Here is a 55,528-nt window from a genome sequence, read left to right as displayed (position 1 = left end):
GCCGAGGCGCTCGGAGTCACGCGCCAGGCGGTTCACAAAAAGCATGCCAAGCGGCTCATCGCCGCCGGCGTCACGCTGAGGAGGCGCTGACGATGACCCCGTTCGACACATACCTCCACATGATCATCACGGAGGGAGGACACGAAGCCCACAGGGACGGGTCGGCGACGATTGAGGCACAGCATCTCCTGCTGGCGATCGCCGCCGAGGAGGGAGGCGTCACACACCGGGTCCTGACCTCGGCCGGGCTCGATCATCAGGCGATCCGCGACGCGTTGGCCCGGGAGTTCGAGCACAGCCTGAGCGCGGTCGGAGTGTCTCTCGCCGCCTTTGACCTCCCCCGGCCGAGCGGCGGCCCCAAGCGTCCCCCGCAGATGGGGGCCTCGGCCAAACTCGCGCTCGAACGAGGCTTCGCGTCCGCCGCCCGTAAGAAGGATCTGCGGCCGGCGCATCTGCTGCTCGGGATCCTGCGGGCTCAGATCGGCACCGTGCCGCGCGCCCTCGCCCTGGCCGGTGTCGACCAGGCCGACCTGGAGGCGCGGGTGGCGCGGACGCTCACCAACGAGGGCGAGTAAACGCACGCCTGAAGGTGGGGTCTCCACACTCAAGGAGTTTCGATGATTAACCCCTTGTTCCAACCGGCGATACCGCCAACCGGCCTGCGCAAGCCGTACGCCGGCAAGACGGTGTGCGACGGCGCAGACCCGCACGTCCCGACGGGAACGACCTTCTCGCCGCCGGGCCCCAACGGCGCCGGCAGGGCCGCCGCGCGGAGCCGCACGTTCGCCCGTGACATCGGGCGTACGGAGCCGTCGCCGGGCTCGTCCACGCGACCGGCGGGCACCCGTGACCGCGCGGCGTCGAGGGTGAGACCGTCGTGACGGCGAGCGAGAGGGTCGTGCTCGACGTCGACGGGCTGCGCATGCGTTACGGCACGAACGACGTCCTGCACGACGTGACCTTCCAGGCGCGTCATGGGGAGGTGCTGGCCCTGCTGGGGCCGAACGGGGCAGGAAAGACCACCACCATTGAAATCCTGGAAGGTTTCCGGATGCGGTCGGCGGGCCGGGTCGAGGTGCTCGGCACCGATCCGGCACACGGCGACGAGCGGTGGCGGGCCAGGCTGGGGGTCGTGCTGCAGTCCTGGCGCGACCACGGTAAGTGGCGGGTGCGTGAACTGCTCGCCCATCTCGGCACGTACTACGCCCCCTACTCCACCGACGCGATCCGGCGGCCGTGGGACGCCGACGAACTCATCCGGGCGGTCGGCCTGACCGAGCACGCGGACAAGAAGATCAAGATGCTCTCCGGCGGTCAGCGGCGCCGGCTGGATGTGGCGATCGGCATCGTGGGCCGTCCCGAGCTGCTGTTCCTGGACGAGCCCACCACGGGGTTCGACCCGCGGGCCCGGCACGAGTTCCACGACCTCGTGCGCGGCCTCGCCGACGGCCACGAGACCACCATCCTGCTCACCACCCACGATCTGGACGAGGCCGAAAAACTCGCCGACCGCATCGTCATCCTGAGCGGGGGGCGGATCATCGCCGACGGTTCGGCGGGTGAGCTGTCGCGGCGGATCGCGGGCCGGGACCGGGTGAGCTGGACCCGCGACGGGCGGCGTTTCACGCGGTCGACCACCGAGTCGGCCAGGTTCGTGCACGACCTGTTCAACCGGTACGGCGAGGCGATCGGCGACCTCGAAGTCCACCGGGCCTCGCTGGAACAGACCTACCTGGCACTGGTGCACGAGGCCGAGTCCGGTCAGGGCCAAGCCCCGGCGCGCGAACAGGAAGAGGTGGCACGGTGAACCCGACCGCCGGGGCGATCCGGGCAGGCTGGACCCGCGGACTGATCGAGCTGCGGCAGTCTTTCACCAACGCCGCAGATCTGTGGGGGCACTTCTTCTGGCCGGCGCTGATGCTGGCCGTCATGTTCTTCATGCGAGACACGGCGTTCGGATCCAGCGGGCTCCTGCTCGGCACCCTGGCCCTGCCGAGCATCCTGGGGATGAACGTCGCGCTCGGCATGGTCAGCATGAGCCAGCAGCTCACCGCCGAACGGGAGGACGGAACCCTGCTGCGCGCCAAGGCGACGCCGAACGGCATGCGGGGCTACCTGGTCGGCAAGGTCGTCTCCGTGTCCGGCATCCTGCTCGCCGACCTCGCGATCTTTCTTATCCCCGGCATGTTCATCATCCCCGGCCTCGCGATCGGCAGCCCGGGTTCCTGGCCGGCCCTGATCTGGGTGCTGGCACTGGGCATGGCGGCGGCCCTGCCCATCGGCGCGGTGCTGGGGTCGGTGTTCACCAGCGCGCGCAGCCAGGGATTGATCACGCTACCGCTTCTGGGCATGATCGCGATCTCCGGGATCTTCTACCCGATCACGTCGATGCCGGAGTGGCTGCAGTGGATCGCTCAGATCTTCCCGTTCTACTGGCTTGGCCTCGGCATGCGTTCCGCCCTGCTGCCCGACGCGGCGGTCGGTGTCGAGATCGGAGAGTCCTGGCGGCACCTGGAAACCGTCGGGGTGCTGGGGGCCTGGGCCGTGCTCGGTGTGATCCTCGCGCCGATCGTGCTACGCCGGATGGCGCGCGGGGAGTCGGGATCGAGCGTGGCCAAGCGCCGGGAGAAGGCCGTACAGCGGGTCGGATGACCTCCGGTGCCTTGAGGTGACCTCGGCGGGCGCCCGGTCCTCCCCGTCTCCGCCGCCCTGGCCGAGTTCATCCGCGACCCTGTCGTCTCCGGCCCCCATTTCCCCGCCACGTGGTTCTCCATAGGCGGTGCCATCAACGACAACTGCGTTGAGGTGGCGACGAACCTGCCGGGCGTTGTCGCTGTTCGTGACAGTGAGGACCCGTCCAGCCCGGTGCTGACTTTCAGCCCGGTGGCCTGGCGTGACTTCCTCAAGTGCGTCCGTGACGGAGACCTCTGATCTACGTCCCTTGACGGGGGCCGCACGGCCAGGGGCGGCTGGGGAGCCGTCCGGGCCGTGCGGCTCGTTCGTTTCTCGCTGGACCGCGACGGGTTCAGCCCTGGAGGGCGGGCCTGGTTCCGACGACGACGGTCGCGTTCAGCTCGTCGGAACCGGCCACCCGTGGGATCAGCCCGTGGCGGGCGATGATCTCGACGGTCCGAGGCGCCTGGCGCTCACTCGTCTCGACCAGCAGGGAACCGCCCGGTGCCAGCCACAGTGGCGCCGCGGCGGTCACCCGCCGCACGACGTCAAGCCCGTCCGCGCCGCCGTCGAGCGCCACCCGAGGCTCGTGGATGCGGGCCTCCGGGGGCAGCAGTCTGATCGCATCGGTGGGTACGTAGGGCGGGCTGGCGATCAGGACGTCCACGCGGCCCCGCAGTGTGGCGGGCAGCGGCCGGTAGAGATCACCCTCGTACACCCGGCCACCGGCGGCGGCGGTGTTGCGCCGGGCGCACCGTACCGCGGCGGGGTCGATGTCGACGGAGTGCAGCTCGACATGGTCCAGGGCCGCCACCAGCGCGGCGCCCATCGCGCCGGAACCGCAGCACAGGTCGACGACGACGGCTCGGGGCCGGACGAGGGCCTGGACCGGGGGGCCGACGGCCGGTCGCACGAGTGTGGCGGGCCGATCGGCGGGGCCGGCGGCCCGGAGGGCGAGGGCGGTGGCCTGCTGGACGAGGAACTCGGTGCGGCGGCGGGGTACGAAGACTCCGGGGTCCACGGCTATCCGCAGGCCGCAGAACTCCGCCCAGCCGAGGACGTGTTCGAGGGGCAGGCCGCCGACTCGCCGGTCCACCATGGCGGCGAGGTCGGCCGGGGTCTGTGCCGTGGAGACGAGCAACCGTGCCTCGTCCTCGGCGAAGACACAGCCGGCGGCTCGAAGCATGGTGACGACGACGGATTGAGGGAGGGGTGACGGGGAAACCGACATGGGCGCCTTTCGGAATGCCGATGGGCGCTCCCTCGGTCACCTATGTCAGGGGGACCGTACGGCTGTGAGGTGGGAGCACCCAGCCTGATCTGGCGTAATGGGTCTCACCTCCTCGATAGGTCCACTGCTGGAGACGGTAACACTACCTGAGCCGGGTCGCCGCGCACCATAGTCCGTCTTCAAACGGATCTTGCTCGGAGCGGGAGCGGGAGCGAGGCGAGTGTGACCGCTGCTCCGTAGGAAGCGGCGGTCCTGTCGTATCGAGTCGGTCGGGATCACGCCCGCCAACCTGGCGGTGCTCAAGAACGGCCGCCCGATGTCGTCCCCCGCACCCCCTCGTTTGGTCACCACCCGTCTGAGGTCAGGCATCCCTCAGGAAGGAGCGCACCAGCTCGGTGATCTCCGCGGGAGCGGTTTTCGGCGTCCCGGCGTTGAACGGTGGCCGCGGCGCGTATTCCAACCCGAGCTGGATCGCCATGGCCATATCCTCGCCCGCCAGCAAGGATGCGAGGTAGAGCGCCATATCGATACCGGCAAGTACGCCGCCCGAGGTTATGATCTTGCCGTCTTCGACGAAGCGCTCGTCGACCGGCTCCGCCCCGAACTCCGCGAGGAGGTCGTGGGCCACCCAGTGAGTGGCCGCCCGGACTCCCTCCAGCAGGCCCGCCGCGCCGAGCGTGAGCGAGCCCACGCATACCGAGGTGGTCCATGTGGTGGTCGGGTGCGCCGCCTTCACGTAGTGGATCACCTCATGGTTCGCCATGCTCTGTTTCACGTCCTTGGCGCCCGGGACCACCAGGACGTCGGGTGCGGGCAGGTCGGCGAAGGAGGCGGTGGCGGTTAGCGTGACTTCCCCGTCGGCGATGACGCCTGGCCGCTCCGCCACGAAGGTGACCGTCGCGCCGGGAATGTTGCGGAGCACGAAGTACGGTCCCAGGGCGTCTGCGGCGTCGTAACCCGCGTACAGGGGGATGGCGATGTGCATGTCAGTTCTCCTCGGTACGGAATCTGCGCCGGTACTCTCCCGGCGAGATCTTGAGATGTCGGCGGAAGACGCGATAGAGGGTCTCCGGCGTTCCGAGCCCGACCCGGGTGGCGATCCGGTCGAGCGGCTCATCGGTGCCTTCCAGCAGTCGCCTGGCTGCCGCTGTCCGCGCGTGCTCGACATACCGTGCGGGTGACACGCCCACCTCGGCCCTGAACACGCGCGAGAAGTGGCGGACACTCGTGTTCAGGCGTCCTGCGAGGGTCTCCACCGACAGGTCGATCTCAAGGTTCTCCTCGATCCATCCCTGCAGGTCGCGCAGGGGCTCGCGCCTTGGCGTCTGCGCGCTCAGCGGTGTGCTGAACTGGCTCTGGCCGCCCGGCCGCTGCAGGTACACGACCAGCCAGCGGGAGATCTCCCTGGCCAGATCATGCCCGTGGTCGTGAGCGACGAGGGCCAGAGCGAGATCAATCCCCGCGGTGACCCCCGCCGAGGTCCACACGTTGCCGTCGCGCACGTGGATGCGATCGGCGTCCACCCGCACGTTCGGATACTCGCGGGCGAGCGTGTCCCCCACCGCCCAGTGGGTGGTTGCCCGCCGTCCCTCCAGCAGGCCGGCCTCGGCCAGCAGCAACGTGCCCGAGCAGATGGATCCGACACGATCTGACTCCCCGGCAAGCCTGCGAACCTCCGGGACCAGTGCTGCCGTATCGGAGACAGCCGCACGGATTGGAAGGCCGCCGACGACCAGCAGCGTGTCGATCGGACCTTTCACGTCTCGCAGCGGCGTCTCGGCAACCACCGTGACGCCGGACAGGGAGCGTACGGCTCCAGCGTGTACGGCTGCGACCTCCACCCGGTAGTCGGCGGACGGATCCAGCAGACCGGCGGCGGAGAAGACATCGGCCGGGCCCGCGAGATCAAGCAACTGGAAGCCATCGAAAAGCACGATGACAACGCGTTGGGACATATCGCCATACTTGGCCACCCGTAGCGATGGCCGCAAGGACACATATCTTACAGATTCGGCCATGACGAAGTGCCGTGCCGCGCACCGGGAGTGGCGCCAACGAATAAGGCGATCCCCACGACGAGATGATGCCTGACGGGGGCGGGTACGGCGGGCGGGAACGCCGGGCGGTGGGGCCTGAGGGGGCGGGACGGGTCAGACGATGCCGCCGTTGGCGCGGATCACCTGGCCGTTGACCCAGTGGCCGGGGCCGGCGAGGAAGGCGACGACCTCGGCGATGTCCGCGGGCGTGCCCAGGCGCTCCAGCGGCGGCTGGGCGGCCATCTTGGCGACGGTCTTCTCGTCCTTGCCGTTCAGGAAGAGCTCGGTGGCGGTGGGGCCCGGGGCGACGGCGTTGACGGTGATGTCGCGCCCGCGCAGCTCGCGGGCGAGGATCAGGGTCATGGCCTCGACCGCGCCCTTGGCAGCCGCGTAGGCCGCGTATCCGGGGAGGGCCAGGCCGATCACCGAGGAGGAGAAGTTGATGATCGCCCCGCCTCCGCGCAGCCGGCGGGCGGCCTGCTGATTCACCACGAAGGTGCCGCGGATGTTGGTGCGGTGCATGCGGTCCATGGCGTTCAGGTCGAGGTCGGCCACCGGGGACAGGTGCATCGTGCCGGCGGCGTGCACGACGACGTCGACGCCGCCGAAGGCGTTCTCGGTCGTGTCGAACAGTGCGGCCACCGCCGTCTCGTCGGCGACATCGGCGCATATCGCGATCGCCCGGCCACCCGCCTCGGTGATGGTGGCGACCGCCGCGTCGGCCTTGATCCGGTTGCCCGCGTAGTTGACCACGACGGCGAAACCGTCGGCGACCAGGCGTTCGGCCGCCTGGCGGCCGATGCCGCGCGAGCCTCCGGTGACGATCGCGACGCGGGCTGACGCAGTGCTCATATCGGCTCCCTCCCCACAATATGTGTACACTATGTACATATATATGATCATGAACACAGTGTCCATATGTTTCCCGGAGGTAGATCGTGACACAGCCTCCCCAGCCCGTCCGCCGGGGACGCGGGCGGCGCCCGGCCGACGAGGTGCGCGGCGAGGTCCTGCGGGCGGCCGGTGAACTCCTGCTCGCGGAGGGAATGGCCGGCTTCACCATCGAGAAGGTCGCGGCCCTCGCGGGCGCGAGCAGGGTGACGCTTCACAAGTGGTGGCCCTCCAGGGGGGCGCTGGCGCTCGACGGCTACTTCAGCGTCGTCGGCACCACCCTGGCCTTCCCCGACACCGGCGACATCGCCGCCGATCTGACCACCCAGGTGCGGGCCTTCGTCCACCTGATGCGCGACACGCGGGCGGGGCGCGTCATGCCGGAGCTCATCGGCCAGGCCCAGACCGACCCCGAACTGTCGGCCGTCTATCGCGAGCGCTACTCGGCCCCGCGCAGGGCCCTGGCCGTCGAGGCCCTGACGCGGGCCACCCGCCGCGGTCAACTGCGGGCCGACGTCGACCCCGAGGTGGTCGTCGACCAGCTCTGGGGCGCCTGCTACCACCGGCTCCTCATCCCCGACCAGCCGCTGACCGACGAGTTCGCCGAAGCCCTCGTCACCAACCTGCTGACCGGGATCACCCACCCCTGAAGACCCCGCCGAACCCGCGTCACCGGCATTGAGGCGGAGACCCGGACCGGCTCGCCCCCGCGACACCGGGGACGTTCGAGACCAGGGGGCCGCCGGTCGAGCGAGGGGTGTGAGGTGCCCTTCGGGGTTCCCGGGTGCTATTCGGTTTGAACGCTCCTCGTAAGGTAAGGCCATGCCTCGTTTCCGCGCGATTCTGGACACGGTGCCCCCGTACAAGGCGGGCAAGGCCGTGGTGTCAGCCGACGGCCGGTCCTACAAGCTGTCCTCGAACGAATCTCCCTATGGGCCGCTGCCCTCGGTGGTCGAGGCGATCTCCAAGGCCGCGTCCGACATCCACCTGTACCCCGACCCGGGGGCGACCGGCCTGACCAACGCCCTCGCCGACCGCTACGGTGTGCCGCCCGAGCACGTCGCCCTCGGCGCGGGCTCGGTGACGGTGGCCCAGCAGCTCTTCGAGACGGTGAGCGAGCCGGGCGCGGAGGTGATCTACGCCTGGAGGTCCTTCGAGGCGTACCCCCTCCTGGCCGACCTGGCGGGGGCGACCTCGGTGCGGGTCCCGCTCCTGGGTGAGACGCACCACCTGGACGCCATGGCCGACGCGATCACGCCCCAGACCCGCATGATCTTCGTCTGCAACCCGAACAACCCCACCGGCACGGTCGTCCACCGGGCCGAGCTGGAGGCCTTCCTCAACCGGGTTCCGGAGGACGTGCTGGTCGTCCTGGACGAGGCGTACCAGGAGTACGTCAGGGACACCGACGTCGCCGACGGGGTCACCGTCTACCGCGACCGGCCGAACGTGGCCGTGCTGCGCACGTTCTCCAAGGCGTACGGCCTGGCCGGGCTCCGGGTGGGTTATCTGATCGCCGGGGAGCCGGTGGCGTCCGCCGTCCGCAAGACGACCGTGCCCTTCGCGGTCAACCATCTCGCCCAGGTCGCCGCGGTCGCCTCGCTCGCGGCCGAGGAGGAACTGCTGGAGCGGGTGGACCTCGTGGTCAAGGAGCGCGGCCGGGTCCGTGAGGCGCTGGTCGCCCAGGGCTGGACGGTGCCGGTCACCGAGGCCAACTTCGTCTGGCTCCGCCTGGGCGAGCGCACGACGGACTTCACCGGGGCCTGCGCGGCCGAGGGCGTCGCGGTACGGCCGTTCCCGGGCGAGGGCGCCCGGATCTCCATCGGCACCCCCGAGGCCAACGACACCTTCCTGGCCGTCGCCGCCGCCTTCAAGGGCGCCTGACCCCGCCTCCGTCGCAGATTCGACGGGGCCGGGTTCTACACGGGGGCGGGTTCCTCCTCGGCGGTGTGCGCCTTTTTCCGGCGTTCTGTGGAGACCACCAGGGCGACGCCTATGACGATCACCGCGCCCGCCGCGACCATCGAACCCGTGACCGGTTCGCTCAGCACGATCGCGCCCAGCACGACCGCCACGACGGGGTTGACGTAGGCGTAGGTGGACACCAGGGAGATCGGGGCCTTGCCCAGCAGCCAGATGTAGGCGGTGAAGCCGACCAGGGAGCCCATCACGACGAGGTAGGCCAGCCCGGCCCACGACCGTCCGGAGACGGCCGCGAGGTCGAGATGCTCGCCCGCGATCCTGCTGGTCAGCAGGAGTCCGAGGCCGCCCACGGCCATCTCGACCGTGCTCGCGGCGAAGGGGTCGGCGGGCATGGGGATCGAGAAGGACAGGAACGAGCCGATCGACCACGACAGCGACGCCAGCAGGATGATCGTGATCCCCGGCCCGCCGGAGGCGCCGCCCCCGCCGCTCAGCGACAGCCCCGCGACGCCGCCGAACCCGACCAGCACCCCGGTCAGCGTCAGCGGTCTCGGCCTGTCCCTCGCGACCACCCTGAAGATCACCAGCCAGAGCGGTACGGAGGCCACCAGCAGCGCGGCCAGCCCGCTGGAGATGTGCTGCTCGCCCAGCGAGACCAGGCCGTTGCCGAAGGTCAGCAGGAGCACTCCCACAAGTGCGGCCCCGCCGAACTCCTTCCAGGTCATCCGGAAGGCCCGCCGCCCCCTGAGGAACAGGATCACGGCGCCGAGAAGCGACGCGGCCGTGACGAAGCGCATGGCCCCGCTGATCAGCGGCGGCATGGTCTCGATCACGATCGCGATCGCGAGGTAGGTGGATCCCCACACCACGTACACGATCGCCAGCGCTCCCCACACGAGGGGCGATGTGCGATTGTCAGGAGTGTCGTGCGCCATAGCTCATGACGATATCCGTTTGCGCCCCCTGCTCCGCCAGCGGGTTTCCGACCATGAGACGGCCCCTGCTCCGCCGGTGGGTTTCCGGCCGTGAGACACGGGAGGCGGAGACCCCTCGTTCCGGTGGTCTCCGCGGCGTGTCCGGGGGCCGCCCCGCGGGGCGGCCCCCGGACACACGGTGCCCGTCCAGGGCCCACAGGCCACCTCCGGCGTGCGAGGCGGCCTGGGAGGCCCTCAGCGACCGCTGAGTTTCTCCACGATCAGCCGGTAGAGCTGGCGTGGCCGGCCGGGTTGCGGGGTGCGGTTCGGCGGAAGCGGCCACGCGAGTCCCTCGTCGACCAACGTGCGCAGCAGCCGCCGTGCCGTACGCGGGGTGACGCCGAGCATCTTGCCGGCGTTCTCCGCGTCCACCACCGTGTCCCCGCCCTCTAACTTGGCCGCCAGCCGGGACAGCACCTCCACGCCCTTCGGCTTCAGCGCCCCGCCCTGCGGAGGCATCCGGGGCGCCGGGATCAGCGCCCGGCCCTCCCGGTCCACCGCGAAGCCCTGGGCCTGTTTGCCCGCCTGCGTGCGCGCCAGCGCGGCCCGTGCGTGGGATTCGGCGTCGTGGGTGGTACGGCCCATGCCGACCCCCACCTCCACCGCCAGCCCGAGCTCGTCCCGCACCCGGGCCGCGAACGGCAGCACCCGGAAGCCCTCGGTGGCCGTGGCCACCGAACCGCGGGTCGCGGTGACCATGTAGCTGTGGTCGTCGACCGCGGTCACCGACGCGTTGATCCGGTTGGCCTCCTGCACCAGCAGCCGGTGCAGGGACAGCCGGAGCTCGTCGCGCCAGTAGCGCGGCGCCGCCCGGCGCACCGGCTCACGGAGCGTGGGCACCTCCACCAGGACCACGGTGAGCTGCGACTCCTCCAGCCGGTGGTGTGCTCCCAGCAGGGCCGCCGTGTGCAGCGCCGTACGGACCGCCGCCGAGGTCGGGCGGATCCTGACCACCGGAACCCCGGACGTCTGCAGGCGGTCGGCCACCGCCGGCAGACAGGTCAGCGCCCCGCTGGTGTGGCCCTGGCGAGCCAGCCGTTCGTGGAAGGCCGTGATCGTGCCGGTGGCCCCCGGCTCGTCACGGCTGTGTACGTCCCCGGAGGGCAGGCCGAGATCGGCGTACGCCTCCTCGACGTCGGCCCTGTTCAGCACGTCGACGCTGACCCTTCGCGGGTCTATCCGCTCGTCCAGTGCGGCCCTGGCCAGCGCGGCGATCAGTGCGGCGCCGCCGAGCTGGACATAGGTCGCGGGCATCGTCAGCACCCCCGAACGCCGTGCCAGATCGTAGGGGACCGGGCTGGCGAACAGACATGCGTCCACCCCCGCTCCCAGGCGGGTTACCTTGTCGGCGGCTTCCTGCTCGTCCCGGTAGGCAGCGGCTACCAGGCGACAGGGCAGGGGTGCCGCCGCGTGTCCCATAAGCATCACTCGCTCCACAAGATCATGGGGGCCCACCACACCGATAGTGAGGTCCGGTGTCATAGCACCTGGGCGTGACACTCGTGGAGTTTCTTCGGCCCGCTCGACCAATGTTCGTCCCATCCTGCCGTCCGTCTGTTTCGGCTCTCTTTTGGAACGATCGCTTGCGGGGGCCGTAATGTCACGCCCGTTTTGCCGTTAATTCTTGGAGGAACCCACGGTCTAAACCCTGACTCCTAGTGTTTACACAGGTCAGAGTGGTTTTTGGGGGACTGAAACCGGTTGATTATGATGGTGAAATCTCTCGGCGCACATCCGCGCCCAGCGCCTGCATACGCTCGGCGAGATATGCGTGACCCCGGTCGATGAGATATCCCGAGCCGATCACGGTCTCCCCCTCGGCCGCCAGACCGGCGAGGACCAGGGCGATTCCGGAGCGGAGGTCGTGCGCGGTCACGTCGGTTCCGGTGAGCGGGGTCGCGCCGCGGACGACGGCGCTGTTCTCCTTCACCTCGATGTCGGCGCCCATCTTGTTCAGCTCGGAGGCCAGGGCGAACCGGCCGTCGAAGATGCGCTCGTGAATGTAGCTGGCGCCGTCGGCCAGGCAGGCGACCGTCATGATCGGCGACTGCAGGTCGGTGGCGAAACCGGGATAGGTGTCGGTGATCACGTTGATCGGGCGGAGCGGGCGGTCCCGGCGCACGTGGAGCACCGCGCCGTGGTCGGCGAACTCCACGCCCATCTGCTCCAGCTTGTAGCGGACCACGCCGAGGTGGTCCAGGTCCGCGCCGACCAGGTTGACCTCGCCACCGGTGATGGCCGCGGCCATGGCGAACACGCCCGCGTCCAGGCGGTCGGGCATCACGGTGTGCTCGACGGCCTGGAGCTCCTCCACGCCCTCCACGGTGATGAACCCGGTCCCGCCGCCGCTGATCCTCGCGCCCATCCGGGTCAGCATCTCGATCACGTCGAGGACCTCGGGCTCCAGCGCCGCGTTCTCGATCACGGTGGTGCCGCGCCCGAGGGCGCCCGCCATGATCAGGTTCTCGGTGCCGGTGTGCGAGGGGGTGTCGAGGTACAGGGTGGCGCCGGTGAAGCCGGCCGTCTTGACGTGGATGACGGAGTCGCCCTCGTCCACGACCGCGCCCAGCCGCTTGTAGCCCAGGTAGTGGAAGTCGAGGTTTCGGCTGCCGAGGTTGCAGCCGCCCACCCCCTCGATGACCGCCTCGCCGAGACGGTGCAGCAGCGCGGGCACGAACAGCACCGACCCCCGGAAGCGGCGGGCGATCTCGGCGGGCAGCACCGGGCTCCGCAGTGAGGAGGCGTCGATCACCAGCGTGCGCTCCGCCTCGTGCAGCTCGACCTTGGCGCCGATCGCCTCGGCCAGCTCCACCGCGCGGCGTACGTCCTCGATGATGGGGACGTTGCGCAGCACCGTGCGGCCCTTGGCCGCCAGGAGCGCCGCACCGATCATGGGCAGCACGGCGTTTTTGGCACCCTGGATGAAGGCGGTTCCACGGAGGGGGTTGCCACCGCGCACGCGGTAACGGACCATGCGTCATGCTCCTTGGGGGTGGGGTTGCTATTCGTACTGCGGGGGCGGCAGCCGGAGGTCGTCGGCCAACACTAGCCGTTGGATGCCCCCGAACCGGCCACTTCGTGCGGGAACCACCCCATGGGTGACCGATTACTCAGTCGCCCCGAAGCCTCCACGCGATCGCCTCCGCGGGAGGGCCCGCGGGTGTTTCACCCGGCCCGGGAGCCCCGGCCCGCGGGCGTCAGCGGGGAGGCGGCCGACAGCAGGGAGTCGGCCCGCTGGTCGACGAAGCGGGTGACGACCTGCTGGCCGTACCCGAAGGCCATGGCCCAGACCAGGATCGCGGGCTGTGAGGCGAGCCCGGTGAAGCCGGGGACGAAACCCGAGTTCAGGATCAGCAGGCCCAGCACGGCGGTCGCCACCCCGGCCGGTGCCTTGAGCAGGTTCTGCACCACCGCCAGCGAGTAGCGGGTGGACAGCTCGGAGCGGCTGGAGAGCGAGGCCGCCGTGGCCAGGGCGGCGCCCAGGACGCCGATCAGGGCGACCAGGGGGACGTCGCCGTGGCCGGGGCTGCGGCCCCCGGTCGGGCAGATCTGCGCGGGCAGCAGCCCATGGGGCTGGATCACCGCCTGGTTTCCGCACATCGGGATGGCGTCGGGCCAGATCGCGCCGGTGACCACCACGGCCACCACGATCAGGCTCAGCATGAACACCCCGCCGAGCAGCAGGTTGCGGAAGTTGCGGACCCGGCCGGTCTCCATCGCCTGGGCGGTGTAGGCGGCCCGCAGCACCGACTGCATCAGCGGCCTGTCGTCCTCGCCCATGTCCCCGGCCGACAGCCTCGCCTGGAGCTGCGTCAGCCGGGGGTCGTCACCGGGCAGGTAGGCCCGGCCGATCGCCACCACCTCGGGGCCCCGGCCGCGCAGCTCGGCCGTCGGCAGCACGCCGTACAGCATTACGGTCGCGCTGTTGACGTTCGACCAGGCACCCTCGATGGCCTGGCCGGTCAGCCAGCGCCGCAGGCCGTGCCTGGCCCTCGCGTAGGACTCCGCGCGGGCCAGGTGCGTGCCGATGCCCTCGCCCACGGACACGAGCTGACCCGCCTCGTCGCGCATGGTCAGGGCGCGCTCGGCGTCGGCCCGGATCTCCTCGCAGCGCGTGGCCACGTAGACCCGCCAGGTGCCCGGCCAGCGCAGTACCCCGGTGTCGCCGATCCGTTCCAGGGACACCGGGTGGTTGAGCGACATCGTTCCTCCGTGGGGGAGCGGCCGGGACGGGGAAGATCTCCCCGGGCCTATCGCACCACGCCGATCAGGTGCTACGTCCCTCGTCGGCCGAATTGTCGGTCAGGTGCTGCGTCCGGCGATGTCGGTGCGGTGGTGCGAGCCGCGCAGGCGGACGCGGCCGACCGCCCGGTAGGCCGCCGCGCGCGCGGCGGCGACGTCGGGGCCGGTGCCGACCACGCTGAGCACCCGCCCGCCGCCGGAGACGACACGGTCGCCGTCGAACACGGTCCCGGAGTGCAGCACGTAGGCGTCGTCCCCGGCGATGTCGGAGAGCCCCTCGACGACGTCGCCCCTGACCGGCTCCCCGGGGTAGTTCTCGGCCGCGACCACCACGGTCACCGCGGCGCCCTCGCGGTAGGAGAGCGGCCCGAACCCGCCGAGCGTCCCGGTCGCGCAGGCGAGCAGCAGGCCGGCGAGCGGCGTCTGGAGCCGGTCGAGCACAACCTGGGTCTCCGGGTCGCCGAACCGCGCGTTGAACTCGATCACCTTCGGGCCCGCCGAGGTGAGGGCCAGCCCCACGAAGAGCACCCCGGTGTACGGCGTGCCGCGCCTGGCCAGCTCGTTCACGGTCGGGATGACGGTCTCGACCATCACCCGGCCGGTGAGGTCCGCCGGCGCCCAGGGCAGGGGCGTGTAGGCGCCCATGCCGCCGGTGTTGGGGCCCAGGTCGCCGTCGTAGGCGCGCTTGTGGTCCTGGGCAGGCTGGAGCGGCACGGCGGTGGACCCGTCGCAGAGCGCGAACAGCGACACCTCGGGGCCGTCGAGGAACTCCTCGACGACGACGCGCCCGCAGGTCGCCGCGTGCTTGAGCGCCTCCTGCCGGTCGTCGGTGACCACCACGCCCTTGCCCGCCGCCAGCCCGTCGTCCTTGACCACGTACGGCGTGCCGAACTCCTCCAGCGCCGCCGCGGTCTCCTCGGGCGTGACGCAGGTGCGGGACCGCGCGGTGGGCACGCCGGCCGAGGTCATGACCTCCTTGGCGAAGGACTTGGAGCCCTCGATCCTGGCGGCCTCGGCGGACGGCCCGAAGCAGGGGATGCCCGCCCGCCTGACCGCGTCCGCGACCCCGGCGACCAGCGGGGCCTCGGGGCCGATCACGACCAGGTCGGCTCCGAGCTCCCCGGCGAGCCGGGTGACCGCGGCCGGGTCGGTCGCGACCACCGGATGCAGGGTCGCGACCTGGGCGACGCCCGCATTGCCCGGAGCACAGTGAACCTCGGTGACCTGGGGGTCCGCCGCCAGCGACCGGCACAGGGCGTGTTCACGCCCGCCGGATCCAATCACAAGAACGCGCACTCGCCAGAGCCTATCGGCCGCCGGTCGCCCGCCCGTCCACAGGTTGTGGACGGAGAAAGGGCGGCGTCCGCGCGCCGGGTCTCCGTTCGGGTATCCGTTCGAATCTCCGGAACTCCGGCCGCGTTTGTTCCGGCCGTCTTTAGCTCCGGTGGCTCCGGTTCTATGGACGCACTATGTCGAAACGGTGAATGCAGCCGTAAAAAGGGCGCTAATTTCGCCGAGTATGCATGATCGCCTCTCGGGGCGGGAGTATCCTGGGGGGACGTTCCCCAGCCCTGTGCTACCTTTGGGCTGCTTTGCCTGTCCCGTGCCGATTGGAGGTGGTTGGAGATGTCCTCTGGTGATCCCAGCAGTACGTGCTCGCGCACATGTTCCGTGCGCGCCCTCGACCACTTCACACCGGTGTCCGACCGGCCCCACGCGCATTCCCGTTCGAACTGAGGTGACATCGCGTCGCGCGTGGGCAGCGCCAGGTCGGGCGGGAAAGGCTCGCCATGCGCTCTTCGCTTCTTTTTCCCCGTATCAAGCACGTCCGTGCGGTCCGTGCGCCGCGCGCCGCCGCCGTTCCGGTCCGTGACCGGATGAACACCCCGTGCGTCCCGCCGAGCGACTCGCTCGTCGAGTACGCCGCCTACATCGACGGCAAGAAGATCGAGGCTCTGGGCATCACCGACGCCCTGGAGCTGGTCCGCGAGCACAACGCCGCCGAGAAGCGCGAGCACAACGCCGAGGAGAAGGACAACGCCTTCGTCTGGGTCGGCCTGCACGAGCCCGACGCCCCCGAGGTCGAGTGGTTGGCCGAGGTCTTCGCCCTGCACCCGCTCGCCGTCGAGGACGCCGTCAAGGCTCATCAGCGCCCCAAGGTCGAGCGGTACGGCGACTCGCTGTTCATGGTCCTGAAGACCGTCGCCTACCTCGACCACGATGTGCTCACCGCCACCAGCGAGATCATCGGCACCGGCGAGATCATGGTCTTCGTCGGGCCCGACTTCGTGGTGACCGTACGGCACGGCGGGCACTGCCCGCTGTCGGAGGTGCGCGAGCGCCTGGAGGACAAGCCCAAGCTCCTCAACCGCGGCCCGACCGGGGTGCTGCACGCGATCGCCGACCACGTCGTGGACAAGTACCTCACCGTGGCCGACCTGATGCAGACCGAGCTTGAGGACGTCGAGGCCATGGTCTTCGCCGACGTCAGCGCCCGGGACATCGGCCGGATCTACAACCTCAAGCGCGAGATGATCGAGATGAAGCGGTCGGTCACCCCGCTCCAGTCGCCGCTGGCCACGCTGGCCCAGCGCCGCATGATCCCCTCGGAGATGCGCGAGTACTTCCGCGACGTCGCCGACCACCTGGCCCGCGTCTGCGAGCAGGTCGACTCCTCCAACGAGCTCTGCAACTCCATCCTGCAGGCGGCACTCGCCCGCTCCAACGCGCTCGCCAACGAGGACATGCGGAAGATCTCCTCGTGGGTCGCCATCATGGCCGTCCCCACGATGATCGCCGGGGTCTACGGCATGAACTTCACCCACATGCCCGAACTCGACTCCGTTTTCGGCTATCCGATCGTGGTCGCCGTCATGGTGATCGTCTGCTCGCTGCTCTACCGGGGCTTCCGCCGCAACGGCTGGATGTGACCCGCACGGGCCCCGCGGGGAGAGCGGAGCCCTCCCTCTCCCCGGCGCTCCAGGGGCCCGTACGGCGCACCGGGCCCCCGCGCTCAGCCCACCCGGCCCCCCGCGCCCATACGCGCCCCTGTGTTCAGCCCACGCCCGGGCCCCCGCGCCCGAACCCGCCCCGCGCTCAGCTCATCCCGGGCTCGTAGGTCACCGGGGCGGGCAGGCGCATGTCCCGCTCGGCCCACAGGGCGCGCATCCGGTCGGGGTAGTCGGTGACGATCCCGGCCACCCCGAGATCGAGCATCTCGGCGGCCCTGCCGGGTTCGTTGACCGTCCAGACGACCACCGGCAGCTCCGCCTTCTCCGCCCGGCACGCCAGCTCCTCGTCCATCAGGACGTGGTCGGGCGAGAGGGCGGTGCCCCCGGCCGTCGCCGCGACCGCCGGCAGGTCACCGTCGAAGTCCTCCAGTCGCAGGCCGTTGAACCAGGCGCCGTCCATGGTGGCGCGTTCCACCAGGGCGTAGCGCGGGGTCGCCGGGGCCAGTGAGCGGGCCGCGTCCAGGATCCGCCAGTCGAAGCTGAGGATCGCCGCCCCGCCGAGTCTGCGGTGCCGGTCGAGCTCGGCGACCACCAGCTCGGTGAACTCGTGGGGGTCGGCGCTGAGCTCGGGCCTCGTCGGATCCGACTTCAGCTCGACGTGCATCCGCACGCCGTCGGCGCCGTAGGCGTCCACCAGTCCCAGCACGGCCCCGAGCGTCGGCATGCGGGCGCCGGGCACCGGCACCTGCGTCGCGGCGAAACGGTCGCCGGGGTGGCGCGGCAGCCGTACCCCGCAGTCGAGGGTGCGCAGCTGCGCCAGGGTGAGCTCGCCGACGGCCCTGCCCACGTAGGGGAAGAGCGGGTCGTACGGAACGGCCGGCCGGGTGTCGGCGCTGGTCACCGCCGACACCGTCAGGTCGTGGGTGAGCACCAGCCGCCGGTCGGCCGTCAGCGCGACGTCGAACTCCAGCGCGTCGACACCCAGCTCCAGCGTGTGGGCGAGACCGGGCAGGGTGTTCTCCGGCCGGAGCCCGCGGGCTCCCCTGTGACCATGAATCTCGGCATGCACACAGGGACCTTACCGACCTCGCGTCCCGATTTTCCCGCACGGCTCGCGTCCGGGGGGCGGCCGGACGCGAACCTCGCGGGTGACGGGGTCAGATCAACGGGTGAATCTGGAGCGTTTCAGTACGGCCGGGGCCGACGCCGATGGCCGAGACGCGGGCGCCGCTCATCTGCTCCAGGGCCTTCACGTAGGACTGCGCGTTGACGGGCAGGTCCTCGAAGGACTTGGCGCCGGAGATGTCCTCCTGCCAGCCGGGCAGTTCCTCGTACACCGGCTTGGCGTGGTGGAAGTCGGTCTGCGTCATCGGGATCTCGTCGTGACGGACGCCGTCCACCTCGTAGGCGACGCACACCGGGATCCGCTCCAGGCCCGACAGCACGTCCAGCTTGGTGAGGAAGAAGTCGGTGACGCCGTTGATCCTGGCGGCGTAACGGGCGATCACCGCGTCGAACCAGCCGCAGCGGCGGTTGCGGCCGGTGGTCACCCCGTACTCGCCGCCGGTGGTGCGCAGCCAGTCGCCCATCTCGTCCTCAAGCTCGGTCGGGAACGGGCCGGAGCCGACACGGGTGGTGTACGCCTTGAGGATGCCGATCACGCCGGTGAGCCGGGTCGGCGGGATGCCCGAGCCCGAGCAGGCGCCGCCGCTCGTCGGCGAGGAGGAGGTGACGAACGGGTAGGTGCCGTGGTCGATGTCGAGCAGGTTGCCCTGACCGCCCTCCAGCAGCACCACCTTGCCCTCGTCCAGCGCCGTGTTCAGGATCAGCGAGGTGTCGGCGATGTGCGGCTTGAGGCGCTCGGCGTAGCCGAGATACTCCTCCAGGACCTTGCCGGCGTCGATCGCCCGGCGGTTGTAGATCTTGGTGAGGATCTGGTTCTTCTCACCCAGGGCGACCTCGATCTTCTGCTGCAGGATGCCCGGGTCGAGCAGGTCCTGGACCCGCACGCCCATCCGGTAGATCTTGTCGCCGTAGGCGGGGCCGATGCCCCGGCCGGTGGTGCCGATCTTGGCCTTGCCGAGGTAGCGTTCGCTGACCTTGTCGATGGCCTTGTGGTGAGGCATGATCAGGTGCGCGTTGGCCGAGATCAGCAGCCGCTCCGAGGAGACGCCCCGGGCCTCCAGCCCCTCTATCTCGCTCAGCAGCACACCCGGGTCGATGACGACGCCGTTGCCGATCACGGGGATGACGTTCGGGGAGAGCACTCCCGTCGGGAGCAGGTGCAGCGCGTACTTCTGGTCGCCGATGACGACCGTGTGCCCCGCGTTGTTGCCACCCTGGTATCTGACGACGTAGTCGACCTGGTCGCCGAGTAGGTCGGTCGCCTTACCCTTGCCCTCATCGCCCCACTGGGCACCAACGAGAACGACAGCCGGCATCGCTAATCTCCCACCGCAAAAACCAAAGCCCCTGACGCAATCGCGGCAGGGGCTCTTGCGTGGTGAGAATACCCGACCTGCTCGGAAATGGGGATCGCCCCCCGTGGCGGAGGGGGGACCCCGGTCTCAGCGGCCGTTCAGCTCAGCGGCGGCCTCGGGGCTGGAGTCCTTCAGGAACTGCTGGCAGCGCTCGGCCTCCTCCTTCTCGCCGATGGCCTGAGCCGCGCGGCCCAGCGCGTGCAGGCAGCGCAGGAACCCCCGGTTGGACGCGTGGTCCCAGGGGATCGGGCCGTGTCCCTTCCAACCGGCCCTGCGGAGCTGGTCCAGGCCGCGGTGGTAGCCGGTGCGGGCGAACGCGTAGGAGGTCACGGCGTGTCCCGACGCGAAGGACTCGTCCGCGAGCGCGGCCCAGGCGGCCGGATAGGCCGGGAAACGCGCGGCGACGTCGGATGGGTGGGCGCCGGACTCCAGCGCCTCTCGGGCCTCGGGCAGATCCGGTAGCCGGGTGGGCGGCGGACCGGCGAGGAGGTTCTCGTGCGATTCCATAGGGATAGTCCTACCCGGTATACCGGGGGCAGGCCAAGATCGCCCCCTCCCCTCCGGAGGCGCGCCCCCGGAGGGGAGGGGTTCGCCGACCGGCCCTCAGGTGAGCCTGGTGCCCGCGGACTTCAGGTGCCGGCACGCCTCGGCGACCCGGGCGGCCATGGACGTCTCGGCGGCCTTGCCGTACGAACGGGGGTCGTAGGTCTTCTTGTTGCCGACGTCACCGTCCACCTTGAGCACGCCGTCGTAGTTCCTGAACATGTGGTCGGCGATCGGGCGGGTGAAGGCGTACTGCGTGTCGGTGTCGATGTTCATCTTGATCACACCGTAGGAGATCGCCTCGTGGATCTCCTCAAGCAGCGAGCCGGAACCGCCGTGGAAGACCAGGTCGAAGGGCTTCTCCCTGCCGTACTTGGCGCCGACGGCCTCCTGGATCTCCTTCAGCACGCCCGGGCGGAGCTTGACGTGGCCCGGCTTGTAGACGCCGTGCACGTTGCCGAAGGTCGCCGCGAGCATGTAGCGGCCCCGCTCGCCGAGCCCCAGGGCGTCGGCGGTCGCGAGGGCGTCCTCGGCGGTGGTGTAGAGCTTCTCGTTGATCTCGCCGACGACGCCGTCCTCCTCGCCGCCGACAACACCGATCTCCACCTCAAGGACGATCTTCGCGCGGGCGCACTTGTCCAGAAGCTCCTGGGCGATCTCCAGGTTCTCCTCCAGCGGTACGGCGGAGCCGTCCCACATGTGCGACTGGAACAGCGGGTCCTGCCCGCGCGCCACCCGCTCAAGTGAGATGTCGATCAGCGGTCGCGCGAAACCGTCAAGCTTGTCCTTGGGACAGTGGTCGGTATGGAGCGCGACCGTCACGGGGTACTTGGCGGCGACGACCCGGGCGTACTCCGCCAGCGCCGTCGCACCGGTCACCATGTCCTTGACGGTGGTGCCGGACAGGAACTCGGCCCCGCCCGTCGACACCTGGACGATGCCGTCGCTCTCCGCTTCGGCGAAACCCCGGAGCGCGGCGTTGAGGGTCTGGGACGAGGTCACATTGATCGCCGGATAGGCGAACTCACCGGCCTTGGCCCGGTCGAGCATCTCGGCGTAGACCTCTGGAGTCGCGATAGGCATGTGTCATCTCCCTGGAGACGGCTGTGAACAGCTGGCACGGGGCTCTTACGGGCGCAGCCCGTTGTCCAGTATCTCGGGTTCCTTCCCGGACCGGCATGCCGGGCAACCCTCCGAGCCGTGCGAGATATCGATGTGAGGTCTCGGGCACGGGTAGGCTTCACGCCGATGGACCTCCTGCACAATCTCCTCGATCCCAAGTGGTGGCTCGGCCTGCTCGGCCCGTTCGCCACCGTCGGCGTACTCGGCATCATCTTCGCCGAGACCGGGCTGCTGCTCGGCTTCTTCCTTCCCGGCGACTCGCTGCTCGTGGCCGCCGGGGTTTTCAGCACCCCCGAGGCGGCGCAGGCCATCCCCGGCCTCAAGCCGCTGTCGTTCCCCCTGCTGCTGGTCCTGGCCCCCGTCTGCGCCATCGTCGGCGCCCAGCTCGGTCACCACCTCGGCGCCACGTACGGCCGCAGGATGTTCGACCGGCCCGACTCCAAGCTCTTCAAGCGGGAGTACGTCGAGAAGGCCGAGCACTACTTCCAGAGGTTCGGCCCGGCCAGAGCCGTGGTGCTCGCCCGGTTCATCCCGATTGTTCGGACGTTCCTCAACCCGGTCGCGGGCATGCTCGGCATGGACCGCAAGCGGTTCTTCCTGTGGAACTGCGTCGGCGGCGTCATCTGGACCGACGGTCTGCTGATCTTCGGCCGCCTGGTCGGCTCGGCGGTGCCGAACATCGACAAGTACATTCTGCCCGGCGCCATGGTGATCATTCTGCTCTCCGTCATCCCGATCATCCGGGAGGTCGTGAAGGGCCGTAGGAACGGCGGTTCCGGCGTTCCCGAGCCGCAGGGCAAGCACCACCGGAGCGCGCCCCCCGCCACCTCGGGCGGCGACGTCCAGCGCTGACCGGTCTCACCGGTGGGTCGTAGAACTTCATGATCAGCCGCTACCCTCCACAATGTGGGGCGCCACAGGTCTGATCCGATGGGTATCGCCCGCCTTGTCCTCGCGGGTCTGGCGGTGCTGACGACGGTCGCCATGGTCGTGATCGGCGGGCTCTCCCTGACCGGGTCGCTCAGCCCCGATCCGCGGCGGCCCGTCCCCTTCGCGGCCGTCACCACGCCGCCCGCCGCGTCTCTCTCCACCGAGCGGGTCCCCACCATCCTCGTCCGGTGCCCGCGGCAGCGCTGCCCCACGGTCTTCCTCAGGATCACCGGGGGCGACGTGCTGCTCAACCGGGAAATGGTCAAGGACGAGCAGGTCCGGTTCTTCGATCCCAAGATCGATGTGGTGCTGGCCGACTCCGCCGCCGTCCGCGTCGAGGTGAACGGCGTGTCCCGCGCCCCCGGCGAGCCCGGCGAACGCCAGGAGTTCACCGCCGTCCGCGGGTGACCGGCCGCGCGGGCTCTCCCCGGTTTCCTCAGGCGAGACCCAGGTCCTGAAGACCGTAGGCCGTCAGGTACGGCAGGCCCGCCCCGGCGATCGCGGACGCGGCCCCCCGGTCCACGATCGTGGCCACCGCCACGACCTCGGCCCCCGCCTCGCGCAGCGCCTCCACCGCCGTCAGGGGGGATCCGCCGGTGGTGGAGGTGTCCTCCACCACCAGCACCCGCCGTCCCGCCACGTCCGGTCCCTCGATCCGGCGCTGCATGCCGTGCGCCTTCTGCGCCTTGCGGACCACGAAGGCGTCGAGGGCCCGGCCCCGGGCCGCCGCCGCGTGCAGCATGGCGGCCGCCACCGGGTCGGCCCCCAGGGTCAGCCCGCCGACGGCGGCGTAGTCGAGATCCTCCGTGAGGTCCAGCATGACCCGGCCCACCAGCGGCGCCGCCTGCCCGTCAAGGGTCACCCGGCGCATGTCCACGTAGAAGTCCGCCTCCATGCCGGAGGAGAGGACGACACGGCCGTGCACGACGCCCTTGCGCTTGATCTCGGTCAGCAGGTTCTCACGATCGCTCATGGCAACAAGGTTAGGGCGATCCTGGAGGAGCCGGGAGCGGGCGGAGGCGCGGACCGGGCCCGCCGGCACGGCCTTACGAACGGGACAAACTGGTACGGTCTGGGTGAAGACTTCGGCCCATGGTCACGCGCCGGTCGAATCGTCGGGATTCACCCTCAGGCGATCAGTTGCTTGATTACCCTGAGACAGGGCCGTCGGCTGGTCTCTCAGAAGTTCTTCCGGGCTTTTTACGAGCCGGGAAGGGCAGGGCCACGGAGGAAGGGCGGTGTCGCGTGGATCGCTGCGCGCTTTTCGTGGACGCTGGCTACCTGCTTGCCGACGGTGCGATGGCTGTGCACGGCACCCGCCATCGCGAAGTGGTCTCGTGGGATTACCCAGGTCTGCTCAAATTGCTCAACAGTATGTCCAAGGAGCGCACCGGGCTGCCGCTGCTCCGCTGCTACTGGTACGAGGCGACCGTCGAGGGCCGCCGCACCCCCGAGCACGAAGCGCTGGCCGACATCCCCGGCCTCAAACTCCGGCTGTCACGCATCCGCCCGGGACGCCGCGAGGGGGTGGACGCCCAGGTCCACCGCGACCTGATGACCCTGGCCCGCAGCGGCGCGGTCTGCGACGCGGTGGTGGTCAGCGGTGACGAGGACCTGGCGCAGGTCGTCTGCGACGCCCAGGACCTCGGCGTCCGCGTCACCGTCGTGCACATCGCCGCCGACGGCGGCTGGGCCGTGTCCCGCTCGCTCCGCCAGGAGTGCGACGACCTGATCGAGATCACCGTCGGCCACCTGCGGCCGTACGTCAACCTGATCAACGGTGTGGGGGAGTCGCCGGCACTGGCCAACGGCCACCAGCCCACCGCGAACGGTCAGGTCACGGCCTCCCCCGGCCACAACGCCCCACCCCTGGCCCCCGCCCAGGAGACCCGGCAGTCCCGGCCCGCCCCCTCCCAGCCCGCCCTGTCGGCCTATTCGAGCTATTCCCGGGACGCCCCCGCCCCGCCGGCCTCCCAGCCGCCGCAGCCCCCGGCCCCTCAGGCCCCGCCGCCCACCGCCCCGAACCCTCCCGGTTCCCCGACCCCCACCGGTTCCCCGGGTCCTTCCGGCCCCCGGGGCTCGTCGATCCCGCCGACCGGCCCGTTGCCGCCCGCCCCGCCGTACGGCCAGGGGAACACCGGCGGCACCCCCGGCTATCAGACGGGCCAGCTCGGCGTCTACACCGGCCCCCAGCCGGCCCCCGTGCCGGCCCAGAACGCCCCCGGTGGCACGCCCACCCTCTCCGACGCGGTGAAGGCCGCGCACAAGGAGGGCCACGACTTCGGCGAGTCCGTCGCCAAGGACGCCCCCGCCCTGTGGCTGGAAGCCGTCCTCGCCCGTAAACCCCGCATGCCGTCCGACCTGGAGGCCCGCCTCCTGCAGGGCTCCTCCCTGCCGATCGACTTCCTGCTGCACGACGAGGTCCGTCACGCGCTGCGCCGGGGCTTCTGGGACGCCCTGGAGCGGGCCCGTCGTTAGACCTCTCCGGTGACGTGTCGGCCCCGGGCCCCACGAGCCGTCAGGAGAGGGCGTCGAAGCCCGCGCGGAGGTGACCGAGACGGTGGGACAGGTCCGAGAGCGGCCCGGTGAGGCTCGGGTCGTTGGTCTTGCGGGCCAGCTCGACGACCCGGGAGAGCTCGTCCTCGACCGCGGTGAGCCGTCTCGACAGCTCGGGGAGGACCGTCGCCTGGTCGCCGGCGTCGCCGGGGGGCAACTCGGCGGTCAGACGTTCGCGGAGCATCCCGGCCTGCTCCGCCAGGCGGCGGTTCATGTTGTAGAGCTCGACGAACACCGCGACCTTGGCCCGGAGCACCCAGGGGTCGAACGGCTTGGTGAGATAGTCGACCGCACCGGCCGCGTAGCTGCGGAAGGCGTAGTCGGGGGCGCTGTCCACCACCGTCAGGAAGATGATCGGAATGTTGCGGGTGCGCTCGCGCCGCTTGATGTGGGAGGCGGTCTCGAACCCATCCATGCCGGGCATCCGCACGTCCAGCAGGATCAGCGCGAACTCCGTGTTGAGCAGGGCTTTCAGCGCCTCCTCACCCGACCTGGCCCGGACGGGCACCAGGTCGAGTGAGCTGAGGATGGCCTCAAGCGCGATGAGGTTCTCCTCCCGGTCGTCGACCAGGAGGATCTTGGCTCGCTCCGCCATCTATCGCGCCCCTTCGTTGGAGTCGTCCGCCGGCCTGCCCCGGGTGAGCCAGCCGCGCAGACGTTCCAGCAGACGGTCGACGTCCACGGGCTTGGGTACGTAGTCGGAGGCGCCTGAGGCGATGCTCTTCTCCCTGTCGCCTCGCATGACCTTAGCGGTAAGCGCGATGATCGGCAGATCGGCGAACTGCGGCATCCGGCGGATCGCGGACGTGGTGGCCCAGCCGTCCATCTCCGGCATCATGATGTCCATCAGCACCAGGGCGACGTCCTCGTTCCGTTCCAGCTGCTCGATGCCCTCCCGGCCGTTCTCGGCGTAGACCACCGTGGAGCCGTACCGTTCCAGCACGCTGGTCAGCGCGAACACGTTGCGGATGTCGTCGTCCACGATCAGGATCTTGGCCCCGGTGAGCGGATCCTCGCCCTTCCAGGGCTGGACGTCGTGCTCGGGGAAGTGCGAGATCGGCACCTCCTCCGGCATCGTCGCCTCCGGCAGGTCGCCGGCCTCCTCCAGCACCCCGACGATCGTCCGGTTGCGGGGCAGGGAGTTCGGCGCCGCCGCGCCGCCGTCGCGTGCGGCCAGCGGGCCGACGTAGGACGGCGGCAGGTACAGGGTGAAGGTGCTGCCCTGGCCGACCTCGCTGATCACGTGGATCTCACCGCCGAGCAGGCGGGCGATCTCCCGGCAGATCGACAGGCCCAGGCCGGTCCCGCCGTACTTGCGGCTGGTGGTCCCGTCGGCCTGGCGGAACGCCTCGAAGATGACCTCCAGCTTGTCGGCGGCTATGCCGATGCCGGTGTCGACCACCTCGAAGGCCAGGATGCCGTCGGCGCCGCGCAGGGTGTCGTCCACGAAGGCGACGGTCTGCGGGGCGTGGACGACGCGTAGCCGTACCTCGCCCTTGGGGGTGAACTTGATCGCGTTGGAGAGCAGGTTGCGCAGCACCTGCTGCAGGCGCTGCTCGTCGGTGCGGAGCTCCTGCGGGACCGACGGGTCCACCTCGACCGCGAACGACAGCCCCTTGTCCTGGGCCAGCGGGGCGAAGGTGGACTCGAAGTAGTCGACGAACTTCGACAGGGAGATCTGCTGGGGGTGGATGTCCATCCGCCCGGCCTCGACCTTGGACAGGTCGAGGATGTCGTTGATCAGCTGGAGCAGGGCCGAACCGGCGCCGTGGATGGTCCTGGCGAACTCCACCTGCTGCAGGGTGAGGTTGCCCTCGGCGTTCTCGGTGAGCAGCTTGGCCAGCACCAGCAGGCTGTTCAGCGGGGTGCGCAGCTCGTGGGACATGTTGGCCAGGAACTCGGACTTGTAGCGCGAGGAGACCGCCAGCTGCTCGGCGCGCTCCTCCAGCGTACGGCGGGCCTGCTCGATCTGGAAGTTCTGGATCTCGATGGCCCGGTTCTGCTTGGCCAGCAGCGCCGCCTTGTCCTCCAGTTCGGCGTTGGAGCGGCGCAGCTCCTCCTGCTGGCGCTGGAGCTCGTCGGAACGCTCCTGAAGCTCGGTGGTGAGGCGCTGCGACTCGGTCAGCAGGTCCTCGGTGCGGGAGTTGGCGATGATCGTGTTCATCGTGACGCCGATGGTCTCGACGAGCTGGTTCATGAAGTCGTGGTGTATCTCGCTGAACTCCCGGAAGGAGGCCAGCTCCAGCACGCCGAGAACCTGGGTCTCGAACAGGATCGGCAGCACCACGATCTGCGCCGGGACGGAGCTGCTGAGACCGGTGTCCACGGTCAGGTAGCGGGCCGGGACGTCCTGCAGGAGGATTCCCCTGCCCTCCAGCGCGGCCTGCCCCACGATGCCCTCGCCCGTGGCGAAGCGTCTCCGGATCCGGGAGCCGGCGCGCGTGCCGTACCCGGCGATCAGGTAGAGGTCGTGGTCGCCTGTGGGCTCGGCGAGGTAGAAGGCGCCGTAGTGCGCGGAGACCAGCGGGGTCAGCTCGCTCATGATCAGCTTGGCGACCTCCATCAGGTCGCGGTGGCCCTGCATCAACCGGGAGATCCGGGCCAGGTTGGACTTCAGCCAGTCCTGTTCCTGGTTGGCCGTGGTGGTGTCGCGCAGGTTGGACACCATCGTGTTGATGTTGTCCTTCAGCTCGCCGATCTCGCCCTCGGCGTCGACGGTGATCGAGCGGGTCAGGTCGCCCCTGGCGACGGCGGTGGTGACCTCGGCGATCGCGCGGACCTGGGTGGTGAGGCGGCCCGCCAGCTCGTTGACGTTCTCGGTGAGCCGCTTCCAGATGCCCTCGGCGCCCTCGACGCGGGCCTGGCCGCCCAGCTTGCCCTCCGAGCCGACCTCGCGGGCGACCCGGGTGACCTCGGAGGCGAAGGAGGAGAGCTGGTCGACCATGGTGTTGATGGTGGTCTTGAGGGCGAGGATCTCGCCCTGGGCGTTCACGTCGATCTTGCGGGTGAGGTTGCCGTTGGCGACCGCGGTGGTGACCTCGGCGATGTTGCGGACCTGGTAGGTGAGGTTGTTGGCCATGGAGTTGACGTTGTCGGTGAGGTCCTTCCAGACGCCGGAGACGCCTCGGACGCGGGCCTGGCCGCCGAGCTGGCCCTCGGTGCCGACCTCGCGGGCGACCCGGGTGACCTCGTCGGCGAACATGGACAGCTGGTCCACCATGGTGTTGAGGGTGTCCTTGAGCTGGAGGATCTCCCCCTGGGCGTCGGCGGTGATCTTCTTGGAGAGGTTGCCCTGGGCCACCGCGGTGGACACGGCCGCGATCTGACGGACCTGGGTCGTCAGGTTGTTGGCCATCACGTTGACGTTGTCGGTGAGGTCCTTCCAGGTGCCCGACACACCGGGCACCTGCGCCTGACCGCCGAGCTGCCCCTCGGTGCCGACCTCACGGGCCACCCGGCTCACCTCGGAGGCGAAGGAGGAGAGCTGGTCGACCATGGTGTTGATGGTGGTCTTGAGGGCGAGGATCTCGCCCTGGGCGTCCACGTCGATCTTGCGGGTGAGGTCGCCGTTCGCCACGGCGGTGGTGACCTCGGCGATGTTGCGGACCTGGTAGGTGAGGTTGTTGCCCATGGAGTTGACGTTGTCGGTGAGGTCCTTCCAGACGCCGGAGACGCCTCGGACGCGGGCCTGGCCGCCGAGCTGGCCCTCGGTGCCGACCTCGCGGGCGACCCGGGTGACCTCGTCGGCGAACATGGACAGCTGGTCCACCATGGTGTTGAGGGTGTCCTTGAGCTGGAGGATCTCCCCCTGGGCATCGGCGGTGATCTTCTTGGACAGGTCGCCCTGGGCCACCGCCGTCGCCACCGAGGCGATCGCGCGGACCTGGGTGGTCAGGTTGCCCGCCATGAAGTTGACGTTGTCGGTGAGGTCCTTCCACACACCGGAGACGCCGCGCACCTGCGCCTGGCCGCCCAGCTCACCCTCGGTGCCGACCTCGCGGGCCACCCGGGTGACCTCCTCGGCGAACGCCGACAGCTGGTCGACCATGGTGTTGACGGTGTTCTTCAGCTCGAACATCTCGCCGACCGCGTCGACGGTGACCTTGCGGCTCAGATCGCCCTTCGCGACCGCGGTGGTGACCAGCGCGATGTCGCGGACCTGCGCGGACACACGGCTGGACATGGTGTTCACCGCCTCGGTGAGGTCACGCCAGCTCCCCGACATGCCCCGCACGTTCGCCCGGCCGCCCAGGCGTCCCTCGGTGCCGACCTCGCGGGCCACGCGCGTCACCTCGGAGGTGAACAGCGAGAGCTGGTCGACCATGCCGTTGATCGCCTTGCCGAGACGGCGCACCTCGCCCCGGGCGCTGCGATCCAGGTCGATCCTGCGGGACAGATCCCCCTTGGCCACCGCGTCTATCACGTCCGCCGCCCCGCTGACCGGCCCCACCAGGGCGTCGATCAGCGCGTTCACCGAGTCGACGCTCTCGGCCCAGGAACCCACCCCGGGGCCCGGGGTGAGGCGCTCGCCGAACCGCCCCTCCCGCACCACCTCGCGGCGGACCCGGTGAAGCTCGTTGGCGAGGTGCTCGCGGCGGTCGGCGAGCTCGTTGAGGAGCAGGCGAATCTCGCTCAGGATCCCCGGCGGGGCATGCGGCACCCGGCGACGGAAGTCACCGTCGCGCCAGGTGATCAGTGTCTGGAGAATCGGTTGCAGGTCCGATTCGGTGTAACGCCGCTCCTCGACGCCGGACACGGTGTTGGCCGTGGTCATGAGACCTCCTTGACTCCCGGGGGGCGCAGCCGCGAGTCATCCCAGTCTGTCACGGTGCGCAACTCCGAGTCCCGCCTTCGATTTACCCCATGTCAGCGTGAAGTGTGGTAGGCACGGAACAATGACCAATGCTCCCCGCGCCGTGCTGGCCGCGACATTCGCCCCAGGAGACACGGCCGTCCCCGCCGCCAGGCGGTTCACCAGGGAGGTGATGACCGCCTGGGCCGCCGTGTCCGTGATGTCCGCCGCCGAGTCGCTCGCCGGGGAGCTCGCCGCACAGGCGGCGACCGGCGTGCCGTTCGAGGTGATCTGGAACCACCTGGGCGACGGCCTCCAGGTCGAGGTCCGGCAGCGGAACACCTCCGACAGGGCACCCAGCCGTCCCACCGTGCCGGTGGACGAGTGGGGCGTCACCTTCACCGGGCAGCGGCGGACCCACTGGGCCAGGCTCTGGCTGCCCGGATCCGCCGAGCGCCAGGCCGCGGAGTGGTCCACCGAGGAGCCGAGCCGCGGGCCGATCTGGATGGGCTTCCTCGCCGACGCCAGCGACCTGCTCGCGGGGACCCTCAACCCGGACATGGTGCCCGCCATCATCTCCCAGATCGTGGTGCCCCGGCTGGCCACCTGGTGCGCGGTCTACACCTGGAGCGACGGCGGCGGCCCGCAGCGCCCAGCCTACCTGTGGCACACCGACGAGCGGCGCATCGACGGACTACGGGAGGAACTCGCCACGGTCCGGATACCCCAGGCCGGTGGCTCCATGCAGCTCGGTGACTCGCAGATGCTGGTGATCCCGCTCCTCGCCCGGGGACGGGCGCTCGGGGTGATGTGCCTGGGGCGCCCCGACCGCTTCGCCGAGGACGTCTTCCAGTACGCCGAGGACATCGGCCGCCGTGCCGCCCTGGCCATGGACAACGCCCGGCTCTACGCCACCCAGGCGGCGGCCAACCAGGCGCTCCAGCGCAGTCTGCTGCCCCCCGACGAGCCCGGCGAGATCCCGGGGCTCGACTCCGCCGTGGTCTACGAGCCCGCGGGTGAGACCAACGAGGTCGGCGGCGACTTCTACGACCTGTTCGCGGCCGGGGACGGCTTCTGGCGGTTCGCGGTGGGCGACGTCTGCGGCACCGGCCCCGAGGCCGCCGCGGTCACCGGCCTCGCCCGGCACACCCTGCGCCTGCTCGCCAGGGAGGGGTACGGCGTGGCGGCCGTCCTCGACCGCCTCAACCAGGCGATCCTGGAGGAGGGCGACCGGGCCCGGTTCCTGACCCTGCTGCACGGGGAGATCAAGCCCGTGCCGACGGGGCTGGACCTCTGGACGGTCTCCGCCGGCCACCCGGAGGCGCTGCGGCTGCGGCCCAGCGGTGCCGTGGAGACCGTGGTGACCTCCCAGTCGCTGCTGGGGGTCTTCCCCGAGGCGACCTTCAAGGCCGAGCTCGTCCACCTCGACCCCGGCGACGTCCTGCTCGCGGTGACGGACGGGGTGACCGAGCGGCGCCAGGACGGCCGGCTGCTCGACGACAACGGGGGACTGGCCAAGCTGCTCGCCGAGTGCGTGGGGCTGTCGGCCCGTGCGGTCGCCGAGCGGATCCGCCGGGCCGTGCAGGACTTCGCCCCCGAGCCGAGCGCGGACGACCTGGCGATCGTGGTCCTGCGCGCCCGATAGGTCGTGGTTCCGCGCGCCCGGCGGCCCCGCGGTCACGGGCGTTCGCCGGGCCGCGCGCCGCCCACCGGCGCCGATCGGGTCTCCGGGGCGGTGGGGGTGTTTCCGGGGTCGGCGCGCGCGGGGCGCCGGGTCGCGCGGGGCGCCGGAGGCGGTCAGCCCTCCGTCTTGATGTGCTTGCGGGCGAAGTCGAGCTGGGCCGACATCTGGGCGATCCGCTCGGAGACGACCAGCGAGCCGTGCCCCGCGTCGTAGCGGTAGACCTCGTGCTCGTGACCGCGCTCGGCGAGCCTGGACACGTAGGTCTCGATCTGCCCGATGGGGCAGCGCGGGTCGTTCTCCCCGGCCAGGATCAGCACCGGCGCCTCGACCTGGTCGACGTAGGTGATCGGCGAGCAGTTCGCGTAGCGTTCCGGCTGCTCGTCCGGCGAGCCGCCGAGCAGTGCGCGGTGGTAGGCCCGCAGCGACTCGGTCTCCTCCCGGTAGGTGGACAGGTGGTCGGCGATGGGCGCGGTGGCGATGCCGACCGCCCACGTCTTGGGCTGGGTGCCCAGGCCGAGCAGTGTGAGGTAGCCGCCCCAGGACGCGCCGGACAGCACCAGCCGGTCCGGGTCGGCGACACCGCGGTCGATCATGGTCTCCCGGACGGCGGCCACGTCGGCCAGCTCGATGTGCCCGACCTCGCCGCTCAGGGCGTCTCGCCAGGCGGAGCCGTAGCCGGTGGAGCCCCGGTAGTTGACCCGCACGACCGCGAAGCCGAGGTCCACCCATGTGGCCACCTGCGGCAGGAAGGAGTCGTCGTCCTGCGAGGTCGGCCCGCCGTGCAGCAGGAAGACCGTCGGGAACGGCCCCGAGCCGCGCGCGGGGCGCGACACCAGGGCGTGGATGCGCCCGCCCGGGCCCTCCACGTCCACGTCCTCGACCGGGACCGACGGCGGAGAGGTCGGCCCGCCGTGGTTGATGACCACGTGGCCGTTGGTCGACCGGATCACCGGCGGGTGGGCGCCGCTTGACCAGGAGTACTCCACCGAGCCGTCGGGCCGGGGCGCGGCGGAGTCGATCATGCCGTGCTGGGTGTCGATCGGAAAGAGCCTGCCGCCCGCGAGGTCGTAGCGGTGCAGGTGGGTACGGCCGCGTTTGGCCCGCACCAGGAGCAGCGCGCGGCCGTCGTCGTACCAGTCCGCGGTGATCTCACCGGAGTCCGGCAGCCAGATCTCCCGCTGGTCGCCGCTCTCCGGATCCCATACCAGCGGCTCCCTGCGGCCCCGGCGCTCGTGCAGGGTGAGCATCCTGCGGTCGCCGGGCAGAGGCGCGAAGCGCAGGCCGAGGACGCCTTTTCCCGGGCCGTCGTGCAGGTCGCCGACGGTGGCGCCGTTCGGCCGGAGCACCCGCAGCGCGGGGTGACGGGAGTCGCCGTGCTCGCTGTGACTGATCGCGATCAGCGAGCCGTTCAGGGACATGGCCGCCACGGAGGCGGCCTCGGTGTGCTCGTAGATCACGCGCGCGGGTTCGCCCGGCCGGATGACATAGATCTTGAAGCCCTCGCCGGGCCTGGCCATGCCGATCGCCGCCTCGCCCGCCGTGGACAGCGCGATCCCCGTGGGGAAGCCGGGTTCCAGGTCGATCGGCTCGTCGGGGCCGCCGGTGAAGGGCTGACGCGTCCAGCCGCCCCACTCGTCGCCCGCGGTGTCGGAGAACCACCAGATCCACTGGCCGGTGGGGTCGATGGTGCCGTGCGAGGTGCCCTTGGGCCGGGCGGTCGCCTGGCGGGTGATGCCTGTCGAGCGATCCCAGGTGTAGATCTCCCACGCGCCGGAGGCGTTGCTGCGGTAAACGGCCCGGGCCGGGGCGTGGCGCGCCCACACGGGCAGCGTCACGCGTGGCGCTCGGAACCTGGCCTGCCAGCGTTCCTCCGCCTTCATATGGCGCTTCCCCTCGTCAAGGCATGACTTCAAGCGTCCAGGCGCGGGCTCGCCGGATTGCCGTCCAGTATGTCGCTTCCACCACCGATTTGCTGCGCTAATGTGTGGGATTTTCGGGCTAAAAGTCACTCCAGTAACACGCGCCTCTAGGGTATCTGTCAAGTGGGTCGCTTGATCAGGGCCGAGGCCGAAATGTAGACAGGCGGAAAGAAGCGGCCACTTCACTGGTTTCAGGTAGTTCCATGATTTTTGTTCGCATAGCTCCCGGATCGGTGTGCCAGGCGCTCGGTCCCATCCCCACGACGGCCGCCACCGCCCCGCGTTCCAGCGTCATGCCGAACTCGTGAAGACCGCGCCCGGTTTCGAGAAAGTGGCCGCCCAGGCTCTCCGCCACCCGCCGCTCCTTCGACTCGTCCACCGAGAGCAGGCCCAGCCGCTCCACCAGCGGGGCGAGGTGCCGTGACGTCGGCGTGACCACGATCAGCGTGCCGTCGCCCCGGAGCACCCGGGCGAACTCCGCCCCGTTCCTGGGGGCGAACACGTTGAGGAGCACGTCCACCGAGTCGCTCCCGACGGGAAGCGGGCGCCACACGTCGGCCACCACGGCTCCCAGCCGGGGATGCGCCCGCGCGGCCCGCCTGATCGCGTGCTTGGACACATCCAGCGCGATCCCCACGGCGCCGGGCAGCCGGTCGAGCGCCCCGGCGAGGTAGTACCCCGTCCCCGCGCCCGCGTCCGCGACCACCGCCGCCCCGGCAGGGCACGCCACCTCCACCCCGGTACGGCACGCCCCGGCGACCGCCTCCGCGAGCGGACCGAAATGTCCCGCTCCGAGAAACGCCTCCCTGGCCGCGACCATGGCCGCGCTGTCGGCCGTTCCGGGCACCCGCGAACCGACCAAGAGGCTGACGTACCCCTGCCTGGCGATGTCGAAGGTGTGCCCCCCGCGGCAGCGCAGAACCCGCTCGCCACGGTCCAGGCCGCCCGCGCAGACCGGGCAGATGAGGTGTTCGACGACGTCGGCCAGCATCCCCTCATCATCCCGTGTCCCGGACCCGGCCGGTCCGGCGGCGGGACGGGGCCGGCGCCGGAGCGGTCAGGCGGCCGACTGGATCTGCCGGAGGAAGGCGGCGTTGGAGGGGGTCTCCCTGAGCCGGTCGGTGAGGAGTTCGAGGGCCTGCTGCCTCTCCAGGCCGCCCAGGGTGCGGCGCAGGCGCCAGGTCAGCTCCCGCTCGTGCGGGTCGAGAAGGATCTCCTCCCGGCGGGTGCCCGACGCGTCGAGGTCCACCGCCGGGTAGAGACGCTTGTCGGCGAGGGCTCGGCTGAGACGCAACTCCATGTTGCCGGTCCCCTTGAACTCCTCGAAGAGGGTGTCGTCCATCCGGGAGCCGGTCTCCACCAGGGCGGTGGCGAGAATGGTCAGCGAGCCGCCGTCACGCAGGTTGCGGGCCGCGCCGAAGAAACGGCGCGGGGGGAGCAGGGCCGCGGCGTCGAGACCACCGGCCAGGGTACGGCCCCCACCGGGGGCGAGGTTGTTGTAGGCGCGGCCCAGGCGGGTCAGCGAGTCCAGCAGCACGACGACGTCGCGGCCGGCCTCGGCGAGCCGCTTGGCGCGTTCGACCGCGAGTTCGGCCACGGCGGTGTGGTCCCGGTCGGGACGGTCGAACGTCGACGCGGCGACCTCGCCCCGGATGGACTCGCGCATCTCGGTGACCTCCTCGGGCCGCTCGCCGACGAGGACCACCATCAGGTGGCAGTCCGGGTGGTTGCGGGTGATCGCGGCGGCCATGTCCTGCAGGACCATCGTCTTGCCGGCCTTGGGCGGCGCGACGATCAGGCCGCGCTGGCCCTTGCCGATCGGCGCGAACAGGTCGACGACCCGGGTGGTCATCGACTCGGTCTCCAGACGGAGCCGGTCGCGGGGGTGGATCGGTGTCATGTCCGCGAAGTCGGGCCTGTCGCGCCAGGCCGTCGTGCCGTTGACGCTCCGCACCTCCGTCAGCCGCTCGTACGGCCTGCGCGCAGCCGCGACGACGTGGTCGCCGGGGCGCAGGCCGTACTGTCTGATCTGGGCGTGGGGCACGCGCACGTCGCCCGGACCGGCCAGGTAGCCGTGCGTCCTGATGTGCCCGTTCCTGTCGCGGACGTCGAGCAGGCCGGACACGATCTCGACGGGGGCGTCGCTCTCGCGGGGACGGGGAGGTTTCATCGTTGCCTGAGACTGGGGGGTCATGGGTGACCTTTCACAAGGGGAAAAGGCGCACCGCAGGTCGAAAAGAGGCGGTGGCCGGGGAAAAGGGGGGCGGATCATCGCACGCGGCCTAGCCGACGGTGCGTCACGCCCGATATCAAGGTAGCACCGTCGATCCGTTTCGAACAGGAGACCGGATGTCTCATCAGCCGATGACCGTGGCGGGGGTCGAGGTTCTCCCGCTCTGCGACGCCGTGGGGCCGATGGGGGAGTCGATCCGACGTCCGCTGCCCGAGATGTTCCCCGGTGGCTGCCACGGGGAGTCCGACGACTGGGTGCTGCACTTCCACTGCTATCTACTGCGGGACACGTCGGGCCGGACCGTGCTGGTCGACACCGGCGTCGGCCAGGAGGGCTCGCCCGCGTCGAGCTGGGCACCGGTCCCCGGGGCGCTCGGCGCCGAGCTCGCCAGGGTGGGGACGGCCCCGGAGGAGGTGGACGCGGTGGTCATCACCCATCTGCACAGCGACCACGCGAGCGGGGCGGTGGTCGACGGGGTGCCCGCCTTCCCCAACGCCCGGCACCTGCTCCAGCGGGCCGAGATCGACCTGGCGGACGAGGGCGTCCTCGACCACGTCGTCCGGCCGCTGGGCGAGCGGGTCCAGGCGCTGGACGGCCACGCGGAGGTGTTCCCCGGCATCCGGATCCTCCACACCCCGGGGCACACCCCGGGTCACCAGGTCGTTCAGGTGGGAAATCTGGTGCTGACCGGCGATGTGGTGCTGCACCCGCTACAGCTGGCGGATCCGGGGGTCCCCTACCTCTATGACGACGACCCCGAGCTGGCCGCCGTCACCCGGGCGGAGCTGCTCGAACGGGTCAGGTCCGAACGGGGCACGATCGCCACCGCCCACTTCGCCGAGCCGTTCACCCGGATCGGGTGGTGAGGGCCCCGGGTCACCGGCGCTGTCTTACGAGCACCAGGCGCCGTGTCCTGCCCCGGTAGCGGAGCACCTGTGCCGCGCCCAGCGCCCAGAGCGGGTACTGGGCGGCGAACGCCCAGCGGAAGTCGTCCAGGGTGGTCTGTCCCCTGAGGTCCAGGATGACGCCGATCAGGGCTATCAGCGTCATCGACGCGATGAACCCGCCGCCGTTCACGATGCCGACGGCCGCGCCGATCCGGGCCGCCGGGTTGAAGGTCCTGGCGTAGTCGAAGCCGATCAACGATCCCGGGCCGTTGGCCGCGAGCACCACCACGAGCAGGACGAGCAGCCAGAGCGGCGCCCGGCCCGGCCAGAGCAGCACCGCGGTCCAGGTTCCGGCGCTGGTGCCGATCACGGTGAACACCAGCCGGGAGCGGTGGAGGGGAAACCTCCCGGCGAGGTAGCCGAGCAGCGGCCCGCAGGCCATGCCGCACAGGGTCAGCGTGGACAGCAGCACGCCCGCCGTGGCGGGGGTCAGGCCCTGTCCCTGGACCAGGAACGGATAGCCCCACAGCATCAGGAACGCCGCGGCCGATGACTGGGTGGCCGCGTGGGTCCACATGCCCAGCCGGGTGCCGGGTTCGGCCCAGGCGGCTCTCAGGCCGGGCTGCCGCCCCGCCCGTTCGGGGCGGGAGTCGCGCACCACCGTGAGCAGCAGGAGAACCGACACCACTCCCACCACGGCGGCGCCCATGAAGGTGGGGGTCCAGCCGTAGGTGTGCAGGGAGTGGATCAGCGGCACCGCGGAGGCGATCGCGCCGAGCTGTCCGATCAGGCCGGTGAGCTGGACCATCAGCGGGTTGCGGTGGGCCGGGAAGTGGATGTTCACCAGCCGGATCACGCTGATGAACGTCATCGCGTCACCGCAGCCGATCAGCGCCCGCCCCGCGATCCCGGGCATGAGGCCGTCGGCCAGCGCGAAGACGAGCTGGCCACCGGCCATCACGGCCGCCCCGATGACCAGCATCCACTTGGATCCGAGCCGGTCGACCAGCACTCCGACCGGTACCTGCATGATCGCGTAGACCAGCAGTTGCAGCATCGCCAGGGTGGAGAGCCCGGCCGCGCCGACGTCTAATCTCGCCGCGGCCTCGATGCCGGCGACGCCGAGGGACTGCCGGTGGAAGACGGCGACGACATAGGCGAGTACGCCCGTGGCCCAGAAGATTACGGCTTTCGCCTGTGGCGACATGAGGGGAATATTACTTTTACATGTTTTTACGGTTTTTTGGGGGCATCGTGAACAGCGGGGAGCGGTGCCTCGGACGCCGTCCCCGAGATGCCGCCCGAGCCGGAGTGCAGGCCCGGGCGGCGATGATCGGCGGAGAAGCGGGAAGACCGGCCGGGCCCGTTACCGTCCGGTCGCCGGGCGCCCGCGACGACCGGCGACGAGCTGGTCGGCGGCGGACTGGTGGGGGACGTCGGCCCGCGGGTGGGGAGCGGTGCTCTCGTCCCGGTCGTCGACGCCGTCCCGATCCCGGTCGACCACGGGCCTCGAAGACGCGACGGGCGGTGTGGGAGTCGAGGAGGGCGCGGGAGCCGGGGTCGCCGGAGTCTCCTCCAGCCGGCGTTCCAGCTCCTGCTTCTCCCTCTCCAGGCGGGTGACGCGGTCACGCGCCTCCAACCGGGAGGCGCGAAGCCTGCGCCGCTGTACGGCGGAGCGGCGCGTCCCGCTGAACATGAGCGCGACACCGAACAGGAACACCGCTCCCGTGACGGCGCCGGCGAAGAAGAACTCCAGCTGGGAGAGCTGGAGTGTGCGGTCGAAGACCGTGAACGACGCGGTGGTGGTCGCCGTCGCGGCCTCGTCCCAGGAGACCGCGACCACCGCCGCACCCGCGAGCACGATCAAGAGAAGTCCCAGCACTATCATCTGACATCACCTCAGGCTGCGTCTGCTGTGATGTCCGCTGCTGCCCCGTGGCGGCGGAATTATGCACCGGACACCTGACGGCGCCGGGAAAAGCCGTCGACGGCTCCGGGGGAAAGCCGCCGACGGCGCCGGGGAGTAGTCACCGCCGGCGCGGAGAAAAGCCCTCGGTGGCGCAGGGAAAACCGCGGTTCATCGCATTTCACCCGGAGCATGTACGAGACCCCGCGAGCAGAGGGTTTGCCGGCCGAACTCGCGGCTAACCTTGACCGATATGGACCGCACCCGTCTTTATCGCAACGGTGTCCTGAAGGCCGAGGGTTTCCCCATCGACGAGGTCTCCGATCACGTCGGCGACCCGTCCGCCGTGGTGTGGTTCGACCTGTGCTCACCCACCCCCGCGGATCTGGCGAAGATCAGCGAGGAGCTCGGCCTGCACGAGCTGGCCGTCGAGGACGCGCTCCACAGCCGTCAGCGTCCCAAGCTGGACACCTACGACAGCCACCTGTTTCTCACCGTCTACGGCGCGAAGCTGGCGGACAGGCATCTCGACCTCATCGAGATATCGATCTTCGTCACCAAGAACGCCCTGGTCACCGTCAGGGAGAGTTCCGAGTTCGACATCGGCGAGGTGATCAGGCGCTGGGACGCCAACACCGAGATGGCCAGGTACGGCGTGCCGTACCTGCTGCACGGCCTGCTCGACTACGTGGTGGACGGATACTTCGACGTGCTGCAGGCGATGGACGACCGGGTCGAGGCGTTGGAGGACGACCTCTTCGACGACAGGCCGGGCGACCGGGCGTACATCCAGCGCCAGACCTTCGAGATGCGCAAGAAGCTGGTGCGGTTCCGGCGGCTGGCGGTGCCGATGCGCGAGATCGTGGGCAGCCTGCTCCGCAGGAGCGTGGAGATGCTGGACCCCGCGCTGACCCCCTACTACCAGGACATCTACGATCACACGCTGCGCACCGCCGAGTGGACCGACTCGCTGCGGGAACTGGTGGGCAACGTCAGGGAGGCCCACATCAACCAGCAGGGCTTCAAGCTCAACGACATCATGAAGAAGATCACGAGCTGGGCGGCCATCATCGCGGTACCCACGATGATCACCGGCTTCTACGGTCAGAACGTGCCCTATCCCGGCTTCAGCCATCCGATCGGCTTCTGGACCTCCAGCGCGGCCATCTTCGTGGTCTCCTCCGCCCTCTACGTGATCTTCAAGAAGCGGGGCTGGCTCTAACCGCCTCCGGCCGGACCCGTCAGGCGGGGAGGACCCCGGCCTCCACCGGCGCCTTTCACCGGCGGACGGCCTGATCGTGGCCTGTCCGAGTCAGAACGGCCGCGGGCCGCCCGCGCCGAAGCCGGTCTCGTGGTTCCAGAGATGGGTGCACCCGGGGCACTGCAGGTGGAGCAGGCTCCCGGTGTTGCCGATGAGATAGCGCCAGTGCGCTCCGCAGTTCCGGCCGTCGCCGCAGTCGCCGCACTCCCTGTCGTCCCGGCATCCGGGGCAGGGCACCCAGGCCCTGCGCCCCATGTCGGCCTGCGGATCAAGCGGCAGCATGGCCGGGCCCCCTTCGCGGGAGCACCTCGGCCGCGACGAGCATGTCGTAGACCTCCTGCTGCCGCTCGTCGAGGCCGGAGTACAGAAGGTCGTACGCCTCCTCCTCGGCGCGCATCATCGCGGGCGGATCCCAGCCCGGCTCCAGCGCCGCCATCACCGCGGCGCGCCGCCGCGTCTCCTCCAGGGTGAGGTCGAGCTCGAAGACGACGTGTGCGCTGCTGCTGTCCTGACTCATGTGGCGACTTTCCGGTGGGATGGCGAACGTGTGACGGGCATGATCGGCGGGCGGGGAGGCATGTGTGGCCCCGGGGTGAGGGCCGGCCGGTGTGAGGCCGGTACGGGTCGGTACGGGGCCGGCTCTTTGCGGTCACCCGACTGTGCGTCGGAACGGGAGCCCCACCCACTAAGGGTCTTTATCCTTTTTTATACCTTATGTCGCTTTTCTTGCCCAATGCGTGACGCATTTCACGTCCGCCCGGCGCGCCCCGTTCCCACCTCGGGGTCGCCCCGTCCCCGCCCTCGTCCTCGTGCCGTGCCCTTCCGCGCGGTGTCCGGGGGGTGAGGTTGACCTCAACATAGATTGAGGTCCTAAGGTCCTGATATATCGCCATCCGAGAGTGGCGGCGATGTCATCGGCGTCCGGGGGAACCCTGTACGGCCCCGTGTGGCCCCCATGTGGCCCCCGTACGGCCCCGGCGAGGGACGCCCTCCGATTCTGTCGGTGGCCGATGAGATTGTTCATGGCACCCGTAAACCAGTTCGAAGGACCCGGCCAGAGACCCCTGAGGCCGCCCGACCCCCCGGAGACAACCGATGGACATGGAAGTGACCGCGTGGATGTCGCTCCACCACGCGATGAACGCCAAGGACGACCGGCGGCCGTTCTCCAAGGCGACGTTGCGGCGCATCGCGGGGTTCGCCCGGCCACACCGGCGGTGGCTGGTGTGGTTCCTGCTGCTCAGCGTCGTGATGGCGGTGCTGGCGGTCGCGACCCCCGTGCTCGCGGGGCGGGTCGTCAACGCGATCGTCCAGGGGGCGCCGGTGGACCTGGTCATCAGGCTCGCGGCGCTCATCGCCGGCATCGCGGTGGTGGAGGCCGCGCTCGGGCTGCTGACGCGCTGGCTGTCGGCGAGCATCGGTGAGGGGCTCATCCTCGACCTGCGCGCCACGGTCTTCGACCACGTGCAGCGCATGCCGATCGCCTTCTTCACCCGCACCCGCACCGGTGCGCTGGTCAGCAGACTGAACAACGACGTCATCGGCGCGCAGCGGGCGTTCAGCGACACCCTCTCCGGCGTGGTCGGCAACCTCGTCACGCTCGTGCTCACGCTCGTCGTGATGCTCGGGACCTCCTGGCAGATCACCCTGCTCGCGCTGCTGCTGCTACCGGTGTTCGTGCTGCCCGCGCGGCGGATGGGCACCCGGCTGGCACGGCTCGAACGCGAGTCGGCGAGCCACAACGCGGCCATGACCACGCAGATGACCGAGCGGTTCTCCGCGCCCGGGGCGACACTCGTGAAGCTCTTCGGCCGTCCCGCCGACGAGTCCGCCGAGTTCGTCGGCCGGGCCCGGCGGGTGCGCGACATCGGGGTGCGCACCGCGATGTCGCAGTCGGTGTTCATCACCGCGCTCGTCCTGGTCTCCGCGCTCGCGCTGGCCGTCGTCTACGGTCTCGGCGGGTTCTACGCGCTGCGCGGGCAGCTGGAGCCGGGCGCCGTCGTCGCGCTGGCCCTGCTGCTCACCCGCCTTTATGCGCCGCTGACCGCCCTGGCCAGCGCGCGGGTGGAGGTGATGAGCGCACTGGTGAGCTTCGAGCGGGTCTTCGAGGTGCTGGACCTGAAACCGCTGATCGCCGAGAAGCCGGATGCCCGGCGGGTGCCCGAGGGGCCGGTGGCGGTGGAGTTCGACGGGGTGCGCTTCGGCTACCCGTCCGCCGACAAGGTCTCGCTCGCCTCACTGGAGGAGGTCACGACCCTCGACAACCGAGGCGGCGTCGAGGTGCTGCACAACGTGTCCTTCCGCGCCGAGCCGGGGCAGATGGTGGCGCTGGTGGGGTCGTCGGGCGCGGGAAAGTCCACGATCGCCCAGCTGGCGGCGCGGCTCTACGACGTCGACGGCGGTGCCGTGCGGCTGTCCGGTACGGATGTCCGGGACCTGACCGCCGAGTCGATCCGCCAGACGCTCGGCATGGTGACGCAGGACGGCCATCTGTTCCACGAGTCGGTCCGCGCCAACCTGCTGCTGGCGCGGCCTGAGGCGTCGGAGGACGAGCTGTGGGAGGTGCTGCGCCGCGCCCGGCTCGCCGACCTGGTCGCCGCGCTGCCCGACGGGCTGGACACCGTCGTCGGTGAGCGTGGATATCGGCTCTCCGGCGGCGAGCGCCAGCGGCTGACGATCGCCCGGCTCCTGCTGGCCCGCCCCCGGGTGGTCATCCTCGACGAGGCCACCGCGCACCTGGACTCCACCTCGGAGGCGGCGGTCCAGGAGGCCCTGGGTGAGGCGCTCGCCGGGCGGACCTCGGTGGTGATCGCGCACCGGCTCTCCACCGTCCGCGCCGCCGACCTCATCCTGGTGATCGAGGACGGGCGGATCGTGGAGCGCGGCACGCACAGCGACCTGCTGGCCGTCGGCGGCCGTTACGAGGAGCTGTACCGGACCCAGTTCGATCAGTCCCCCGCCGGCGAACCCGTCCACTGACGCCCCGCCTCGTCAGCCGGCCCTCACCATCGATGGACGCGAGGGTGCCCGAGGACGATGACGGGGGCGGACGAGTGGTGCAGCACGGCATGCGCCGTGGCTCCCAGGCCGAGCGGGGATCGCGTTCGGCTGTGCGCGCCGATGACGACGAGGTCGGCGTCCGCCGACGCCTCGATCAGGGCCTTCGCCGGATGCTCGTGAACGACCGACTGGATGAGCATGACGTCGGGAAACTTCTCGCGCCATCCCGCGAGGGCTTCGGCGAGCAGGCGGGCCTCCTCCTCGCCGACGTCCTTGACGTCGTAGACGAGGGGCTGCATGTCCCCGGGGGCTCGGGTGGCGGGATGCCGCCAGGCGTGTACGGCACGCAGGGCGGCGTGTCGCAGCGCCGCCTCGCGGAAGGCGAGGTCCAGGACGGCCTCCTGGTCGGGCTCCCCGGTGACCCCCACGACGACCTCCCCGTGGTCGTCGTGTGAGCGCCGGACCACGGCCACCGGGCAGGACGCGCGGGCGGTGACGTAGCGGCTCACCGAGCCCAGCAGCAGCTCGGCGAATCCGCCGCGGCCCCGGTCTCCGACGACGAGCAGCTGCGCCTCCTCGGCGGCGGTGACGAGCGCCTCGGACGCTCCACCGTCGACGATCTCGGTGGTGACCTCCAGCCGAGGCCTGCCGGCCCGGGCGTGAATGACCGCCTGGCGCAGCATGTCCTGCGCCGCGGCCTCCGCCTCCGCCCCCCAATGGGCGGGCTGCGGGACGAGGGGGACGTGGTACGCCCACCGGAGCGCGGCGTGCACGATTCGGAGTGGGACGTCGCGGAGCGCGGCTTCCTGACCGGCCCAGCTCACGGCCCGGAGTGAGGGCGTCGACCCGTCGACGCCGACGACGATCGGCCTTGTCATGGTTGCCACCTCGCACGTTTCCGAGCCACCGGTGGAGCGTCGGCGGCTCGCGTTGTCGATAGGGCTAAAAGTCGCATCTCCCGTGCGCTTGCCATCTCATCTCGTTACGCACACGTATCGGAGCGGGCGGGAACCCGGGGCGTTCACCGAACGCCCCGGGTTCCCCGGAGGGCTCCCGGAGGCCCCGAACGCGCTCCGGGGTCGGTGCCCTTGATCCTCCGGTCCGGCTCACCCCGCGGAAAAGGGGCCAAGGACCCCTGTCTTCGGGGCGTTGGTCCGTACAGGGCCACATCTCCGGGGGGCGGGTACGGCATGCGTGCTGACCGGGGCTCCAACCGATCGGTGCCCGGATAAGGAGTCCTGAATCGGGACTTTCAGCCCTTCCGCCGACCTGCCTTTTGGCTGATATTGGTAGGTGAGACCTGCCGTCGCCGATTACCAAAGGTGATGTCGCAGTGATCCTCCGATGCCGGGCCGTACGACTCGTGTGAGCCGTACGAGCACCAGCCGCCTTGGCCGTCCCGCCGGTGAGCGGTGACGCCATGAGCGTCCGGGAGGGGTGAGCGGAGTGTTCATAGATCGTCAGGATGCGGGTGTGCAGCTGGCCGAACGGCTGCATGGGCTCGCCGGCGTTGAGAGCGCGGTCATCCTGGGCCTGCCCAGGGGCGGTGTGCCGGTGGCGTTCGAGGTGTCCAGGGCCCTCGGTGTTCCGCTGGATGTGATCGTGGTCCGCAAGCTCGGGGTGCCGTTCCAGCCGGAGGTGGGGTTCGGCGCCATCGGCGAGGACGGAGTACGCGTCCTCAATCGCGATATCGTGCGGCTCGCGAGCCTCACCGAGGACGAGATGGCCGCCGTGGAGACGCGAGAACGGGCTGAACTCCTGCGCCGCGCGCGCCGTTTCCGCGGCGACCGGGACGCGGTGAGCCTGGTGGGCCGTACGGTGATCGTGGTGGACGACGGGGTCGCCACCGGAGGGACGGCCCGCGCGGCCTGTGAGGTCGTCCGGGAACGCGGCGCCTCGTGCGTGGTGCTCGCGGTGCCGGTGGGGACGCCGGGCACGATCGCGGATCTGCGCCAGGTCGCCGACGAGGTGGTCTGCCTGCAGATGCCCGATCATCTTTACGCGATCGGCTCCTGGTACGCCGATTTCACGCAGATCACCGATGAGCAGGTGGTCGAGCTGCTCAGGCGGGCCGCGTCTCCTCCGGGTGGACGCCCTGAGGACTCGCCGGATCCCGCGGGTGATCCCGCCGGGGGTACGGCGGAGTCCGATCGGTGGTGGGGGCGTCTTCCGTGGTGCGGATCCTAAAAATGATCTCCGGCGGCAGTCGCAGGGAGTTGTGCACGGCGCTGTGCTCGATGACCGTGGTGAAGGAGTCTCGCAACCCTTCGGGCACCCCCGGGGCCTCGACGACCAGCTCGATCCGGCCGACCCGCGCCGGCCGTACGTCCAGGTCGTAGTGGGCGGTCACGGTGACACCGGCGGGCAGCTCACACCGGTGGAGATAGCGTTCGGCGCGATGGGCGACGCAGGCCGCGAGGCTCCCGACGAGCAGCTCGACCGGGTCGGGGCCGGTGTCGCCTCCGCCGAAATCCCTGGACTGGTCGATCCGGAGTGTGTGCCGGCGGATCTGGACGTCAAAGCGGTCGCCGCCGCGCCAGCTGATCTTCACGGTGCCGTTCCGGTTCTGCTCCATGGGTGGCTCCCCGGGTGTGTTCGAGTCCCCGGCGTCCGGGCTGTCAGATCGGGACCGTCGATAGGATCATGAAGCGCGTTCCCGGGCTCGCCGACGACATGGATCCCGCCGTGCCGGAACGCCACCCCACGCTCGTGCTGCCGCACGATCGCGATACCGAGATCGAGCACGCCCCTCTTTTTCCGTTGTCCCTCTCAACCTGTGCCCGTACCATCCCTTCTGACCAGGGACTTAAGCCCTCGGTGTGGCGGTCCCAGGTCCAATTCGGGCGGGCGGGCGTCGCCGCCGGCCGATCGTCTCCACCGGTCGGACGTCTCAGTACTAGGTCCGCTTGGCCGTCATCTTCGGGACTTTCGGCCCTACGGGCGGGAATACGCGCTCGCGAGCATTTTCATAACCGCTGTTTCCTGTTTTCGGCACCGGAGGTTCCGACGGAGATGGATGAACTCAGGTGGAGTGGTCGCCCGGCAGGCAGGGGCGAGATACTGTCCCGCCCCTGGAATCCGCTCCGTGCGATCACGCGGATCCGTCCCCACGGCATCATCGTGCTGTCGATCCAGGGCGAACTGGACATCGCCACGGAGAAGCCGCTCCGCGACCTGGTGAACACCGCCGTCCTCTGCGGCGGGCCGGGGGTGACACTCGACCTCTCCGCGATCACTTTCTGCGACACGTCGGGCCTGTGGACACTGCGACGCTGCGGCGAGGACGTACACGCGCTGGACGGCACGCTGATGCTGGCCGGCCTGTCCGACCGGATGCTCTGGCTCATGGAGGTCAGCGGCTTCTGGCGTGCCTTCGCGCTCGTCGTCTCCACGCTCAACGGCTTCGACTCCACGCCCACCCGCCCCCATCTGCTGTACCGCCCTCTCCCCGGAACCGTGCGGCCGACATTCCCGCCGCGCACGTCCCCCTCGTCCTGGGAGACGTTGCGCCTGCCTCCCGGGGCCGATCAGAGCTCGAACTGACCGGACGCGCACGGTGACGGCGAGTGAGGAGGTGCCCGAGTGGACCTGTCCACCCATCGGCCGGGGAGTCCGCGGGAACCACGCCCCGTCCGGCCGGAAGGCGGTGCGCCGGCCGTGAGCTGAGTGCGACGGGAGGGCCGATGGACGATCCGCACTGCCGGCCGTACGACCGCACCTTCGAGGCGGTGATGTTCGACTGGTACGCCACGGGGGTGCCGGGAGGGGCCTCCGCCGTACCGATCCGCCGCCGGGTGGCGATGCTCCGCGCCGCCGGAGTGGACGTCGTGGTGATGGGTGACGGGGACTGTGACACGGTCGACGGGGAACTGCGTGTCCGGCCGGACGGCCCTGGCCGTCTCTGGCTGTGCGTGCGCGGCGGTGACGACGGGCCCATCGAGGGCGGACCGGCCGACGGAGCCGAGGCCGTACGGGCGGTTCTCGTCTCTCTGGCGGAGCGCGGCATCGGCGCCGGACTGGTTCTGATCATTGGTGATCGTTTCGGTCCGCCCGGCCGGGGGGCACCCGGCGGTTCGATCCCCCTCATCCCGGAGGTGGCGCGGGCGACCGCTGTGTCGGTCGGGCCGGAGCCCGGCGGTTCGCCGCCCGAGGCGCTCCACCTGGGGGGAGGTCCGGCCACGCTGCTGAGCCTGCTCGACCGGCAGATACGGCGCAGGCGGCACCGGCGGACCCCCGGTGTGGACGACGATCCGGCGTGGACCATCCGCGAGACGGGCGGCGACCCGGCACGGCACCGGGTGACCGAGGCGCTGTTCACCCTGGGCGCCGGAGGGTTCGCCACCCGAGGATCGGTGGAGGAGCCCGCCCCGGGATCGGTTCCGCTGGTGCTCGCCGCGGGCATCTACACCGGCACCGGGGCCGGGCAACATCTGCTGCCGGGGCCCCGGTGGACCGGCCTCCTCCTTGACCCGCCTCCCGAGGAGGATCTGCGCACACTCGACCTGCGCAGCGGCGTGCTGACCCGGGAGGAGACAGGCCACACCCCGCCCGTGCGGATGCTGCGGCTGGCGTGCGTGAGCCGTCCGGGGGTGGTGGCGATGCGCGCCGAGGCGGGTGCCGGACGGCTGCGCGCGGGATCGCCGCTGCGGCCTCCCCCGGAGGGGCAGGTCACCGAGGGCCGGCTCGACGGTCGCAGCTGGGCGCGTGTCGCCGCCGGTCGCGCCGGGATGGCCGCGGTGGCGGCGCAGCGGATGGGCCGTGACGACGGAGTGCGCACCCTGGAGCGGATCGCCGCCTACGTGGCCGACCCCGCCCGCCGGCCGGTGCTCTGCGACGCCGCCGCGGCGCTGGAGGCGGCCGAGCGGGCCGGGTTCGACCGGTTGCTCGCCGAGCAGCGAGCGGCGTGGGCCGCACGCTGGGAGGACGTGAACGTCTCCATTCCCGACGACCCCGCCGCGCAGCTCGCCGTCCGGTTCGCGCTGTTCCAGCTCTGGAACAACGTCGACCGCCGCGACGAGGTGGCCGTCGGCGCGCGAGGACTGTCGGGCGGCGGTTACGCGGGTCACGTCTTCTGGGACGCCGACGTGTTCGTGCTGCCCGCCGTGGCGAGCATGCACCCCGCCGAGGCTCGGGCCATGGTCGCCTACCGGCTCCGTCGGCTGGCCGCCGCGCGGGCCCGCGCGGCGGCCGTGGACTGCGCGGGCGCGCGCTTCCCCTGGGAGTCCGCGGCCACGGGCGACGACGTGACCCCCGGGTCCGGGCATCTGGGCGGTGAGGCCGTCCCCATCCTCACCGGGCAACTGGAGGAGCACATCACCGCCGACATCGCCTGGGCGGCCGTCCACTACGCGCGGTGGAGCGGTGACCGGGGATTCCTGGACGGCCCGGCGCGTCCCCTCCTGATCGAGACCGCCCGCTACTGGGTGTCGCGCTGCCAGGTGGACGACGAGGGAGGGGCGCACCTCGGCGACGTGATCGGGCCGGACGAGTATCACGAGGCGGTGACGGACAACGCGTTCACCAATGTGATGGCCCGGTGGAACCTGAGGCGGGCAGCCGACCTGGTCGGCCCCGACTGCGCGGAGGGGCGTCGGTGGCGCGCGCTCGCGGACCGCCTGGTGGACGGCTACCACCCCGCGTCGGGCCTGTATGAGCAGTTCGCCGGTTACTTCCGGCTGGAACCACTGACGATGGAGCAGGTCGCCGTCCCGCCGGTCGCCGCGGACCTGCTGCTCGGCCAGAAGCGGCTGGCCGCCACGCAGATCATCAAACAGCCCGACGTCCTCATGCTCCACCACCTGGTGCCCGAGGAGGTCGAGGCCGGCTCGCTGGAGAGAAACCTCGACTTCTACGGCCCCCGTACCGCGCACGGCTCCTCGCTCTCACCGGCGATCACGGCCTGCCTGCTGAGCCGGGCGGGACGTCCGGACGAGGCGCTCGACCTGCTCCGCGTCGCACTGGCCCTCGATCTCGACGATCTGACCGGGACCACCGCCACCGGCCTGCACATGGCCACGCTCGGCGGCGTCTGGCAGGCGCTGCTCACCGGCTTCGCCGGCGCGAGGGTGGGCGACGACGGGATCCTCCGCCTCGACCCGAGACTGCCCACGGCATGGGGAAGCCTCGGCCTGCGGTTCCGCTGCCTGGGCCGTCGCGTCCGGCTGGACATCACCCGCGAGTCGGTGGACGTCCAGACCGACGGAGAACTGTGGCTGAGGCTGGACGCCGGAGAGGCGCGGCGCCTGGACGGCCCCGCCCGCCTGCCGCGGCGGCGCGAATGACGCGGGGGAAGAGGGGAGAGAGGCGCCACGGTGAGAAGGGACAACGCCACGAGGGAGAGACGACACACGCAGGGGAGGGGACATGCGACATGTGCTGGCCGTCGTCGACGACGCGGGTGGAGCCTCGGGTGTGATCGCCGTCGCCGGGGCGATGGCGGAGGTCCTGCGCGCGGACGTCCGGGAGGTGCGTATCGCCGTGGGCTCCGGAGGGCGGGACGTCGAGACCGCGGTGCTCCACGAGCTCGAACAGGCGGGCACGATCCTCGGCGTCCTCGCCGACGGCACCCTGCCCGGGGACGTCTCCTGGCGTGTCGTGCGCCGATCCACCAAACCGGTCATCCTGCTGCCCTCGCGGATGAGAACGCCCGAGGCGTCTCGCAAGGTCATCTCACGGGTGCTCCTGCCGCTGGACGGCTCCCCCGAGGCCGCCGCCGCCGTCACCGAGACGGCCGGGCTGTTCACCCGTACCGGCGTCGACCTGGTGGTCCTGCACGTCTTCGACCAGGTGACCACTCCCCGCTGCTGGGACCAGGCCGCACACGCCAGGCAGGCGTGGGAGGAGGAGTTCCTGGCCCGCCACTGCGCGCACCCCGGCGTGCGGATGGAACTGCGCAGCGGGGTCGTGGAGGAGCAGGTGGTGAACGTGGCGGTCGAGGAATACGTGGATCTCATCACGCTGGGCTGGTCACGGCGGATCGGCCGGGGGAGGGCGCGGACCGTCCGCAGGATCGTGGCCGACGCCGGCGTCCCGGTCATGCTGATCCCGATGACACGGCGTGCGGCGCCCCCGCCCCCTCCCTGAGGCGTTCCGCCACCGAGACGCCGCCCCGCCCGAACCTCCGCGCGGATCCCCGCCCGTAGATCCGCGCGGATCCCCGCCTGGGTCCCCGCGCGGATCTACGGGCGGACAAGGTCGGCCACGGTCGTGGCGATCTCCCCGATGGCGTGCCGTACGGCGGGCGTCACCGGGGCGCCGAGCCGGAAGTCGGCGCCCTCGACGGTGTAGAGCACGAGCTCACCGGGGAGCCGGTCCAGCGCGTGACCGAGCGCGATCGCGTCGGCGATGCCCAGGGCGTGGGAGCTGCCGTGCCCGGCGGCGGGAGCCGTCCACGGAACGTCCCCCGGCGAGGGGCGACGGCCGAGGACGGTGTACCGGCGCACCGTGCCCGGGGGCGTGCCGGAGACCGTCGTGTCGATCACGACCGCCAGGCCCGCGCCGGTCCACGCCTCGACCAGCCCGGCCGGTTCGCCCCCGTTCTCCAGCACGGGAACCTCCTCGGGCAGCACGCCGCGCAGCAGCCGGACGACCTCCAGCCCCGCGGAGTCGTCCCCCCGCATCTCGTTGCCGACCCCGATGACGACACGGCCGCGCATGAACCCTCCCGCAGGCGGGACCGGTGTCACCGGTCCAGGTGAAGGTGGAGGAAATGGGCCGAGCAGGAGATGCACGGATCGTGGTTGCGCACCGCCCGCTCGCACAGCGCCGCCAGCTCCTCCCGAGGCAGGTCGAGGCGGGGCTCGACGAGGTGGCGCAGATCCATCTCGATACGGGCCTGGTTCTGCGAGGTCGGCGGCACGATGTCGGCGTCGACGATCAGCCCCGCCCCGTCGATCCGGTAGCGGTGGTAGAGCGTGCCGCGAGGGGCCTCCGAGACGCCGTGGCCGACCCCGGGGCGGGGTTCCACCGGCACGGCCGGCGCGTCCGGCTCGGTGTAGTCTTCGATGATCCGGAGCGCCTCGTCACAGGCGTGCAGGATCTCCACGGCCCGGACCACGATGCTGCGGAACGGGTTCCGGCAGACCGGGCCGAGCCCGGCGTCCGAGGCCGCCGACCTGGCCAGCGGGGAGAGCTGCCGGCCGTTCAGGGCGTAACGGGCCAGGGCGCCCACCAGATAGCCGGTGGACCCGTCGAGCCGGGCGTGCAGCGCCGTGGAGTGCGGCACCTGCTCCTCCACGACGTGGTCGGGCCAGTCGGCCACGGCGAACCCGGCCCCGTCGCTCACCGCGATCGAACCCGACAGGATGGCGTACTCCGCCGGATGCCGCAGGGCGAGAAACCGGTAGTCGTGGTCCACGTCGGGGAAGTCGAACCCCGCCACCCACCCCACCGTCGCCAGCGCCTCGTCCCGGGCCCGGCGGAGCCGTTCGGCGACCGGTGCGAGCTCGGCGGGGGCCGGGACCCGGTGAAAGCCGCCCACCCGCACGTTGACCGGGTGGATCGCCCGGCCGCCGAGGGTCGCCACCAGCTCGTTGCCGGCCTTCTTCAACGCCAGCCCCCGCTCCACGAGAGGGCGGTGGTCGGCCGCCATCGCCACCCCGCTCTCATAGCCGAGGAAGTCGGGGGCGTGCAGCAGGTAGACGTGCAGGGCGTGCGACTCGATCCACTCGCCGTAGTACAGCAGCAGCCGCAGGTCCCGCAGCGGCCCGGTCACCTCCGTCCCGCAGGCCGCCTCGACGGCCTGGCAGGCGCTCATCTGGTAGGCCACCGGGCAGATACCGCAGATGCGGGCGGTGATGTCGGGCGGCTCGGTGTACGACCTGCCGCGGAGCAGCGCCTCGAAGAACCGGGGCGGCTCGTAGATGTTCAACTCCACGTCGGTGACCCGGCCGTCGCGGGCGCGCACCAGCAGGGAGCCCTCGCCCTCCACCCGGGCCAGGCCGCCGATCCTGATCGACTTATGCGTCACCTCTGCCCCCTCGGCACTCTGGCCCCCCACGGTCTCCTCGGCCCTCGGTCTCCTCAGCGCCCACGGTCTCCTCAGCCTCCTCGACTTCCCCGGCCTCCCCAGCGCCCAGGGTCTTCCCGGACCTCTCGGCCTCCTTGTCCATCTCGGCCTCCCCGGCCTCTTCGGCCTCCTCGGACGCCTGGCGGAAGGGTTCCTCGGTGGCGTTGAACGTCCGGTAAACGCGCACCAGCTCGGGGTCGCTCATGCCGAGCAGCCGCAACTGCGCGTTGAGAGCCCGGACGTTGGGGCTCTCCATCGGGCCGAAGCAGCCGTAGCAGCCCCGGTTGAACGCCGGGCAGAGCGCCCCGCAACCGGCCTGGGTGACCGGGCCGAGGCAGGGGGTGCCGTGGGCCACCATGACGCAGACGTTGTCCCGGGCCTTGCACTCCACGCAGACACTGTGCGCGGGCACGAAGGGGCGCCGCCCGGCGAGGAAGGCCGAGATGACCTCCAGCAACTGCCTCTTGTCGATGGGACAGCCGCGCAGTTCGAAGTCCACCGGCACGTGGGCCGAGATCGGGGTGGAACGTTCCAGGGTGGCGATGTAGTCGGGCCTGGCGTAGACGATCGAGGCGAACTCCCGCACGTCGGCGAAGTCCCGCAGCGCCTGGACGCCGCCCGCGGTCGCGCAGGCGCCGATCGTCACCAGCCGCCTCGACACGCGGCGCACGTGCTGGATCCGCCGCAGGTCGTCCGGGGTGGTGATCGACCCCTCGACCAGCGACAGATCGTACGGCCCGCGCCCGGCCGCGCTTGAGGCCTCCCGGAAGTAGGCGATGTCCACCCTGGCCGCCACCGACAGCAGCTCGTCCTCGCAGTCCAGCAGGGTGAGCTGGCAGCCGTCACAGGAGGCGAACTTCCACACCGCCAGCCGAGGCGCCCGGCCCCCGGTCATCACAGCTCCCGTACGGCCAGCAGCCCGGCGGCCCGCTCGTAGTTCAGCACCGGGCCGTCGAGGCAGGTGAACAACGGGCCGAGCTGGCAGTGGCCGCAGCGGCCGACACCGCACTTCATGTTGCGCTCCACCGACAGCGCCATCCGCCCGGCCGGGACGCCCCGCCGTACCAGCTCGGCCGTGGTCGCGCGCATCATGGCGTCCGGACCGCAGACGAAGGCGAAGGTACGGCGAGGCTCGAAGACGATCCGGTCGATCAGCCTGGTGACCAGCCCCACCGGCCCCTTCCAGGCGCGGTCCGGATGATCAACAGTGATCTTGACGTCGATGCCGTGCCGGTCCCGCCAGCGGGCCAGCTCGCCGGGGTAGATCAGGGTCGCGGGCGTCCGGGTGCCGACGATCACACTGACCCGTCCGTACCCGGAGATGTGGGCGGCCAGCTCGCGGATGACCGGCCGGAGCGCGGCCAGGCCCAGGCCGCCCGCCGCCACGACCACGTCCGACCCCCTCGCCGCCGGCACATCCCACGCCGTGCCGTACGGCCCGCGCACCCCCACGACGTCGCCGGGCCGCCTGCGGCAGAGCGCCCCGCTCACCGCGCCCACCGCCCGGATCGTCTGCACGTATCCGCCGGAACGGGCCCGGCCGCTGATCGAGATCGGTATCTCCCCGACCCCCGGCGCGTACACCATCGTGAACTGGCCCGGCAGGAACGGCGGGCAGACACCCTCAACCGGCCTGAGCGTCAGGGACACCGTGTCGGCCCGGTCCGGGCGACGCGAGCACACCCGGTAGGGCACAGGCGTCATCGGATGCACGACAGCTCCTCGGTGACGTCGATGCCGGTCGGGCACCAGGTGATGCACCTGCCGCAGCCCACGCAGCCGGACACGCCGAACTGGTCGAACCAGGTGGAGAACTTGTGGGTCAGCCACTGCCGGTAACGGGCCGGGCCCGAGCCGCGCACCGGGGAACCGCCGACCTCGGAGAAGTCCAGCGTGAAGCAGGAGTCCCACACCTCCGTCCGTTCCGCGCCGCCGGTGAGGTCGGTGGCGTCCTCGACCGTGGTGCAGAAGCAGGTGGGGCAGACCATCGTGCAGTTGGTGCAGGCCAGGCAGCGGGAGGCCACCTCGGCCCAGCGCGGCGAGTCGTGGGCCCCGGCCAGCCGCTCCTGGATGCCGTCGGTGTCCACCTCACGGCCCATCCGGGCGGCGGCGATCCGGGAGACCTCCTCGGCGGACGCGAGGTCGTCGCCGGTGGCCGGTCGGTGCACGAGCCCCGCGACGACCTCCGCGCCCCGCTCGCTTCCCCACTCGACGAGGAACCGGTGCGGATCGCTCAGCTCGGTGAGCGCCAGGTCGAACCCGGCGACGGCCCTCGGCCCGGTGCCCATGGAGACGCAGAAACAGGTGCCACCGGGCACCGCGCAGTTCACCGCGACGAGGAACAGCGCCTCACGCCGCCTGCGGTAGGCCGGATCGGGGTGCCTGCCGCCGAGGAACACCCGATCCTGTACGGCTATCGCGGCCAGGTCGCAGGAACGCACCCCCAGCAGGGCGACGCGGGGAGCCTCCTGGCTGGCCTCCTCCACCGCTCCGTCGCGCATCCGGGACAGCGCCTGCCGGGGCGGCTGGGTGTAGCGCTTGGCCGAGTCGGGGCTCGCGGCGAAACCGAACACCAGATCGTCGTCCCGCTCGGTCAGCCGGTAACAGCCGGGCCGCTGCTCGTCCCCTCGCCCGGCGGGCAGCTGCGCGGCGGAGGAGATCTCGGCGAACCGGACGGCCCCGTCCCGCACCGTCGGCCCGACAACGGTGAACCCACGGGACCGCAGCTCGGCGATGAGCGGTTCCAGCGTCTCCACCACAACGCCGTCCATGAACGGCCCCCCTTACCCCCGCTTTTCGGCACGCTTCCCCGCGCCCCGCCCCGGTGGGACCACGCGCCATGCCGTCTTTCTTCCACAGGGACCCATCGGCCACGCCGACGGAACGTCCGAGATTCCCCCGATGACCACCGCGCCTCACAGGTACGGCGATCCGGCGCCGAGCCCTCGCGGCCGTCTCCGAGGCCCATCCTGTGGAGACCGTACGGCGAGGGCAGCGGCGCCGTTCAGCGCAGAACTCTTCGCCCCCCAGGCGAGAGGGCCGGACAAGCGGCCCTGTTCCATCATCAAGATTCGCTAGAGGCAGCACCTCCTCACGCCAAGACTCTTGATCACAAACGTACGGCCCGACCAGGCGCCGCAAGCAGTGCCGAAGGTCCCTTTCCCCATGGCCAAGAGACCCTGCCCGCCCTCATCAGGCCGTTCCGGCTTGGCCGCCTTCAGCCCACCCGTGGAACGAAGGTCATCGGGTTCTGCCACGCCCACCATCGGTCGCTCACACCCGCTCAGCACGCGGCCGGAGTCCGTACCTCCATCGGTCGGCCCCCGAACACCTGGCCGCCGTCCTCGCCCGGCACCGCGAAATCCTCGATCGAATACGCGGTAGGTGACCTACTCGGACCATCCCCGCATGCGCGGGGAGCACAGCAGGGAGCCGAGTGGCCACCAGGTGCGGCGGGGACCATCCCCGCGTGCGCGGGGAGCACTCCAGCGACCTGGCCCCGCACGAGGAGGGCACGGGACCATCCCCGCGTGCGCGGGGAGCACTTCAGCAGGAAACGGGCGTAGCCGCCGATCATGGGACCATCCCCGCGTGCGCGGGGAGCACGAGGAAATCGACGATTTCTTCTTCCATGAGGTGGGACCATCCCCGCGTGCGCGGGGAGCACGGCGCTGCGCTCGCGCTCGTCGGTGAGTAGCCGGGACCATCCCCGCGTGCGCGGGGAGCACAGGGGAGACCCGCCCCGACTCGCGCAGCCGCAGGGACCATCCCCGCGTGCGCGGGGAGCACTCTGCCTGACCTGCGGCGTTGTCGGCGGTGAGCGTGAAATTCGAGCACTTTCGAAGGATCGGACATTTCGGGTGCCACCCGGATTTGTTGTCTCCACGTCCCCCAGCAGGGTAGCCCACGCCTGTTGCGGGACGTGATCGACGCAGCCCACACCCACCGGCTCCAGCACGGCCGCCCGCCCGTCTACAGGGCCACGGTACGGATCACCCCGGGCGGGACGATCCATCTGCGGCGCGGCCGGTGGACGGCCACCACCGGCTAACCGACGGCCCCCCGGGTATTCCTGTGGACCGCCCCCCGCGTGCGAGGGGAGCACGATCGCGACCTGGACGGCGTGAGCGGGAACCGCTCAGACAGGGGGTGCCCGGACAGGGTGGTGCCCGGACGGGGGGTGGTGTCCGGGCGGCTCGTGGAGCGGGTCGTCACGAGCCGTCCGGGTGCGTGGGGGCCGTTCCGGGTGGTGGTTCGTTACTCGTCGCGTTTCTGTGTGCTGTCTGC

The 55,528-nt window shown here is 70.8% G+C and carries 50 protein-coding genes, 1 pseudogene and 1 CRISPR repeat array (1 of these 52 cut by a window edge); of the genes and pseudogenes, 21 read left to right on the top strand and 30 right to left on the bottom strand.

Annotated elements, in window-relative coordinates; genetic code table 11:
- The 6 genes in view from ACWEF2_RS26470 to ACWEF2_RS26445 are tightly spaced (at most 57 nt apart) and all read left to right on the top strand, a layout consistent with a single transcriptional unit that may run on beyond the window.
- Window positions 1-90, top strand: the 3' end of a protein-coding gene (locus ACWEF2_RS26470; RefSeq protein WP_453819040.1) for a hypothetical protein. It extends 141 nt beyond the left edge of the window; the window shows 90 of its 231 coding nt (coding positions 142-231); its start codon lies off the left edge, out of view; its stop codon occupies window positions 88-90.
- A gap of 2 nt (window positions 91-92) precedes the next feature.
- Window positions 93-575, top strand: a complete 483-nt coding sequence (locus tag ACWEF2_RS26465) for a Clp protease N-terminal domain-containing protein (RefSeq protein WP_453819039.1) — start codon at window positions 93-95, stop codon at window positions 573-575.
- A gap of 42 nt (window positions 576-617) precedes the next feature.
- Window positions 618-881, top strand: a complete 264-nt coding sequence (locus ACWEF2_RS26460) for a hypothetical protein (RefSeq protein WP_453819038.1) — start codon at window positions 618-620, stop codon at window positions 879-881.
- A gap of 41 nt (window positions 882-922) precedes the next feature.
- Window positions 923-1,807: an ABC transporter ATP-binding protein gene (locus ACWEF2_RS26455; RefSeq protein ID WP_453819055.1), complete on the top strand. Its 885-nt coding sequence runs from the start codon at window positions 923-925 to the stop codon at window positions 1,805-1,807.
- The gene (locus ACWEF2_RS26450; protein ID WP_453819037.1) at window positions 1,804-2,652 is read left to right on the top strand and encodes an ABC transporter permease; all 849 of its coding nucleotides are present in this window, start codon (window positions 1,804-1,806) and stop codon (window positions 2,650-2,652) included. The genes ACWEF2_RS26455 and ACWEF2_RS26450 overlap by 4 nt, the downstream gene beginning before the upstream one ends.
- 57 nt (window positions 2,653-2,709) lie before the next feature.
- Window positions 2,710-2,931, top strand: coding sequence for a DUF397 domain-containing protein (locus ACWEF2_RS26445; protein ID WP_453819054.1), 222 nt, complete (start codon window positions 2,710-2,712; stop codon window positions 2,929-2,931).
- A 94-nt stretch (window positions 2,932-3,025) separates the two neighbouring features.
- Here ACWEF2_RS26445 and ACWEF2_RS26440 read toward each other — a convergent pair whose 3' ends face one another.
- The 4 genes from ACWEF2_RS26440 to ACWEF2_RS26425 all read right to left on the bottom strand — a co-directional run bounded on the left by ACWEF2_RS26440 (window position 3,026) and on the right by ACWEF2_RS26425 (window position 6,792).
- Window positions 3,026-3,904, bottom strand: a complete 879-nt coding sequence (locus ACWEF2_RS26440; protein ID WP_453819036.1) for a putative protein N(5)-glutamine methyltransferase — start codon at window positions 3,902-3,904, stop codon at window positions 3,026-3,028.
- A gap of 361 nt (window positions 3,905-4,265) precedes the next feature.
- Window positions 4,266-4,889, bottom strand: a complete 624-nt coding sequence (locus ACWEF2_RS26435; protein WP_453819035.1) for a DJ-1/PfpI family protein — start codon at window positions 4,887-4,889, stop codon at window positions 4,266-4,268.
- 1 nt (window position 4,890) lies between these two features.
- The gene (locus ACWEF2_RS26430; RefSeq protein ID WP_453819034.1) at window positions 4,891-5,859 is read right to left on the bottom strand and encodes a GlxA family transcriptional regulator; all 969 of its coding nucleotides are present in this window, start codon (window positions 5,857-5,859) and stop codon (window positions 4,891-4,893) included.
- A gap of 195 nt (window positions 5,860-6,054) precedes the next feature.
- Window positions 6,055-6,792 (bottom strand): SDR family oxidoreductase, encoded by a 738-nt coding sequence (locus ACWEF2_RS26425; RefSeq protein WP_453819033.1) that lies wholly within the window; start codon window positions 6,790-6,792, stop codon window positions 6,055-6,057.
- A gap of 86 nt (window positions 6,793-6,878) precedes the next feature.
- Between ACWEF2_RS26425 and ACWEF2_RS26420 the strand changes: the two genes are divergently transcribed.
- Together ACWEF2_RS26420 and hisC are read left to right on the top strand one after the other, a co-directional pair.
- Window positions 6,879-7,481: a TetR/AcrR family transcriptional regulator C-terminal ligand-binding domain-containing protein gene (locus ACWEF2_RS26420; RefSeq protein WP_453819032.1), complete on the top strand. Its 603-nt coding sequence runs from the start codon at window positions 6,879-6,881 to the stop codon at window positions 7,479-7,481.
- Window positions 7,482-7,653: 172 nt separating this feature from the next.
- A complete protein-coding gene (gene hisC, locus ACWEF2_RS26415) occupies window positions 7,654-8,715 on the top strand; it encodes a histidinol-phosphate transaminase (RefSeq protein ID WP_453819031.1) in 1,062 nt (353 codons plus the stop codon).
- A gap of 35 nt (window positions 8,716-8,750) precedes the next feature.
- Here hisC and ACWEF2_RS26410 read toward each other — a convergent pair whose 3' ends face one another.
- From ACWEF2_RS26410 to purD, 5 genes are all read right to left on the bottom strand, one after another.
- Window positions 8,751-9,689 (bottom strand): EamA family transporter, encoded by a 939-nt coding sequence (locus tag ACWEF2_RS26410; protein WP_453819030.1) that lies wholly within the window; start codon window positions 9,687-9,689, stop codon window positions 8,751-8,753.
- A gap of 234 nt (window positions 9,690-9,923) precedes the next feature.
- Window positions 9,924-11,210 (bottom strand): GTP cyclohydrolase IIa, encoded by a 1,287-nt coding sequence (locus ACWEF2_RS26405; RefSeq protein ID WP_453819029.1) that lies wholly within the window; start codon window positions 11,208-11,210, stop codon window positions 9,924-9,926.
- A 223-nt stretch (window positions 11,211-11,433) separates the two neighbouring features.
- A complete protein-coding gene (gene murA, locus ACWEF2_RS26400) occupies window positions 11,434-12,702 on the bottom strand; it encodes a UDP-N-acetylglucosamine 1-carboxyvinyltransferase (RefSeq protein ID WP_453819028.1) in 1,269 nt (422 codons plus the stop codon).
- 191 nt (window positions 12,703-12,893) lie between these two features.
- Complete coding sequence (locus ACWEF2_RS26395; RefSeq protein WP_453819027.1) at window positions 12,894-13,931, bottom strand: hypothetical protein; 1,038 nt, start codon at window positions 13,929-13,931, stop codon at window positions 12,894-12,896.
- 99 nt (window positions 13,932-14,030) lie between these two features.
- Window positions 14,031-15,266 carry a phosphoribosylamine--glycine ligase gene (gene purD, locus ACWEF2_RS26390; RefSeq protein WP_453819026.1) on the bottom strand — a complete coding sequence of 412 codons (1,236 nt, stop codon included), beginning with the start codon at window positions 15,264-15,266 and terminating at the stop codon, window positions 14,031-14,033.
- Between the two features lie 494 nt (window positions 15,267-15,760).
- Here purD and corA point away from each other — a divergent pair, with 494 nt between their 5' ends.
- Window positions 15,761-16,900, top strand: a complete 1,140-nt coding sequence (gene corA / locus ACWEF2_RS26385; protein ID WP_453819025.1) for a magnesium/cobalt transporter CorA — start codon at window positions 15,761-15,763, stop codon at window positions 16,898-16,900.
- 166 nt (window positions 16,901-17,066) lie between these two features.
- On the opposite strand, the gene ACWEF2_RS26380 is transcribed toward corA, so the two are convergent.
- From ACWEF2_RS26380 to fbaA, 4 genes are all read right to left on the bottom strand, one after another.
- A complete protein-coding gene (locus tag ACWEF2_RS26380; protein ID WP_453819024.1) occupies window positions 17,067-17,990 on the bottom strand; it encodes a glycerophosphodiester phosphodiesterase family protein in 924 nt (307 codons plus the stop codon).
- An 88-nt stretch (window positions 17,991-18,078) separates the two neighbouring features.
- A complete protein-coding gene (locus ACWEF2_RS26375) occupies window positions 18,079-19,362 on the bottom strand; it encodes an adenylosuccinate synthase (RefSeq protein WP_453819023.1) in 1,284 nt (427 codons plus the stop codon).
- Window positions 19,363-19,488: 126 nt separating this feature from the next.
- Window positions 19,489-19,908 (bottom strand): DUF3151 domain-containing protein, encoded by a 420-nt coding sequence (locus ACWEF2_RS26370; protein WP_453819022.1) that lies wholly within the window; start codon window positions 19,906-19,908, stop codon window positions 19,489-19,491.
- A 96-nt stretch (window positions 19,909-20,004) separates the two neighbouring features.
- Window positions 20,005-21,027 (bottom strand): class II fructose-bisphosphate aldolase, encoded by a 1,023-nt coding sequence (fbaA, locus tag ACWEF2_RS26365; RefSeq protein ID WP_453819021.1) that lies wholly within the window; start codon window positions 21,025-21,027, stop codon window positions 20,005-20,007.
- A 165-nt stretch (window positions 21,028-21,192) separates the two neighbouring features.
- On the opposite strand from fbaA, the gene ACWEF2_RS26360 reads away from it, so the two are divergent.
- Both ACWEF2_RS26360 and ACWEF2_RS26355 read left to right on the top strand, forming a co-directional pair.
- Window positions 21,193-21,918, top strand: a complete 726-nt coding sequence (locus tag ACWEF2_RS26360) for a DedA family protein (RefSeq protein WP_453819020.1) — start codon at window positions 21,193-21,195, stop codon at window positions 21,916-21,918.
- 78 nt (window positions 21,919-21,996) lie between these two features.
- On the top strand, window positions 21,997-22,404 hold the full coding sequence (locus tag ACWEF2_RS26355; protein WP_453819019.1) for a hypothetical protein: 408 nt from the start codon (window positions 21,997-21,999) through the stop codon (window positions 22,402-22,404).
- Between the two features lie 28 nt (window positions 22,405-22,432).
- On the opposite strand, the gene pyrE is transcribed toward ACWEF2_RS26355, so the two are convergent.
- A complete protein-coding gene (gene pyrE, locus ACWEF2_RS26350; RefSeq protein ID WP_453819018.1) occupies window positions 22,433-22,969 on the bottom strand; it encodes an orotate phosphoribosyltransferase in 537 nt (178 codons plus the stop codon).
- A 272-nt stretch (window positions 22,970-23,241) separates the two neighbouring features.
- Between pyrE and ACWEF2_RS26345 the strand changes: the two genes are divergently transcribed.
- Entirely contained in the window at window positions 23,242-24,474 is a 1,233-nt protein-coding gene (locus ACWEF2_RS26345; protein ID WP_453819017.1) for an NYN domain-containing protein, read from the top strand.
- A 40-nt stretch (window positions 24,475-24,514) separates the two neighbouring features.
- On the opposite strand, the gene ACWEF2_RS26340 is transcribed toward ACWEF2_RS26345, so the two are convergent.
- Together ACWEF2_RS26340 and ACWEF2_RS26335 are read right to left on the bottom strand one after the other, a co-directional pair.
- Window positions 24,515-25,147, bottom strand: a complete 633-nt coding sequence (locus tag ACWEF2_RS26340) for a response regulator (RefSeq protein WP_453819016.1) — start codon at window positions 25,145-25,147, stop codon at window positions 24,515-24,517.
- Window positions 25,148-29,326, bottom strand: a complete 4,179-nt coding sequence (locus tag ACWEF2_RS26335) for a HAMP domain-containing protein (protein WP_453819015.1) — start codon at window positions 29,324-29,326, stop codon at window positions 25,148-25,150. It abuts the gene before it with no gap.
- Between the two features lie 121 nt (window positions 29,327-29,447).
- Between ACWEF2_RS26335 and ACWEF2_RS26330 the strand changes: the two genes are divergently transcribed.
- Window positions 29,448-30,989, top strand: coding sequence for a PP2C family protein-serine/threonine phosphatase (locus tag ACWEF2_RS26330; RefSeq protein WP_453819014.1), 1,542 nt, complete (start codon window positions 29,448-29,450; stop codon window positions 30,987-30,989).
- Between the two features lie 152 nt (window positions 30,990-31,141).
- Here the strand turns inward: ACWEF2_RS26330 and ACWEF2_RS26325 are convergent, their stop codons facing one another.
- The 3 genes from ACWEF2_RS26325 to rho all read right to left on the bottom strand — a co-directional run bounded on the left by ACWEF2_RS26325 (window position 31,142) and on the right by rho (window position 35,141).
- Window positions 31,142-32,908 carry a prolyl oligopeptidase family serine peptidase gene (locus ACWEF2_RS26325; protein ID WP_453819013.1) on the bottom strand — a complete coding sequence of 589 codons (1,767 nt, stop codon included), beginning with the start codon at window positions 32,906-32,908 and terminating at the stop codon, window positions 31,142-31,144.
- Window positions 32,909-33,083: 175 nt separating this feature from the next.
- Entirely contained in the window at window positions 33,084-33,938 is an 855-nt protein-coding gene (locus ACWEF2_RS26320) for a putative RNA methyltransferase (RefSeq protein ID WP_453819012.1), read from the bottom strand.
- Between the two features lie 66 nt (window positions 33,939-34,004).
- On the bottom strand, window positions 34,005-35,141 hold the full coding sequence (gene rho, locus ACWEF2_RS26315) for a transcription termination factor Rho (protein WP_453819011.1): 1,137 nt from the start codon (window positions 35,139-35,141) through the stop codon (window positions 34,005-34,007).
- A gap of 155 nt (window positions 35,142-35,296) precedes the next feature.
- On the opposite strand from rho, the gene ACWEF2_RS26310 reads away from it, so the two are divergent.
- Window positions 35,297-36,046 carry an MBL fold metallo-hydrolase gene (locus ACWEF2_RS26310; protein ID WP_453819010.1) on the top strand — a complete coding sequence of 250 codons (750 nt, stop codon included), beginning with the start codon at window positions 35,297-35,299 and terminating at the stop codon, window positions 36,044-36,046.
- Between the two features lie 10 nt (window positions 36,047-36,056).
- Here ACWEF2_RS26310 and ACWEF2_RS26305 read toward each other — a convergent pair whose 3' ends face one another.
- Both ACWEF2_RS26305 and ACWEF2_RS26300 read right to left on the bottom strand, forming a co-directional pair.
- Complete coding sequence (locus ACWEF2_RS26305) at window positions 36,057-37,274, bottom strand: MFS transporter (RefSeq protein ID WP_453819009.1); 1,218 nt, start codon at window positions 37,272-37,274, stop codon at window positions 36,057-36,059.
- Between the two features lie 159 nt (window positions 37,275-37,433).
- Window positions 37,434-37,955, bottom strand: a complete 522-nt coding sequence (locus tag ACWEF2_RS26300) for a hypothetical protein (protein WP_453819008.1) — start codon at window positions 37,953-37,955, stop codon at window positions 37,434-37,436.
- A gap of 271 nt (window positions 37,956-38,226) precedes the next feature.
- Here ACWEF2_RS26300 and ACWEF2_RS26295 point away from each other — a divergent pair, with 271 nt between their 5' ends.
- The gene (locus tag ACWEF2_RS26295; RefSeq protein WP_453819007.1) at window positions 38,227-39,195 is read left to right on the top strand and encodes a magnesium transporter CorA family protein; all 969 of its coding nucleotides are present in this window, start codon (window positions 38,227-38,229) and stop codon (window positions 39,193-39,195) included.
- A gap of 90 nt (window positions 39,196-39,285) precedes the next feature.
- Here ACWEF2_RS26295 and ACWEF2_RS26290 read toward each other — a convergent pair whose 3' ends face one another.
- Window positions 39,286-39,516: a hypothetical protein gene (locus tag ACWEF2_RS26290; RefSeq protein ID WP_355599558.1), complete on the bottom strand. Its 231-nt coding sequence runs from the start codon at window positions 39,514-39,516 to the stop codon at window positions 39,286-39,288.
- Window positions 39,503-39,751 (bottom strand): DUF6400 family protein, encoded by a 249-nt coding sequence (locus ACWEF2_RS26285; protein ID WP_453819006.1) that lies wholly within the window; start codon window positions 39,749-39,751, stop codon window positions 39,503-39,505. The genes ACWEF2_RS26290 and ACWEF2_RS26285 overlap by 14 nt, the downstream gene beginning before the upstream one ends.
- A gap of 578 nt (window positions 39,752-40,329) precedes the next feature.
- Here ACWEF2_RS26285 and ACWEF2_RS26280 point away from each other — a divergent pair.
- Window positions 40,330-42,213: an ABC transporter ATP-binding protein gene (locus ACWEF2_RS26280; RefSeq protein WP_453819005.1), complete on the top strand. Its 1,884-nt coding sequence runs from the start codon at window positions 40,330-40,332 to the stop codon at window positions 42,211-42,213.
- 23 nt (window positions 42,214-42,236) lie between these two features.
- On the opposite strand, the gene ACWEF2_RS26275 is transcribed toward ACWEF2_RS26280, so the two are convergent.
- Window positions 42,237-43,112 carry a universal stress protein gene (locus tag ACWEF2_RS26275; RefSeq protein WP_453819004.1) on the bottom strand — a complete coding sequence of 292 codons (876 nt, stop codon included), beginning with the start codon at window positions 43,110-43,112 and terminating at the stop codon, window positions 42,237-42,239.
- 595 nt (window positions 43,113-43,707) lie between these two features.
- On the opposite strand from ACWEF2_RS26275, the gene ACWEF2_RS26270 reads away from it, so the two are divergent.
- Window positions 43,708-44,421 carry a phosphoribosyltransferase gene (locus ACWEF2_RS26270; RefSeq protein WP_453819003.1) on the top strand — a complete coding sequence of 238 codons (714 nt, stop codon included), beginning with the start codon at window positions 43,708-43,710 and terminating at the stop codon, window positions 44,419-44,421.
- Between the two features lie 16 nt (window positions 44,422-44,437).
- Here ACWEF2_RS26270 and ACWEF2_RS26265 read toward each other — a convergent pair.
- A pseudogene (locus ACWEF2_RS26265) lies at window positions 44,438-44,809 on the bottom strand (OsmC family protein); the annotation flags it as partial.
- 437 nt (window positions 44,810-45,246) lie between these two features.
- On the opposite strand from ACWEF2_RS26265, the gene ACWEF2_RS26260 reads away from it, so the two are divergent.
- The 3 genes from ACWEF2_RS26260 (at window position 45,247) to ACWEF2_RS26250 (ending at window position 49,317) form a co-directional block, all read left to right on the top strand.
- Entirely contained in the window at window positions 45,247-45,777 is a 531-nt protein-coding gene (locus ACWEF2_RS26260) for an STAS domain-containing protein (protein ID WP_453819002.1), read from the top strand.
- A gap of 140 nt (window positions 45,778-45,917) precedes the next feature.
- Window positions 45,918-48,515 (top strand): glycosyl hydrolase family 65 protein, encoded by a 2,598-nt coding sequence (locus tag ACWEF2_RS26255; RefSeq protein ID WP_453819001.1) that lies wholly within the window; start codon window positions 45,918-45,920, stop codon window positions 48,513-48,515.
- An 82-nt stretch (window positions 48,516-48,597) separates the two neighbouring features.
- On the top strand, window positions 48,598-49,317 hold the full coding sequence (locus tag ACWEF2_RS26250) for a universal stress protein (RefSeq protein ID WP_453819000.1): 720 nt from the start codon (window positions 48,598-48,600) through the stop codon (window positions 49,315-49,317).
- 95 nt (window positions 49,318-49,412) lie between these two features.
- Here the strand turns inward: ACWEF2_RS26250 and ACWEF2_RS26245 are convergent, their stop codons facing one another.
- From ACWEF2_RS26245 to ACWEF2_RS26225, 5 genes are read right to left on the bottom strand one after another with little or no spacing between them, the layout of a single operon-like run.
- Complete coding sequence (locus tag ACWEF2_RS26245) at window positions 49,413-49,889, bottom strand: hydrogenase maturation protease (RefSeq protein WP_453818999.1); 477 nt, start codon at window positions 49,887-49,889, stop codon at window positions 49,413-49,415.
- Between the two features lie 26 nt (window positions 49,890-49,915).
- Window positions 49,916-51,202, bottom strand: a complete 1,287-nt coding sequence (locus ACWEF2_RS26240) for a Ni/Fe hydrogenase subunit alpha (protein WP_453818998.1) — start codon at window positions 51,200-51,202, stop codon at window positions 49,916-49,918.
- Complete coding sequence (locus ACWEF2_RS26235; protein WP_453818997.1) at window positions 51,192-52,136, bottom strand: NADH-quinone oxidoreductase subunit B family protein; 945 nt, start codon at window positions 52,134-52,136, stop codon at window positions 51,192-51,194. Before ACWEF2_RS26235 ends, ACWEF2_RS26240 begins: the two co-directional genes overlap by 11 nt.
- Window positions 52,136-52,945, bottom strand: a complete 810-nt coding sequence (locus ACWEF2_RS26230) for an FAD/NAD(P)-binding protein (RefSeq protein ID WP_453819053.1) — start codon at window positions 52,943-52,945, stop codon at window positions 52,136-52,138. The genes ACWEF2_RS26235 and ACWEF2_RS26230 overlap by 1 nt, the downstream gene beginning before the upstream one ends.
- A complete protein-coding gene (locus tag ACWEF2_RS26225) occupies window positions 52,942-54,012 on the bottom strand; it encodes a 4Fe-4S dicluster domain-containing protein (RefSeq protein WP_453818996.1) in 1,071 nt (356 codons plus the stop codon). Before ACWEF2_RS26225 ends, ACWEF2_RS26230 begins: the two co-directional genes overlap by 4 nt.
- Before the next feature lie 623 nt (window positions 54,013-54,635).
- Window positions 54,636-55,030: direct repeats of the CRISPR family, unit length 29 nt; unit sequence GGGACCATCCCCGCGTGCGCGGGGAGCAC.
- Window positions 55,031-55,163: 133 nt separating this feature from the next.
- Here ACWEF2_RS26225 and ACWEF2_RS26220 point away from each other — a divergent pair.
- Window positions 55,164-55,292 carry a hypothetical protein gene (locus ACWEF2_RS26220; RefSeq protein WP_453818995.1) on the top strand — a complete coding sequence of 43 codons (129 nt, stop codon included), beginning with the start codon at window positions 55,164-55,166 and terminating at the stop codon, window positions 55,290-55,292.
- The last annotated feature ends 236 nt before the right edge of the window (window positions 55,293-55,528 follow it).

This window comes from Streptosporangium sp. NPDC004631 (assembly GCF_053601935.1).
The sequence above is the reverse complement of the archived record's forward strand: the minus strand, read 5'-3'. Positions and strand labels throughout refer to the sequence as shown.

What these genes read in the sequence shown, in the direction of transcription:
- ACWEF2_RS26465 (WP_453819039.1), top strand. Translation starts at nt 93, where the DNA reads ATGACCCCGTTCGACACATACCTCCACATGATCATCACGGAGGGAGGA.
- ACWEF2_RS26460 (WP_453819038.1), top strand. Translation starts at nt 618, where the DNA reads ATGATTAACCCCTTGTTCCAACCGGCGATACCGCCAACCGGCCTGCGC.
- ACWEF2_RS26455 (WP_453819055.1), top strand. Translation starts at nt 923, where the DNA reads ATGCGTTACGGCACGAACGACGTCCTGCACGACGTGACCTTCCAGGCG.
- ACWEF2_RS26440 (WP_453819036.1), bottom strand. Translation starts at nt 3,904, where the DNA reads ATGTCGGTTTCCCCGTCACCCCTCCCTCAATCCGTCGTCGTCACCATG.
- ACWEF2_RS26435 (WP_453819035.1), bottom strand. Translation starts at nt 4,889, where the DNA reads ATGCACATCGCCATCCCCCTGTACGCGGGTTACGACGCCGCAGACGCC.
- ACWEF2_RS26430 (WP_453819034.1), bottom strand. Translation starts at nt 5,859, where the DNA reads ATGTCCCAACGCGTTGTCATCGTGCTTTTCGATGGCTTCCAGTTGCTT.
- ACWEF2_RS26425 (WP_453819033.1), bottom strand. Translation starts at nt 6,792, where the DNA reads ATGAGCACTGCGTCAGCCCGCGTCGCGATCGTCACCGGAGGCTCGCGC.
- hisC (WP_453819031.1), top strand. Translation starts at nt 7,654, where the DNA reads ATGCCTCGTTTCCGCGCGATTCTGGACACGGTGCCCCCGTACAAGGCG.
- ACWEF2_RS26410 (WP_453819030.1), bottom strand. Translation starts at nt 9,689, where the DNA reads ATGGCGCACGACACTCCTGACAATCGCACATCGCCCCTCGTGTGGGGA.
- ACWEF2_RS26405 (WP_453819029.1), bottom strand. Translation starts at nt 11,210, where the DNA reads ATGACACCGGACCTCACTATCGGTGTGGTGGGCCCCCATGATCTTGTG.
- murA (WP_453819028.1), bottom strand. Translation starts at nt 12,702, where the DNA reads ATGGTCCGTTACCGCGTGCGCGGTGGCAACCCCCTCCGTGGAACCGCC.
- ACWEF2_RS26395 (WP_453819027.1), bottom strand. Translation starts at nt 13,931, where the DNA reads ATGTCGCTCAACCACCCGGTGTCCCTGGAACGGATCGGCGACACCGGG.
- corA (WP_453819025.1), top strand. Translation starts at nt 15,761, where the DNA reads ATGCGCTCTTCGCTTCTTTTTCCCCGTATCAAGCACGTCCGTGCGGTC.
- ACWEF2_RS26375 (WP_453819023.1), bottom strand. Translation starts at nt 19,362, where the DNA reads ATGCCGGCTGTCGTTCTCGTTGGTGCCCAGTGGGGCGATGAGGGCAAG.
- ACWEF2_RS26370 (WP_453819022.1), bottom strand. Translation starts at nt 19,908, where the DNA reads ATGGAATCGCACGAGAACCTCCTCGCCGGTCCGCCGCCCACCCGGCTA.
- fbaA (WP_453819021.1), bottom strand. Translation starts at nt 21,027, where the DNA reads ATGCCTATCGCGACTCCAGAGGTCTACGCCGAGATGCTCGACCGGGCC.
- ACWEF2_RS26360 (WP_453819020.1), top strand. Translation starts at nt 21,193, where the DNA reads ATGGACCTCCTGCACAATCTCCTCGATCCCAAGTGGTGGCTCGGCCTG.
- ACWEF2_RS26355 (WP_453819019.1), top strand. Translation starts at nt 21,997, where the DNA reads ATGGGTATCGCCCGCCTTGTCCTCGCGGGTCTGGCGGTGCTGACGACG.
- pyrE (WP_453819018.1), bottom strand. Translation starts at nt 22,969, where the DNA reads ATGAGCGATCGTGAGAACCTGCTGACCGAGATCAAGCGCAAGGGCGTC.
- ACWEF2_RS26340 (WP_453819016.1), bottom strand. Translation starts at nt 25,147, where the DNA reads ATGGCGGAGCGAGCCAAGATCCTCCTGGTCGACGACCGGGAGGAGAAC.
- ACWEF2_RS26335 (WP_453819015.1), bottom strand. Translation starts at nt 29,326, where the DNA reads ATGACCACGGCCAACACCGTGTCCGGCGTCGAGGAGCGGCGTTACACC.
- ACWEF2_RS26330 (WP_453819014.1), top strand. Translation starts at nt 29,448, where the DNA reads ATGACCAATGCTCCCCGCGCCGTGCTGGCCGCGACATTCGCCCCAGGA.
- ACWEF2_RS26325 (WP_453819013.1), bottom strand. Translation starts at nt 32,908, where the DNA reads ATGAAGGCGGAGGAACGCTGGCAGGCCAGGTTCCGAGCGCCACGCGTG.
- ACWEF2_RS26320 (WP_453819012.1), bottom strand. Translation starts at nt 33,938, where the DNA reads ATGCTGGCCGACGTCGTCGAACACCTCATCTGCCCGGTCTGCGCGGGC.
- rho (WP_453819011.1), bottom strand. Translation starts at nt 35,141, where the DNA reads ATGACCCCCCAGTCTCAGGCAACGATGAAACCTCCCCGTCCCCGCGAG.
- ACWEF2_RS26310 (WP_453819010.1), top strand. Translation starts at nt 35,297, where the DNA reads ATGTCTCATCAGCCGATGACCGTGGCGGGGGTCGAGGTTCTCCCGCTC.
- ACWEF2_RS26305 (WP_453819009.1), bottom strand. Translation starts at nt 37,274, where the DNA reads ATGTCGCCACAGGCGAAAGCCGTAATCTTCTGGGCCACGGGCGTACTC.
- ACWEF2_RS26300 (WP_453819008.1), bottom strand. Translation starts at nt 37,955, where the DNA reads ATGATAGTGCTGGGACTTCTCTTGATCGTGCTCGCGGGTGCGGCGGTG.
- ACWEF2_RS26295 (WP_453819007.1), top strand. Translation starts at nt 38,227, where the DNA reads ATGGACCGCACCCGTCTTTATCGCAACGGTGTCCTGAAGGCCGAGGGT.
- ACWEF2_RS26290 (WP_355599558.1), bottom strand. Translation starts at nt 39,516, where the DNA reads ATGCTGCCGCTTGATCCGCAGGCCGACATGGGGCGCAGGGCCTGGGTG.
- ACWEF2_RS26285 (WP_453819006.1), bottom strand. Translation starts at nt 39,751, where the DNA reads ATGAGTCAGGACAGCAGCAGCGCACACGTCGTCTTCGAGCTCGACCTC.
- ACWEF2_RS26280 (WP_453819005.1), top strand. Translation starts at nt 40,330, where the DNA reads ATGGACATGGAAGTGACCGCGTGGATGTCGCTCCACCACGCGATGAAC.
- ACWEF2_RS26275 (WP_453819004.1), bottom strand. Translation starts at nt 43,112, where the DNA reads ATGACAAGGCCGATCGTCGTCGGCGTCGACGGGTCGACGCCCTCACTC.
- ACWEF2_RS26260 (WP_453819002.1), top strand. Translation starts at nt 45,247, where the DNA reads ATGGATGAACTCAGGTGGAGTGGTCGCCCGGCAGGCAGGGGCGAGATA.
- ACWEF2_RS26255 (WP_453819001.1), top strand. Translation starts at nt 45,918, where the DNA reads ATGGACGATCCGCACTGCCGGCCGTACGACCGCACCTTCGAGGCGGTG.
- ACWEF2_RS26250 (WP_453819000.1), top strand. Translation starts at nt 48,598, where the DNA reads ATGCGACATGTGCTGGCCGTCGTCGACGACGCGGGTGGAGCCTCGGGT.
- ACWEF2_RS26245 (WP_453818999.1), bottom strand. Translation starts at nt 49,889, where the DNA reads ATGCGCGGCCGTGTCGTCATCGGGGTCGGCAACGAGATGCGGGGGGAC.
- ACWEF2_RS26235 (WP_453818997.1), bottom strand. Translation starts at nt 52,136, where the DNA reads ATGACCGGGGGCCGGGCGCCTCGGCTGGCGGTGTGGAAGTTCGCCTCC.
- ACWEF2_RS26230 (WP_453819053.1), bottom strand. Translation starts at nt 52,945, where the DNA reads ATGACGCCTGTGCCCTACCGGGTGTGCTCGCGTCGCCCGGACCGGGCC.
- ACWEF2_RS26225 (WP_453818996.1), bottom strand. Translation starts at nt 54,012, where the DNA reads ATGGACGGCGTTGTGGTGGAGACGCTGGAACCGCTCATCGCCGAGCTG.